The 48,609-nt window shown below is 72.8% G+C and carries 30 protein-coding genes, 1 tRNA gene and 1 pseudogene (1 of these 32 running past the window's edge); 13 read left to right on the top strand and 19 right to left on the bottom strand.

Annotated elements, in window-relative coordinates; all coding sequences use genetic code 11:
* Window positions 1-123: 123 nt before the first annotated feature.
* The 12 genes and pseudogenes from IE311_RS36725 to IE311_RS18145 form a co-directional block, all read right to left on the bottom strand.
* A complete protein-coding gene (locus IE311_RS36725; RefSeq protein WP_229902003.1) occupies window positions 124-1,524 on the bottom strand; it encodes an aspartate aminotransferase family protein in 1,401 nt (466 codons plus the stop codon).
* 177 nt (window positions 1,525-1,701) lie between these two features.
* A pseudogene (locus IE311_RS36720) lies at window positions 1,702-2,973 on the bottom strand (methylaspartate mutase); the annotation flags it as partial.
* Entirely contained in the window at window positions 2,966-3,412 is a 447-nt protein-coding gene (locus IE311_RS18190) for a cobalamin-dependent protein (RefSeq protein ID WP_189832742.1), read from the bottom strand. The pseudogene IE311_RS36720 and the gene IE311_RS18190, both read right to left, overlap by 8 nt.
* A gap of 50 nt (window positions 3,413-3,462) precedes the next feature.
* A complete protein-coding gene (locus IE311_RS18185; RefSeq protein ID WP_229901997.1) occupies window positions 3,463-4,680 on the bottom strand; it encodes a fatty acid desaturase in 1,218 nt (405 codons plus the stop codon).
* Window positions 4,681-4,726: 46 nt separating this feature from the next.
* Window positions 4,727-6,250, bottom strand: a complete 1,524-nt coding sequence (locus IE311_RS18180; RefSeq protein WP_229901996.1) for a pyridoxal phosphate-dependent decarboxylase family protein — start codon at window positions 6,248-6,250, stop codon at window positions 4,727-4,729.
* Between the two features lie 164 nt (window positions 6,251-6,414).
* Complete coding sequence (locus IE311_RS18175; protein WP_189832741.1) at window positions 6,415-7,692, bottom strand: MFS transporter; 1,278 nt, start codon at window positions 7,690-7,692, stop codon at window positions 6,415-6,417.
* Window positions 7,689-10,289: an ATP-grasp domain-containing protein gene (locus tag IE311_RS18170; RefSeq protein ID WP_189832740.1), complete on the bottom strand. Its 2,601-nt coding sequence runs from the start codon at window positions 10,287-10,289 to the stop codon at window positions 7,689-7,691. The genes IE311_RS18175 and IE311_RS18170 overlap by 4 nt, the downstream gene beginning before the upstream one ends.
* A 62-nt stretch (window positions 10,290-10,351) precedes the next feature.
* A complete protein-coding gene (locus IE311_RS18165) occupies window positions 10,352-11,665 on the bottom strand; it encodes an ATP-grasp domain-containing protein (RefSeq protein ID WP_189832739.1) in 1,314 nt (437 codons plus the stop codon).
* Window positions 11,662-14,019 (bottom strand): carbamoyltransferase HypF, encoded by a 2,358-nt coding sequence (hypF, locus tag IE311_RS18160; protein WP_229901995.1) that lies wholly within the window; start codon window positions 14,017-14,019, stop codon window positions 11,662-11,664. Before hypF ends, IE311_RS18165 begins: the two co-directional genes overlap by 4 nt.
* 90 nt (window positions 14,020-14,109) lie before the next feature.
* The gene (gene hypE / locus IE311_RS18155) at window positions 14,110-15,135 is read right to left on the bottom strand and encodes a hydrogenase expression/formation protein HypE (protein ID WP_189832737.1); all 1,026 of its coding nucleotides are present in this window, start codon (window positions 15,133-15,135) and stop codon (window positions 14,110-14,112) included.
* A gap of 57 nt (window positions 15,136-15,192) precedes the next feature.
* Complete coding sequence (locus tag IE311_RS18150; protein ID WP_189832736.1) at window positions 15,193-15,783, bottom strand: cysteine hydrolase family protein; 591 nt, start codon at window positions 15,781-15,783, stop codon at window positions 15,193-15,195.
* A 982-nt stretch (window positions 15,784-16,765) separates the two neighbouring features.
* Window positions 16,766-17,425, bottom strand: a complete 660-nt coding sequence (locus IE311_RS18145; RefSeq protein WP_189832735.1) for a hypothetical protein — start codon at window positions 17,423-17,425, stop codon at window positions 16,766-16,768.
* A 338-nt stretch (window positions 17,426-17,763) separates the two neighbouring features.
* Between IE311_RS18145 and IE311_RS18140 the strand changes: the two genes are divergently transcribed.
* Window positions 17,764-22,485 carry a glycosyl hydrolase family 18 protein gene (locus tag IE311_RS18140; RefSeq protein ID WP_189832734.1) on the top strand — a complete coding sequence of 1,574 codons (4,722 nt, stop codon included), beginning with the start codon at window positions 17,764-17,766 and terminating at the stop codon, window positions 22,483-22,485.
* Window positions 22,486-22,728: 243 nt separating this feature from the next.
* On the opposite strand, the gene IE311_RS18135 is transcribed toward IE311_RS18140, so the two are convergent.
* Window positions 22,729-22,802, bottom strand: a tRNA-Pro gene (locus IE311_RS18135).
* Between the two features lie 53 nt (window positions 22,803-22,855).
* On the bottom strand, window positions 22,856-25,759 hold the full coding sequence (locus tag IE311_RS18130) for an ATP-binding protein (RefSeq protein WP_229901994.1): 2,904 nt from the start codon (window positions 25,757-25,759) through the stop codon (window positions 22,856-22,858).
* 65 nt (window positions 25,760-25,824) lie between these two features.
* On the opposite strand from IE311_RS18130, the gene IE311_RS18125 reads away from it, so the two are divergent.
* Window positions 25,825-26,397, top strand: coding sequence for a DUF309 domain-containing protein (locus IE311_RS18125; protein ID WP_189832763.1), 573 nt, complete (start codon window positions 25,825-25,827; stop codon window positions 26,395-26,397).
* Window positions 26,398-26,489: 92 nt separating this feature from the next.
* Here the strand turns inward: IE311_RS18125 and IE311_RS18120 are convergent, their stop codons facing one another.
* Window positions 26,490-26,867: a DUF488 domain-containing protein gene (locus IE311_RS18120; RefSeq protein WP_189832733.1), complete on the bottom strand. Its 378-nt coding sequence runs from the start codon at window positions 26,865-26,867 to the stop codon at window positions 26,490-26,492.
* A 29-nt stretch (window positions 26,868-26,896) separates the two neighbouring features.
* Entirely contained in the window at window positions 26,897-27,499 is a 603-nt protein-coding gene (locus IE311_RS18115) for a TetR/AcrR family transcriptional regulator (RefSeq protein ID WP_189832732.1), read from the bottom strand.
* 201 nt (window positions 27,500-27,700) lie between these two features.
* Here IE311_RS18115 and IE311_RS18110 point away from each other — a divergent pair, with 201 nt between their 5' ends.
* The 7 genes from IE311_RS18110 to IE311_RS18080 all read left to right on the top strand — a co-directional run bounded on the left by IE311_RS18110 (window position 27,701) and on the right by IE311_RS18080 (window position 38,519).
* Window positions 27,701-28,561 carry a phosphatase PAP2 family protein gene (locus tag IE311_RS18110; RefSeq protein ID WP_229901992.1) on the top strand — a complete coding sequence of 287 codons (861 nt, stop codon included), beginning with the start codon at window positions 27,701-27,703 and terminating at the stop codon, window positions 28,559-28,561.
* The gene (locus IE311_RS18105) at window positions 28,558-29,778 is read left to right on the top strand and encodes a DMT family transporter (RefSeq protein ID WP_229901991.1); all 1,221 of its coding nucleotides are present in this window, start codon (window positions 28,558-28,560) and stop codon (window positions 29,776-29,778) included. The genes IE311_RS18110 and IE311_RS18105 overlap by 4 nt, the downstream gene beginning before the upstream one ends.
* A gap of 52 nt (window positions 29,779-29,830) precedes the next feature.
* Window positions 29,831-30,838, top strand: coding sequence for an SPFH domain-containing protein (locus IE311_RS18100; RefSeq protein ID WP_189832731.1), 1,008 nt, complete (start codon window positions 29,831-29,833; stop codon window positions 30,836-30,838).
* Complete coding sequence (locus IE311_RS18095) at window positions 30,835-31,743, top strand: hypothetical protein (RefSeq protein WP_189832730.1); 909 nt, start codon at window positions 30,835-30,837, stop codon at window positions 31,741-31,743. Before IE311_RS18100 ends, IE311_RS18095 begins: the two co-directional genes overlap by 4 nt.
* A 239-nt stretch (window positions 31,744-31,982) precedes the next feature.
* On the top strand, window positions 31,983-32,849 hold the full coding sequence (locus tag IE311_RS18090; protein WP_189832729.1) for a GNAT family N-acetyltransferase: 867 nt from the start codon (window positions 31,983-31,985) through the stop codon (window positions 32,847-32,849).
* Between the two features lie 845 nt (window positions 32,850-33,694).
* On the top strand, window positions 33,695-35,395 hold the full coding sequence (locus IE311_RS18085) for a S8 family serine peptidase (protein ID WP_229902002.1): 1,701 nt from the start codon (window positions 33,695-33,697) through the stop codon (window positions 35,393-35,395).
* A gap of 265 nt (window positions 35,396-35,660) precedes the next feature.
* Window positions 35,661-38,519 carry a LuxR family transcriptional regulator gene (locus IE311_RS18080; protein WP_189832761.1) on the top strand — a complete coding sequence of 953 codons (2,859 nt, stop codon included), beginning with the start codon at window positions 35,661-35,663 and terminating at the stop codon, window positions 38,517-38,519.
* A 25-nt stretch (window positions 38,520-38,544) separates the two neighbouring features.
* On the opposite strand, the gene IE311_RS18075 is transcribed toward IE311_RS18080, so the two are convergent.
* Complete coding sequence (locus IE311_RS18075; RefSeq protein WP_189832727.1) at window positions 38,545-39,429, bottom strand: caspase family protein; 885 nt, start codon at window positions 39,427-39,429, stop codon at window positions 38,545-38,547.
* A 112-nt stretch (window positions 39,430-39,541) separates the two neighbouring features.
* On the opposite strand from IE311_RS18075, the gene IE311_RS18070 reads away from it, so the two are divergent.
* From IE311_RS18070 to IE311_RS18060, 3 genes are all read left to right on the top strand, one after another.
* Window positions 39,542-40,429, top strand: a complete 888-nt coding sequence (locus tag IE311_RS18070; RefSeq protein WP_189832726.1) for a DNA/RNA non-specific endonuclease — start codon at window positions 39,542-39,544, stop codon at window positions 40,427-40,429.
* A 138-nt stretch (window positions 40,430-40,567) separates the two neighbouring features.
* Entirely contained in the window at window positions 40,568-45,934 is a 5,367-nt protein-coding gene (locus IE311_RS18065) for a trypsin-like peptidase domain-containing protein (protein ID WP_189832725.1), read from the top strand.
* 6 nt (window positions 45,935-45,940) lie between these two features.
* Window positions 45,941-47,020, top strand: coding sequence for a trypsin-like serine peptidase (locus tag IE311_RS18060; RefSeq protein ID WP_189832724.1), 1,080 nt, complete (start codon window positions 45,941-45,943; stop codon window positions 47,018-47,020).
* Here the strand turns inward: IE311_RS18060 and IE311_RS18055 are convergent.
* Entirely contained in the window at window positions 47,007-47,684 is a 678-nt protein-coding gene (locus IE311_RS18055; RefSeq protein WP_189832760.1) for a maltokinase N-terminal cap-like domain-containing protein, read from the bottom strand. The genes IE311_RS18060 and IE311_RS18055 overlap by 14 nt on opposite strands.
* A gap of 236 nt (window positions 47,685-47,920) precedes the next feature.
* Here IE311_RS18055 and IE311_RS18050 point away from each other — a divergent pair, with 236 nt between their 5' ends.
* Window positions 47,921-48,397 (top strand): GreA/GreB family elongation factor, encoded by a 477-nt coding sequence (locus tag IE311_RS18050; RefSeq protein ID WP_189832723.1) that lies wholly within the window; start codon window positions 47,921-47,923, stop codon window positions 48,395-48,397.
* A gap of 103 nt (window positions 48,398-48,500) precedes the next feature.
* Here IE311_RS18050 and IE311_RS18045 read toward each other — a convergent pair whose 3' ends face one another.
* Window positions 48,501-48,609, bottom strand: partial view of a DUF1345 domain-containing protein gene (locus IE311_RS18045; protein ID WP_189832722.1) — the 3' portion only. The gene runs 527 nt beyond the window's last position; the window shows 109 of its 636 coding nt (coding positions 528-636); the start codon falls outside the window, past its right edge; its stop codon occupies window positions 48,501-48,503.

Below are 48,609 nucleotides of genomic sequence, written 5' to 3'. Positions count from 1 at the left end.
CGCATCGACGCGGCGCGGCCCCGGAGCTCCCGATCCCGGCGCGGCCGGGAGCGGGTGGCCGGCCCACGTACGCGTGGCGCCGGCCCACGGGCTCCTCCCGGGAGCCCACCCCTGCGCGTCGCGTCAGCCCACGTACTTGTCGGCCGCGTACAGCGCCTGGTCGAGGATGGCCAGGCCCTCACGGGCCTCCTCGTCGGTGATGGTGCACGGGGGCACGACGTGGATGCGGTTGTAGTTGTACACCGGCCACATGCCACCCTCCTTGCACGCGGCGACCACCTCGTCGACGGGGCGGGCCAGCTCGCCGCCGGCGGCGTACGGGACCAGCATCTCGCGGGTCTCGCGGTCGCGGACGAGCTCCACGGCCCAGAACACGCCCAGTCCGCGTACCTCGCCGACCGACGGGTGCCGTTCGGCGATCTCCCGCAGCCCCGGGCCGATGACCTCCGCCCCCACCCGGGCGGCGTTCTCGTTCACACCCTCCTCCCGCATCGCGGTGATGGTGCCCACCGCCGCGGCGCACGCCAGGGGGTGGCCGGAGTAGGTGAGACCACCGGGGTAGGCGACATCGCGGAAGGTGTCGTGCACGGCGTCGGAGAGGATGACCCCGCCGAGGGGCACGTAGCCGGAGTTGACTCCCTTGGCGAAGGTGATCAGGTCCGGGGTGACACCCCAGTGGTCGACGGCGAACCAGGCACCTGTGCGGCCGAAGCCGGACATGACCTCGTCGGCGATGTAGAGGATGCCGTAGCGGTCGCAGAGCTCACGGACTCCGGCGAGGTAGCCCGGCGGGGGAACCAGGATCCCGGCGGTGCCGACGACCGTCTCCAGCACGATCGCGGCGATCGTGGACGGCCCCTCGAAGGTGATGACCTGCTCGAGGTGGGCGAGGGCGCGCTCGCACTCCTCGGCCTCCGTCGTGGCGTGGAAGTGCGAGCGGTACAGGTACGGGCCGAAGAAGTGGGCGACGTTCCCGGAGGCGCTGCCGGAGTTCTCGTTCGCCCAGCGGCGCGGGTCGCCCGTGAGGCTGATCGCCGTGGCCGTACCGCCGTGGTAGGAGCGGTACGCGGAGAGGACCTTGGGACGTCCGGTGTGGATGCGGGCCATGCGGACGGCGTGCTCGTTGGCCTCGGCTCCGCCGTTCGTGAAGAACACCCGGTTGAGGTCGCCCGGGGCGATCTCCGCTATCAGCCGGGCGGCCTCGCCGCGTCGGTCGTTGGCGAAGGTCGAGGCGATCATGCAGATCCGGTCGGCCTGGTCCTTGATGGCGGCGACGACCTTGGGGTGGGCGTGGCCGATGTTCAGGTTGATGAACTGCGAGGAGAAGTCGAGGTAGCGCCTGCCCTCGTAGTCCCAGAAGTAGCGGCCCTCTCCCCCGGCGACCGGCATCGGGTTCACGGCGCCCTGCGCGGCCCAGGAGTGGAAGAGGTGGGCCCGGTCGTCGGCGACGACGCGGGCGCCGGCCTCCGGATCGGGCAGGCCTGCGGGGAGGGGGGCGGAGGAGCCGGAAGCGGTGCTCGACATGGGTACCTCGATCGGTGGTAGGGAGAACGATGTGCGAGAGGGGTCGGGGAGTGGGGGCCGGCGGCGTTCGGAGGGCGGGAGGAACAGGGCCCGCTCCTTGGCGAGGAAGTGATGGATGTCGTCGTGGACCGCCGCCATCCGGCTGCGCGGCGGGGTCCCCTCGGCCGCGCGCAGCAGCGTGGCGTGACGCCGCAGTACCGGCCCGGAGAAGGGGAGGTTCCCGCTGCTTTCGTACCGGATCGAGCCACCGGCGTCGCGGCGCGGCACGATCTCGGAACGGGCGTGGACGCTGGCGCTGAAGGGGATGTCGAGCCTGCCGTCGCGGAAGGCCCGCTCGATCCCCTCGAAGAGGTCGTCGGCGGCCAGCACCGGCTCGACGAGTTCGGCCACCTCGCGCTCGATCCAGTGCTGTTCCTCCGCCACGCGGTCCTCGTCGACCCGGACGAAGTCCAGCAGCTCCGAGGCTCCGAGGGCCGCCGTGCGCAGTCCGGAGGCGTTGGCGGCCGCGTCGGGGATCCCCTGTGCCTCCTGGACGGTCTTGGTGATGACCTTGGTGGCACCGCCGAGCCGGGCGGTCAGTCCGCCCAGCAGGATCAGTCCGCCCGCGAACTCGGGGGTGGTGGGGAAGACGCCCATGAACTCGTGGAGGACGGGATAGACCTCCACGTCCGGGCCGAGGTAGCGGCGGGCCAGGGTGCGTGTCGCGCGCAGGGCCGCGACGTCCTGGTGGATCTCCCCGCTCTGGGGATAGGAGATCGACAGGCAGCGGACGCCTTCCGCGACGGCGGCGACCCCTTCGAGGAGGGTCATGGCGAGGCTCACCGACGGCGGGACGAGCACGGCGGTGAGCGTTCCGAAGAGCTCCCGGTCGACGACGACTCCGTCGCGGGCCAGCGTGCCGCACACGGCGTCGACCCGCTGCCACGCGCGCAGGGAGCGGGACAGCGGAACGTCCTTGGAGTAGGGCAGGTTGTAGCCGATGCCGCCGCCCTCGAAGGAGGTGATGCCCGAGGCCAGGGAGACGGCGAACAGTTCGCGCGGGTCGGGCGAGCCGTGGCGTACCTCCAGGGGTACGTCCACCGTCCCGACGAGCTGTCGGCCCCGTCGCCACCCGTGGGTGACCAGCGGATAGCCGTTGAGCTCGGCCGGGTCGCGGAGCAGGACCTCCCGCGCCGCGCGGAACTTCCGCAGCCGGGTGTGCGAGTCGATCGTCACGGACAGGATGTCCGGTGCCGCGTCCTCCAGTTCGCGCAGCAGATGTCGCATGGGCGCGTGGCCGCCCACCCCGCAGCGTGGCTGCACGGCGGGGCGTCCCCGGACTTCCGCGGCGCGCAGCACGTCGACGACGCGCGGCAGCCGCGGGGAGGCGAGGTGGGCCACGACGTCGGACCAGTCGGGCAGCGAGGCGGCGACGTCCGGGGCCAGTTCGAGTGTGTCGAGCTCAGTCATGCTGGAGTTCGGCCGCCTTGCCCGTGCTCCGCAGTCGGTCGAGGAGCAGGACGATCTCGTTGCTGTCGGTCAGGATGTGGTCGATCCCCAGGTCGCGGAGACGGCTCAGGTCCGCCTCGGTGGTGCGGCTGCCCACGGACAGGTTGCCTCCGACGATCACGGGCGGGTGGAGCCGGCCCGCGGCCCGCAGCGCCGGCAGCTCCCGGAGGTCGTGGTGGGCGTGACCGTTGAGGCTGCCGATGAGCACGGCCTCGGCCTGCGGGTGTGCGTCCACCGCGTCGGCGAAGTCGCCGAGCGGGGTGCAGACTCCGAGGTTGACCACGGTGAAGCCGTAGTCCCGCAGTTGGAGGGCGATGAGCTGGTTGGCGACGGCGTGGGCGTCGCTCTCGGCGACGCCGAGGACGACGAGGCGTTCGCCCCGGCCTGGCAGCGCGTGCATCGGCAGCTTCCTCTCGGATTCCGGTGTCCTTCGGACCCGTGGGTGGTCGGTCAGTCTTCGAACGCCATGAAGAGCGCGCGGTGGTTGACCTCGGCGAGGCGCTCGGGGTCGAACTCCTCGGCATCGGCCGTCCGCAGCGAGTCGAGGACGTGGTCGATGGCGGGTACCAGCCCCCACACCTCGTGGTACGGGGACCAGCCGGGTGCTCCGCGTCGGTGGTCCTCCTCCCGTGCGAAGAGGTACGAGGCCCACTCCCGGCTCATGGGGTGGCGGTGGTGGTAGTCGTGCACCACCGTGTCCCCGGTGAGGACGAGGTAGCGGGTCGGGAAGTGGACGAACAGCATGCGGAACCACCAGCGCGCCCAGGCCGCGTGCCGCCGCAGCGCGGGGAGTCCCGGCGAGGGTGCGCGCTCCCCGACGAAGATCGCGTTGGTGAGGCTCGCGAAGTACTCGCGGCCCCGGCGGGGAACCTGGTGGGGCTGCGGGAAGCTGTGCTTCACACAGAGCCGGAAGACGTTGCTGATCTGGAAGAACAGGGTCATCGGCAGGACCCAGGCGACGAGGACCGGCACCCACAGTCCGAGCACGGTGACGGCCGCCGCGAGGAGCGCGTACGCCAGGGTGGTGCCGACCCTCCAGGCGGGCGGGGCGTAGGTGTAGTACGAGCGGACCCGGGCGACCAGGAAGCGGGCGTGGAACCAGGGGGAGACGCATACGCCCAGCACCCGGCGCCACATCCGGCCACGGCTCATGCCGGGCCGCAGTCTCAGTGTCACCAGGAAGGCCTGGACGGTCGGGTCGCGGGTCGTCATGTGGTGCAGGGCGTGGTGGTCGCCGACGTGCTCGGCGCTGTAGCGGTCGAAGTCCTGGATCATGAGCGCCGCCGCGATGAGCCGGCCCACCAGGACGTCGGGCTTCCGCTTGCGCCACATGTTCTGGTGGGCGCACTGGTGGTAGATCATCATCCGCAGGTTGCGGGCGGCGTGCAGGGTCGCGGCCCAGCCGGGCAGCAGCAGCACCAGCAGCGGTCCGCCGGCCGCCAGCGCGGTCGCGCTGAGGGCCAGGCCGAGGCCGCACGAGACGAGGGCGTTCACCAGGTGCCGGGTGGGCGTGTGGCGGACGGGCCGCTGTCCCGCGTACGGCCGGCCGGTCAGCAGGGTGAGCGGTGTGGCGAACACACGCGGCAGCACCTGCATGGATTCGCGTACGGGGTCCGGCTCGCCAGGGCCGGCCTCGGTCACCGTACGCGGGGTATTCACCTCGGACATGTCCGATCTCTCTCCCTTGGACTCTCCCGGCGTGCGACGCGTGGCGTCACGCGTGCGCTCCGGTCTCCTGCTCCTCGGCGGCGGCGAGCAGGTCGTCCAGGACGTGGTCGAGCTGCTCCGGGGTGGTCTCCGGGTTGAGCAGCATCAGCTTCAGGTAGACACGGCTGACGCCGTCCTCGCCCGTGATGTGGGTGCGGGCGATGAGGGAGCGGCCTTCCTCCATCAGGCGTCGGCGCAGCAGTCCGTTGAACGCGTCGGCCTCCGCGTCGCCGCCCTGCGGCGGGACGTAGCGGAAGAGCACCGAGGTGAGCGGCGGCTCGGCGAAGAGTTCCAGCCGCGCCTCGCGGTCGATCCGCTCCGCCGCGTACCGGGCGAGGTCGTGGCAGGTGTCCACCATGGCCGCCATGGTCCTGGCGCCCAGGGTGCGCATGGTGATCGCGATCTTCAGCGCGTCGGAGCGGCGGGTGGTCTGCAGGGAGCTGCCCTGCAGGCCGATGAATCCGGCGCAGGTGTCGTCGTCCGCGCTGAGGCAGGTGGTGGGCTGCAGGCCGAAGGAGAGCAGGTTCTCGGAGCGGCGGACCAGGAGGACGGCCGAGGAGGCCGGGGACCAGCCGAACTTGTGGAGGTCGACGGTGATCGAGTCGGCCTCCGCCAGGCCGTCGAGGAGGCCGCGCAGTCGGGGGGAGAAGAGGGCTCCGGCCCCGTACGCGGCGTCGGCGTGCAGCCAGACGCCGTGGCGGCGGGCGACGGCCGCGAGTTCCGGCAGCGGGTCGACGATGCCGAGGTCGGTGGAGCCGGCCACCGCGACCATGGCGACGGCGATCCTGTCCTCGGGGAGCTCGCGGAGGATCCGGTCGGCTTCCTCGGGGATCATCCGTCCGGCCTTGTCCACCGGAACGGTGACGATGTTGTCCTCGCCGATGCCGAGGAGGCGTACCGCTCGTTCGATCGAGAAGTGGACGCCGACGGGGCAGAGGACCACGGGCTGTCCGGCGCAGGCACGCATCCCGCCCTGGAAGGGGTAGACGCCGGTCTTCTCCGCCAGGACCGTGTCGCGGGCCATGGTCATCGCCATGAGGTTGGACACGCTGCCGCCGGGCGTGAGGGTGCCTCCCGCCTCCTCGGGGTCGTAGCCGGCCAGCTCGGCCAGCCGGGCGACGACCCAGCGGTCGAGCTCCAGGGCGAACGGGCCGCTCTCCCAGGCGTGGAGGGACTGGTTGAGCACCGCGGCGACCAGTTCGGCGACGGCGGCGGCGTCGATCGGGGGCGGCTGCATACGGGCGAGGGCGGCCGGGTGGGTGAGGTCGGCCGACCACTGCGCGTACGGGCGGACCAGGTCGGCCAGGGCCGTCTCGGGTGCGCTGCCGTCCTCCGGCAGCAGGGGGCCGGTCAGTACCTCCCGGGCCGCGGCCCTGGCGCCCTCGGGCCCGCCGGGCGCCACCGGTCCGGTGCGCTGTGCCGACACTTCCTGGAGGATGTCGAGGGCCGCGTTCATCAGGCTCCGGACACTCTCCAGACCGGCGGCGGTTCCTGCGGTCCGGAACAGGGGTTCGGAATCGGACGTGGACACGGGGGATCTCCTCTGCGATGGGGGGTGTGCCGCCCTCGGGACGAGGACGGCGTACGGCGATGGCGGAGTGCCCGGGAGGGCTCCCGCGAGGGCGGGCGCCCGGGCGTGCCCGGGCGCCGACGCGCGGTAGGAGGAAGGGGGCAGGTCGGGCCCCGGCGGGTGGGTCAGGCCCTTTCGTCGACCGGCTCCTCGGCCGGCCGGGTGGGGAAGTCCTTCAGCTGGGGCACCGGCGAGAAGACGATCCACAGCAGGGCGGTCAGGAAGGCGAAGGCCGTCGCGTACAGGGTGTTGCGCAGGCCGATCGCGTCGCCGAGGAGTCCGCCGGCCAGGGCGCCGAGGGGCAGCGGCCCCCATGCGATGAACCGGCAGCCCGCGTTCACCCGGCCGAGCAGCCGGTCCGGGGTGATCGCCTGGCGCAGGCTCACGACGTGGATGGTCGACATCGTCGAGCCGATGCCGCAACAGGCGAAGGCCGTCACGTACATCGCGTACGACAGCGGTCCCGTCCCCGGAGCCAGCGGGATGAGGAGCGGGGCGGCGCAGCAGAGCACCAGTTCGGCGACCACCGCCCGGCCGAGGCCGAGCCGGTTCTTCAGCCAGGTCGCGGCGACGGCTCCCACCAGCGAGCCGACGGCACCCACGCCCAGGACGAGGCCGATGGTGCCGGGGTTCATCCCCAGCTCCCGGGCCGCGTACAGCACGAAGACGGTCTGCAGCGACATCCAGCAGAAGTTGTAGGTGCCGGCCTCCAGGGCGATGGCCCGGATGGAGCCGTTGCGCACCACCACGCGCAGCCCCTCGGCGATGCTCCGGGCGGTGGAGACCTTCTCCTCGGGGATGTCCGGTTCGGGTTCCGGCCGCCGGATGGCGAGCAGGCTCGCCACGGAGACGGCGTACGAGGAGGCGTTGACGAGCAGGGCGACGGGCGCCGTCAGCCAGCCGACGAGCAGACCGGCGAGACCGGGTCCGCCGATCTGCGCCAGGGAACTGCTCGCCTGGAGCTTGCTGTTGCCCTCCACCAGATGCTCCCGTCTGATGAACGAGGGCAGGTAGGACTGGTAGGAGACGTCGAACAGCACGGTCAGCACGCCGACGAGCAGCGCCGTCACGTACAGGTACTCGATCGTCAGCAGGTCGAGGTAGGCGCAGAGGGGGACGCTCCCCACCAGCAGGCCCCGCCCGATGTTGCTCCAGATCATGAGGGGCCTGCGGCGCCGGCGGTCGACCCAGACCCCGATGAACAGGGTCGCCCCGAGGAAGGGGGCGAAGCCGGCCGCGTTGAGCAGCCCCAGCTGGGTGGACGAGGCCTGGAACTGGTAGACCGCCGCCAGCGGGAGCGCCAGCTGGGTGATCTGCGCTCCCATCAGCGAGACCGACTCGCCTCCCCACAGCTTGAGGAACTCGCCGTCGCGCCACAGTCCACCGGGCCGCCTGGCGCTCACGCCTCGCCCCGCGGGTCGTCGGTGACGTGGTAGCAGCAGCCGATCTGGGCCCCGTTGGACATGCTGACGATGCCGACCCGCGGGTCGGGCGTACCGCGCACCAGCATGCCCGCGTAGGCCCCGCCGACCATGAGCACGCCGTAGGCGACGACCATGCGCTCGAAGCCGAGGCCGTCCTCGGCCAGGAAGCGTTCGGCGACGGGCAGCACGCGCTTCTGGACGACGAACGGTCCGCCGACCGCGCCCCTGATGTGCTTCTCCCATTCCTCCTGGCTCACCGACCAGCCCGGTATGACGCCGACCCCGCCGTACAGCAGCGTGGGCTTGAGCGCCAGTTCGTCCTTGTGTGCCAGGACGTACGGGAGCAGGTCGACGGTGTCGCCGTCGTGGTGCACGGACTCGTCGCGCAGGAAGCGGGTCCAGGGCAGGATCCGTTCCACCAGGGCGAGTTCGCCGGCGGAGAAGGCTTCGCGGTTCCGCTCGTCGCTGAGCATGGCGAGGCTGCCCTTGTTGCCGTACAGCTCGCAGTCCAGTCCGGCGAACAGGAAGGTGTGTCCGGCGTGGACCGCGTCGAGCAGGGGGTCGACCAGGTCGCGGCTGCGCTGCTCGTCGGCCATCTCCCCGGGGAGGAAGATGCGGTACACGACGTCCACCTTGCGTCCGTGGACGTGGGGAACGCCGTCGCGGTACTCGAACTCGGCGAGGCTGCAGACCACGGTGTCGAAGCCGTGCCTGAGCCAGTCGGGGACGACGAAGTCGAGCCACGGCTTGGTGTAGGTGTATCCGTCGGGCCATTCGGTGAGGGCCAGGACGGGGCGGGCGGGCAGTGCGAAGCCCGCGTCGGCGGCCTCGGCGCGCAGCACGTCGGCGATCCGCCCGATGGGGTCCGGATGGGTCAGGCGCTCCTTGTGGGCGAAGTCCTGGAACGCCCTGTTGCGGTCGGCCGGGCGGGAGAACTCGCCCATCTGCCAACCACCGAGGGAGCTGCCCGTGTTGAGCTCCATCAGCTTGAAGCCGCCGGGCTCGCGGTACATGTCCGCCCGGGACATGGCGGGCATCCGGAGGCCCGCCCCCCGCATCACCAGGTCGACCTGGGTGTCCGTCATGCCGACGGCGCGGGCGAAGGCGCGGCGGTCGCCGTCGAAGAGCCGGTCGGGGATGGTGGTGAGCAGCTCGAAGAGGCCGTTGAGGTCGGCTTCGAGCCGGACGCGGTCGGCGGCGTCGAGGAAGACCGGGCGGTTCAGCGCCTTGCCGCCGCCGGCTCCGTAGCTGTTCCAGTCGTTGCGCAGTTCGGGGACGACCATGTGCGCCGCGTCCCGCTCGGTCGCCAGATAGCGGCGGGTGACCGGGTTCTCCAGGAGCGCCCCGAGGCCGTCGAGGGGGGACCCGGCCAGGACCGGACGGATCTCCGCCTCCGCCCGGTCGAGCGCGGTGGTGCAGGACGTCTCGTCGTCGCCGGTCGCGATGACGGCGGCGATACGGGGGGTGAGTGCCTTCGGCGGCAGCAGGAGCTCGTCTCCTGGGCCGGCCAGCGGCACCACGTCGGTCACGCCGGGGACCTCGTCCGCCCGTCCGAGCTCCAGGCGTTCCACGACGCCGTCGTACGACGGGTAGAGGAACCGCACCTCGGCGTACCGTTCGTGGCGGGGCGTCAGGTCCGGGGTGCGGCCCGAGGCCAGCGCGGCGCCGGCGAGGGTCAGGTCGATGCCGCGGGCCAGTTCGCCGACGTACGGGATGAGGTCGCCGCCGAGCCGGCCGTTGAGCTCGATGAGGCGGCAGCCGGAGGGAGTCAGCCGGATCTCGGTGTGGGTGATGCCCCGGTCGACGCCGAGGGCACGGTGGGCCGCCCTGACGAGGGTGTCGACCTCGTCGGCCCAGGGCTCGTGCCGCCAGGGGCCGAGCAGATGGCCGACCTCCTCGAAGGCCGGGTCGAAGCCGAGGCGCTTGCGGGCGACGAACACCGGCTCCGCCTCGCCGTCGACCACGCAGCTGTCGATGCTGATCTCGGGTCCGGTCAGGTACTCCTCGACCAGGACGCCCCGCTCCGTCCGGATGCCGGGGAACGTGGTGCCCGCCACCAGGGCGTAGGCGTCGGCGAGTTCGGCGGCGGTACGCACCAGCGTCACGCCCATGCTCCCGGCGAGGGAGCGGGGCTTGAGCACGACCGGGTAGCCGATCTCGGCGGCGGCGGCCGCCGCCTCCTCCTCGCCGTGTACGAGCCGGTGCCGGACTCCGGGCAGGCCGGCCCGGTCCAGGAGGGACCGGGTGGTGTATTTGTCCCGGCAGGCCTCGGCGGCCGCGGCGGACAGGTGGGGCAGTCCGAGCTGCTCGGCGACCCCGGCCGTGGCGATCAGCGAGAGCTCGTCCCAGGTGAAGAGACCGGCCGGGGAGCCGGATCCGTCGGCCTCCGCCGCTTCCGCGTGCAGCTCGTCGACCGCCCCGCGCAGGCTCTCCACCCGGGTGGTGTCGGCGATCCGGAAGGACGCGACGTAGGGCTTCTCCCAGGTGAGGTCCTGGGAGGTCACCAGGGAGATCTCGTACTCACGGGCCAGGGAGGCCATCGCGTACTCGCGGTAGGCCTTCAGTCGGCTGCCCACGACCACGAGTCGGGGTCGGCGCTCTTGCATCCGGGGTTCACACTTTCTGTCGTCGGGGGAATTCAGCACGGCCGGGGCCTGCAGCTCATGGCGAAGGACTCCGCGGTCTTGCGGATCTGGGCCTCCACCGAGCGGCTGGACGCTCCACGGAAACGGAACCGCGCGGCGACGTGCTCGTAGCCGCCCGTGGCGGGGATGACATAGCCCGGTTCGGGCACCACGTGCGCGTACGGGCCGTCCTCCCCGGCTCCCGCGGCCCAGCCGACCGACTCGACCTCGCACGGGGGCGGAACGGGGAGCGGCAGCAGCAGCCAGCCGGCTGTCGTGTGCCCGGCCGTGCCCGTGGTGTCCGGCGCGGACGGGCTGTCCGCCCCGGCGTCGGGCTCCGGGTCGACGGCGGTCACGGCCGGTGTGCGGCCCAGCTGGATGTCCGCGGCCGCGGACATCAGATCGAGGCCGTGCACCTCGCGCCACACGAACGGGATCTCCCCTCCCCCGACCCGCGCGCCCGCCTCCAGGAAGACCGGCCGGGGGGAGCCGTCGGAGGTCCTGCCGAGGAACACCTCCATGTGGAACACCCAGGGCCGGCCGTCGCCGAGCGCCTCGGCCGCCGCGGCGGTGAAGTCGGCCAGCGGTGCGAGGACCTCCGGTTCGTCGACCTCGACCGACCCCAGGAAGGTGCCCTTGGTGAACTCCTCGCAGTTGTTGACGTACCGCGAGACGCGCCAGGGGCCCAGCGCGTCCCCGGTCCAGAGCCCGTCGATGTGCAGGACGGGGTCGGAGACGAAGGACTGCACGATGCGCGGCTCGTGCCGGTCCGGCAGGAAGATGTCCGCCTGGGCGTCGAGTTCGTCCTCCGAGTGCAGCAGGAGCACTCCCCTGCTGGCCGTGCCGCGCCGGGGCTTGACCACGACCGGCCAGCCGTGGCGCTCGCCGAAGGCCCGTACGTCCTCGGCGGTGTCGGCATCGGCGTACCGCGGCACCCGTACCCCGGCGGCGTCGACCAGCCCGACCATGGTCAGCTTGTCGCGGAAACGTTCCAGCTCCGCCGGGGTCTGCCCCGGCAGCCCGAAGGCGACACGCAGCTCGGCCGCGTTGTCGAGGTCTCCCTCGTTGAGCGCCACCAGCCGGCTCGCCGGGCCGAACCGCCCGATCAGCTCGGCGACGGCCGCCCGCGTCTCGACGGGCTCGTCGGTGGCGCGGACGATCCGCACCGCCGCCGCGCCCTCGGGAACCGAGGCGCGTCCCAGCTCGGTCGTGACATAGGTGACCCGCTGGGCCCGGTGGTCGAGGTAGGCGGCGTACCGGGCGTGCCGGTCACGCCAGCGGTGCAGCACCACCACGTGTTCCGGGGCCGTCCGCTCGTTCCCGTTCATCCGCGCGGCTCCTCGTCGGACGCCGCGAGCCGGGCGTGGGCCACCATGATCTGCCCCAGCGCGATGCCCCCGTCGTTGGTGGGCACCTGCTGCTGGCAGTACGCCCGGAACCCGGCGCGCCGCAGCTCCACCAGGCAGTTCACGAGCAGGAACTCGTTGAGGAAGACCCCGCCGGAGAGGACCACCTGCTCGAAGGCGTCCGCGCCGTGGGCCTCGCGGACGGCCAGGGCACGCTCGACGACCATGTCGACGACGCCCGAGTGGAACCGCCTGCTGATCTCCGCACGGTCCACGCCCTCGGCGAGGTCCGCGGCCAGGGCACGCACCACGGGCCGGGGATCGATCTGCGCGGTTGTCGTGGTGGTGTCCAGCGCGAAGCGGTAGCGCTGCTCCGGGGCCGTCATGGAGAGGTCCCTGGCGAGGAGCCCTTCCAGCTCGATCGGCCCCTGCGCCTCGTACTCGGCGTGGGTGGTGACGTCGAGCAGTGCGGCGACGCCGTCGAAGAGCCGGCCCATGCTGGAGGCGTGCGGAGCGTTGACTCCCCGCCGGGCCATGGTGGCGAAGACGTGCAGCTGCTGCTCGTCCCACCGTCCGAGCACCGGGAAGGCGGTCACCGCCGCCTCCGGTTCGCCCAGAGCGTCCAGGGCCAGCGCGAAGCCGGTCCTGACCGGTTCCTTCACCGCGCGGTCGCCGCCGAGCAGGGGAACGGTGCGCAGGTGGGCGACCCGCTGGGCCTCCCGGTAGCCGCCGAGCAGGAACTCGCCGCCCCAGGTGGTGCCGTCCGGGCCGTAGCCGGCCCCGTCGAACACGACACCCAGAGTGGGGCCGGTCAAACGGTTCTCCGCCATGCAGGACGCCATGTGCGCGTGATGGTGCTGCACCTGGACGACCCGCTCGTACTCGGAGCCCTCCTCCTTCAGCGCCAGCCGGGTGGCCCGGAACTGCGGATGGAGGTCGACGGCCGCGTTCCGGGGCGTCAGCTCGTGCAGTGCGGCCAGATGGCGCGCCGTCTGCTGGTGGGACTCCCAGGTCTCGTCGTTCTTCAGGTCGCCGATGTGCTGGCTCAGATAGACGCGGGTGCCGCGGGAGAGCGCCACCGTGGTCTTCAGCTCGGCGCCGAAGGCGACCATCGGGGCCAGCTCGACGTCCACCTCGACGGGGTAGGGGGCGTAGCCGCGGGCCCTGCGCAGGAAACTGACCAGCGGACCGTCGAGCTCCGGGTGGGCGGAGCACCGTACGAGCGAGTCGTCGACCCTCGTCTCGATGTCGCGGTCGTTGTAGAGCACCAGGTCCGCGATGGCGAAGAGCTGCTCCAGCGCGTCCTCGTTGCGGTACGCGATCGGATACCCGGAGATGTTCCCGCTGGTCATGACCAGCGTGTCCAGTCCCTCCTCGGCCAGCAGCAGATGGTGCTGGGGCGCGGAGGGCAGCATCACGCCGATGTTCGGGTTGCGGGGCGCGATCGCCTCGGGCAGCCCGCCCGGCTTCTTCCGGGCGAGCACGATGGGCCGGGAGGAGGAGACGAGCAGCTCCGCCTCGGCCGGTCCGATCTCGGCGAAGCCGGCCGCCGTCTCCAGGTCGCGGGCCATCACGGCGAAGGGCTTGGAGTCGCGGCGCTTGCCCGCCCTCAGGCCGCGCACGGCCGCCTCGTCGCGGGCGTCGACCGCCAGGTGGAAGCCTCCGACGCTCTTGACGGCGACGATCCTCCCCGCTTGCAGCGCCGTCACCGCCGCCTTCAGCGCCTCCTCGCCCCGCAGGGTGTTCCCGGAGGCGTCGGCCGACAGGAGCCGGGGGCCGCAGTCCGGGCAGGCGTTCGGCTGGGCGTGGTAGCGGCGGTCGAGCGGATCGCCGTACTCGCCCGCGCAGGCGGCGCACATGGTGAAGTCGGCCATGGTGGTCTGCGCCCGGTCGTACGGGAGTGCCTGGACGATCGAGTAGCGCGGGCCGCAGTTGGTGCAGTTGATGAAGGGGTAGCGGTACCGGCGGTCAGTCGGGTCGCTCAGCTCGGCGAGGCAGTCCGCGCACACATGGCCGTCGGCGGGGACGATGGTGTCCTTGCTGCCCGTGTGCACGCTCGTGCGGATCACGAACTCGTCCGACGGGTCGGCCGGCACGGGCAGTTCCTCGACGTGGACCCCGGTGACCCGCGCCTGCGGCGGGGCCTGGCCGGTGAGTTCCGCGAGGAAGGCCTCCACGGCGTCGAGCGGGCCGGTGACCTCGGTGAGCACCCCCTCCGGGTCGTTGAGGACCCATCCGGTCAGACCGTGCGCGAGTGCCGCCTTGTAGACGAAGGGCCGGTATCCGACGCCCTGGACCACTCCGGTGACACGGGCGAGGCGGCGTACGGGCGTCACGCCGGGGTCTCCGGCGGTCCCGCTCGCGGTCGTGGCGGAGTCGCCCCGTGGAGGGCCCCCGCTCACATCCTGTTCGGTGGTGGTCATGGGTCAGCAGAGCCGCGGGAGTTCGGCGCCCAGCAGTTCCTCGACCACGGAGTCGCGGCCCTCGGCGTCCCGCATCAGGACGAGCGCGCCGTCCTGCTCGGTGACCTCGCCGATGGCGACCGCTCCGGTTCCGTGCTTGTGGGCGCGCAGGGCGTCCAGGACCTTCTGCTCGGCGGAGGGATCGACGAACAGACAGACACAGCCCTCGTTGGCGGAGTGGATCGGGTCGATGCCCAGCATGTCCGTGGCCATGAGGGTCTCGAACTGGATCGGGAGCGCCTCCTTGTCGATGCGGATGGTCCGCTCGACTGCACCGGCGTACTCGTGCAGGACCGCGGCGAGTCCGCCCCGGGTGACGTCGCGCACGGAGCGCACGTCGCCCTCGTCGACGGCGGCGAAGAGTGCGTCGAGCATGCCGTTGACCGGGGCGCAGTCGCTCAGGACCCGCTGCTCGAATCCCAGTCCCTCGCGGATCGAGAGGAGGTGCACGGTGTGGTTGCCGATAGGACCGCTGAGGATCACCCGGTCGCCCGGCCGGACGTTGCGCATCCTCAGCGGCGTCCGCTCGAACACTCCCACGCCGGCGGTGTTGAGGTAGATCTGGTCCGCTTCGCCCTTGCGGACGACCTTGGTGTCACCGCAGACGATCTGGACGCCGGCCTCCCGAGCCGTCTCCCGGATCGAGGTGAGGACCTGCACCAGACGGGAGATCGGCAGGCCCGTCTCCAGGATCATTCCCAGGGTGAGGTAGAGCGGCTTGGCGCCCACCACGGCAAGGTCGTTGACGGTTCCGCAGACCGCGATCTTGCCGATGTCGCCGTTGCCGAAGAACGGCGGGTCGACGACGAACGAGTCGGTGGTCATGGCTATCTGCCCGGCGGCGATGGGCAGCATCGCGCTGTCCTCCATCTCGCCGATGTAGACATCGCCGAGCGTCTCCACGATCAGTGAGAGCAGTTCGTGACTGAGCTGTGTGCCACTGCCGTGGTCGAGGACGACTTCACCGAGGTCGGCTGCGGGGGTGGTCATCGGGTTTCCCTTCGGGGCGTTGGGGGGTGGGCGCGTCGGCGCGGTGGAAGGGAGGTGTTACGGAAGGATCTTGACGACCTTGCGGGCCAGCTCGCCGTCGCTGTCCAGCGTGGCGAGGATCTCCTCGGAGCTCGCGACGGTGGCGCAGTAGCCGCTCAGCCACTCGAGGGACCGGTCGCGGGCCTCGGGGTCGCCGGACACGACGCAGTCGGAGGGGACCCAGATGTTGTAGCCGCGGAAGAAGGCGTCGGCGGCGGTCGTCTGGACGCAGATCTGCGTCTGCAGACCGGTGACCAGGACGGTGTCCACACCGTTCTTCTGCAGCAGGTCGTGCAGCTCGGTCTCGTAGAAACCGCTGTCCTTGTTCTTCTCGACGACGGAGTCGGAGGGGTCGAGGAAGTCGCCCAGGATGGCCGCGCCCTCGCTGCCGCGCTGCAGCGGCAGGGTCCCGTCGAAGTCCCGCTCCACGTTGGGGTCGTCGGGAAGGTTCACCAGCTGGAGGTGGTAGATGCCGTGCCCGCGGCGGCGCATCTCCTCCAGGAAGTGGACGAAACGGGGCTGTGCCTCGGCCATGGCGGCGGTCCGCTCGGGCGTCTTGTGGACGACGTCGGCCTGCAGGTCGTTGGTGAGTACGGCGATCTTGCCCATGCTGATCCTCGGTGTGGTTCGGAGCACGACGGAGCTCGGCCGGCGCCTCCGCGGGTGGCGGAGGGCAGGCCGGCGCTGTCGATGAGTGCTGATCGAAAATGGGGGGGTGACGCTCTGACAAGAGCGCTACGGACACTGCTGGTTGAGAGGGAAAGCCCTTCCCGGCGCAAAGTACGGTCGGTTACGTGCGACCCGAGGCGGAGTGTCGGAGATCCTCGGGCGGGGCCGACATTTGCATATCCTCCATGAACCCGTCAACAACGCCTCGCTGATGCGGATTTCGTGAAGCTTTTGCGAGCGACGTGGTATCGGCGCGAGGGCCGCCGACGACCGGGACGGCGCCCCGCGTCGGTACGCGCCCGCCCGGGGAGCCTCGGCTCCGACACGCGCCGGCAGGGCCTTGACCTGCACGACCCCGGCACGTGATGATCTCGATCGGCTCGCTGCGCGTGGCTTCCGGCCCGTCGCCACACCCGCAGCGAGAGCCCCCTACCACCGGAAAGCGTGGCCACGAGTGTTACCTGCTCCGCGCGAGTCGTCGCTCACAACTCCGCCCGTCGGCCGCACGGTTCACCCACCGGCGGCGCGAACCGGCTCCCCGTGTGCGTACCGGACGCCTCGCCCGTGCGGGCCTCCCCGCCCCACCCCCGACCGGGCCGCCGGTCGGGAATCGACACCTCGCTCCGCCGTGACCACGAAGCCCAGCCCGCGAGGGAGTTCCGGCGGACCCGCCGAGGAGCGCGCACGTTCGCACCGGCGGAATCGGCGGTTCAGCGCCTCTCCCCCGGTCGCGAACCGGCGGACCGATCGTTCCCCGTACGCCGAGAGCGCCATCCAACTCTCCTCAGACGTACGTGAGTTGACTACGCACATCGTCCCGCGCGCATCGTTCCGCAGGTAGCGGTCCGCCGCGACGGGTACGGCGACAGCCTCCTCGACGGCTCTCTCGACGGCTCTCTCCGTGGCGACGAGGCCCGGCGGGTCAGTGGTGCTCGGCGAAGTGGGCGTGGACGGCGTCCAGGAGCAGTCGCAGCCGTGCGCTCGTCACCGACGGCATGACGGACGCGAAGGCCTCGTCGAGCTCGCCGGGCGTACGGAACATGTAGAGGACGCGCTGCAGCATGCCGGCCAGATCGGCGATCCTGCCGTGGCAGTCGGGGTGATCCATGGCGACCAGCTCATGCGCCTCCGCGACCGGGTCGCGGCCGTACTCACCGGTGGGCAGCTGTGAGGCGAACTCGTTGACGATGCCGAAGCGGGCGAGTGCCTCCCACTGCGACAGCGGCAGTTCGCCAAGGCCCGGGCAGACGCCGAACGAGGGGTCGCGGACGAGTTCCGCCACGGCACGCAGGAAGGCGTCGACGGGTTCGTCGCCGGCCGCCCGGGCGAGCCGGTCACGGAACGCGGCCGGTCTGGCGCCGTACCGCTCCGTGGCGTACTCGTCCGCCAGTCCGTCGAGGAGCGAGGCCACGGCGCCGAGAGGCATGGCCCAGGCGATCGTGTGCGAGTCCTGCATCAGCCGGGAGAAGCGCTGGAGTTCGTCCTCCAGCGGGGCGGCCCCCGGGTTCCGGGAGGCCAGGGCGAGGTCGACAAGGCGCGCCGGCACCCCGTCGGTGAGCACGGCGTCGGTCGGTTCGGTCACCCGAGGCAGGCTAAGGGAGAGACCCGCGCACCGCGGATCACCGTCCACGCCCCGAGGCGCCGCGCGGGCGTCACCACCGGTCGCCGCCGTGTCCTTCTCCCTGGCGGGCACCGGCCCCGGACCGACGTGATCACCGAGGCCCTGGGCCGGCTCCGCGCCCACCCGACGCGACAGCCGTGCGCCCGGCCGTGCCCGGACTCCGGCGTCACGACGAGAACTCGCCACAAGGGGCGTGGCGAGCTGACGGATCCTCATGAACGGTGGAGGCTTGCGGCCGAGAACCATGTACCTTCCAACGATTCGCTCGTTCCCGATCCGTTGCATGAGAAGGGGGACTCTTGTTCCGCCGATTGGTCGCCGCAGTGGTGGTGATGGCCGGGTTGACCGCGTCACTTGTCGTTCCGGCCGCCGCCACCGATTTTCCTCCGGCCACCACGCCCCTGATCACCTGGAACATGCAGGGGGCCGACAACAAGGCGAAGAGCGGCAGCAAGTGGACCACGGTCCAGCGGCTGGCGTTGCAGGTGCCGATCCTGATGCTTCAGGAGGTCGGCCCGCACCCGCCCGAGAACAGCGCCGCGCAGCCCGACCAGACCTTCACCACGACCGACAGCCAGGGCGGCACGCATCAGTTCACCGTGCTGCACCGGACCTGGATCGTGGACAGCGGTTACCGCAGCACCATCCCGACCCGTGAGGTCTACTTCCTGCAGACCGCCGACGACGCGACCAACCCGCGCCGGATCGGCGGCCGGGTCAACAACGCGCTCGTCCTGACCGAGGCACCCGACGAGTTGATCGTCGTCGGCAACCCCGTCGACGCCGGACGGAACGCGCTCGGGGCGCGCTTCGGCAACGAGTGGTACTTCACCGTGCACGGCCTGTCCGGCGGTGGCGGCGACTCCGGGACGTTGCTGAACGCCATCGACGACCGGATCGAGAGCCTGGGCAACCAGCGTGGCGTCACCTACAACGCGACGGTCGGTGGCGACTTCAACGTCGAACCGGAGGTCCTCGAGGAGCGGACGAGCTTCCCGCCGACCATGCGGATCCACGCCTCGACGCAGGGGACCCACCAGGAAGGTGGTGTGCTGGACTACTTCGTCACCACCCACTTCGACCACGCGCTGACGGTCTCGGTCCGGCCCGAGGGCAACTCCGACCACCGGCCGACCCAGTCCGGCCGGCTCAACGCGGGCGGCACCAGCCCGCCGCCCCTTCCCAGCCCGTCGCCCGGCGCGATCGACGAACTCCGGGTGATGCCGACCGGTGACGGGATCACGGCCGGTGTCCACAGCACCGACGACGGTGGCTTCCGGGACTACCTGAAGGCCATCCTGGGCGGCCTGACCACCATCGCGGTGGTCGGTGGCACGGTGGCCGAGCTCGTCTTCAAGCGCACGGATTTCGTCGGTGAGCTGAAGAACGGCAAGCGGGGCGACCCCGACCACATGGGCTTCGACGGCAAGGGCATCGACGCCATCAAGGCCGAGTCGATCCCCGCGCTGCGGACACTGCGGCCGAACTTGATGACCCTGGTCGCGGGCACGGCCGACCTGGCCGGAGGTGCCGACGGTGCGGCGACGGCCGGGAAGATGCGGACCTTCCTGGACGACATCCACCGGGCCTCGCCGACGACCACGGTTCTGCTCGGGACCCTGCCGCCGTCGACGAACCCGACGTACCAGGCCCGGATCGACGCCTACAACAGCGAGCTCCGCACGATCGCCTACGCCAAGATCAAGGGCGGCGCACGGCTGGTCCTGGTCGAGCTGGGTGAGGTCACCCCGCAGGACATCACCAACGAGATCTACCCGACCGACGCCGGCCACCGGAAGATCGCGGACGCCTTCGCCGAAGGCGCCCGGATCGCGGTCCTACAGCGCATGATCAGCGGTCGCTCGTACGGCTGGGAGCCGATCGGCAAGATCCGGGACGCCGCCCCGGCCGGCTCGAAGATCGCGTTCCCCGACCTGAACGGCGACGGCAGGGCCGACTACGCGGTGGTCGGTACGGACGGCAAGGTGACCGGCTGGCGCAACGACGACCCGCGCAAGGCCGCGGTCTCGCTGGGCGACATCAGCCCGGCCGACCGCGGGACCGACCCGGACCGGGTCTACTTCGCCGACCTGGACGCCGACGGCAAGGACGACTACATCCGGATCCTGTACCCGCCCGACTCGCCGGCCGGCATCCCCGCGATGCGGATGGCACGGAACACCAGCAGCGGCGGCAGGATCAGTTGGGACAGCCCGACGATCGTCGCGAACAACCTCGTCTACGAGCCGGAGCTGTACTTCACCGACATCGACGGTGACGGCCGCGACGACCTGATCACGCTGGACCGGATGAGCTTCCCGACCGCCTGGCGGAACAAGGGCAAGGGAATGCCGACGCCGGGCGGCTGGGAGAAGGTCGAGGGCTTCGGCACTCCGGGGGAGGCGCGCGGCGCACAGGTCGCCTTCGCCGACATCACCGGTGACGGCAAGGCCGACACGGTCCGGGTCGAGTTCACCACCGGTGAGGTCCGGGCCTGGCAGAACACCGGCGCTCCGTGGAGCGTCACCAAGGGCTGGAAATCGCTGGGCGTGATCCGCGCCGACGATCCGTTCCAGGGCACCGTCGGGACCTTCGCCGACCTGGACGGCGACGGGATCGAGGACTTCGCCATGATCCGCTCCGGTACGACCGGCTCTCGGACGGCGAAGACCGCCGTCAGGGCGGCCGTGGCGAGTGGCGCCGGGGACATCGAGGGCTGGTTGGTGCCGAGTTACGGCGACGGCAGCCGCAGCGACGGCGGTGCCGGTGACCTCGGTGTCAACGGCGGTGTCGGCGACCCGATGGAGTCGCACCCCGGTGGCGACGACGGCGGTGCGCGGCCGGGTGCGTCCGGCGACTGCCGGCCGGAGGGTCTGGCGGCCACGCCGGGCGTGGCGACGCCGTACTGCAAGGTCTATCAGAGCGACGGCCGGGAATGGCTCGGCCAGGGCCGGGACCGCCGGGTCGTGGGCTACTTCAACGGTGGTCGCACGGGCGCCGACGGCACGCCGCACTACCTGGTGAAGAACATCCCGTGGTCGAAGGTGACCCACCTCAACTACGCGTTCGCGTCGGTGGAGAACAACCGGATCAAGGTCGACTCGAACGCCACCCAGAAGGAGTGGCCCGGCGAGGTCGGCGCCGAGATGGATCCCTCGTTGCCCTACAAGGGGCACTTCAACCTGCTGACGAAGTACAAACGCCTGCACCCGCGGGTGAAGACGCTGATCTCGGTCGGTGGCTGGGCCGGTTCCGGGGGCTTCTACGCGATGACCACCAACGCCGACGGCTCGGTCAACCAGAGCGGCGTCGACACGTTCTCGCGCTCGGTCGTGGACTTCCTGCGGACCTACGGGTTCGACGGCGTCGACATCGACTTCGAGTACCCCACGGTCCTCGAGGACACCGGCAATCCGACCGACTGGGCGCTGTCGAACCCGCGTCGCAAGGGTCTGCCCACGACGTACGCCGCGTTGATGAAGACGCTGCGGGACTCGCTGAACCGGGCTTCGGTCGCGGACGACAGGTACTACCTGCTCACCTCGGCGTCGTCGGCCTCCGGCTATCTGGCCCGCGGGATGGCGAACCAGACCGCGCTGGACCACCAGGACTTCACCAACCTGATGGCCTACGACTACCACGGCACCTGGAACGACGTCGTGGGTCCGAACGCGGCACTGTTCGACGACGGCAAGGACCCGGAACTGTCCGATCAGTACGCCACTCCGGAGTACGGGAGGATCGGGTACTTCAACACCGACTGGGCCATGAAGTACATGCGTGGCGCGATGCAGGCCGGGCGCGTCAACATCGGTGTGCCGTACTACACGCGCGGCTGGCAGAACGTCACCGGCGGTACGAACGGTCTGTGGGGCACGTCGCGGAAGCCGAGCGGCTGCGAGCCGGGAACGGGCATCAAGCGACCCTGTGGTGACGGTGCCTTCGGCATCGACAACATCTGGCACGACGAGACGAACAACGGCAGCGAGCTCGGCTCCGGGACGAACCCGCTGTGGCACACCGAGAACCTGGAGAAGAACATCACGCCGGTCTACGCACGCAGCGTCGGGCTGAAGCCGGAGACCGACGTCACCGACCGGCGCACGGGCCGGTACACCCGGTACTGGGACGACACCACGAAGACGTCGTGGCTGTGGAACGCCGAGAAGAAGGTCTTCCTGTCGACCGAGGACGAGCAGAGCATGGACGCCGTCGCCGATCTGGTCAGGTCGACCGGTGCGGGCGGCGTGATGATGTGGGAGCTCGGCGGCGACTACTCCTGCCCGGCGGACGTCCAGCCGGACACCCCGTGCGGGATGGGGTACACGCTGACCACCCGGCTGAACGAGAAGCTGGGCAATGTCGGCGCCTATGACAACAACCTGCGCACCGGCAGCAGCGGTGTCGCGCCGACGGTGACCGCCGACCTGAGCGTCGAGATGGTCGACTACCCGACCGCCACGGCGAACCTGTGGCCCCTGCAGCCGACCGTCCGGATCACCAACAACACCGGGCGCACGCTCGGCGGTGGCAAGGACACCACGTTGTCGTTCGACATCCCGGCCTCGACGTCACCGCTGGTCAAGGACGCCAACTGGCAGACCGGTGCCCAGGGTGGCCGGTGGAAGCTGGCGCCCGGTACGACGTTCCACCGGGTCAGCACGACCCTGGACTACTGCCAGATCATCCCGGCCGGGAAGTCGCTCGACCTGCCGATCATCTACTTCCTCCCGATCACCGGTCCGGTGAACACGAGCCTGTCGATCGGCGGTACGGCGTACGCGCCGGTGAACGACAACCTCAAGGGACTCGGCAGGGCGACCCCGCCGGCCGGTGGCTGCAGTGCCGGGAACTGGGATGCGACCAAGATCTACTCCCCGGCCGCCCAGCCGATCGAGCAGACCACGGTCAAGTACAACGGCAAGGTCTGGAAGGCCAAGTGGGAGACGAAGGGCAGCGCCCCGGGCACCGGGGCCGACGCCGACCACGAGCCCTGGAAACTGATCGGCAACGCCGGCTGACCGTTCCCAGCCACCCAGCCCGACACTCCACGGCTTGATCAAAAAGCCGGAGAGTGCTTCTGACCTGCAGTGACGGAACCCCTTATGGGGCCCTGTCGGCTGCACGGTCGGAAGCACTCTCCGGGTGAGCGCCGTGGAACAGGGAACAGTCACCTGCGGCTGATCCCCAACGGGTCCCCGAAAACGAGTCAGGGGCCGTTTCAGATTGCTCTGAAACGGCCCCTGACCTGCGACTTCGATAAGTCGGGACGACAGGATTTGAACCTGCGACCCCTTGACCCCCAGTCAAGTGCGCTACCAAGCTGCGCCACGTCCCGGTGCCCGTCTCCGCGGTTTCTCTCCGCGTCGGCCGTGCAGGGAAAACATTACCTCACTCCGGGGGGTGGGTTGACGCACGGGCTGTCACCTCGTCGGGGACGAGGTGGTCAGCACCGCAGGTGGCGGCCAGGGACGCCGCTTCGGCGAGGGTGGCGGGCGAGCCCGTCGCGTGGGCGAGGTCCCGTCGGGCCCGGGCCTCCTCGTACCGGGAGGGGGACGCCGCCAGGTGCGCGACGGCGCGGGTGAGGAGGCGGCGGGACTCGGCCGGATCGGCGAAGAGCGCCAGGCAGCGGAGGGCCTCGCCGAGGGCGGTGGGGGTGCCGAGGCGTTCGGCGTGGGCATGGGCCGCGGTGGCGATCCGGGCCGCGCGGTCCGGGTCCGTCGGGGCGAGGGCCCGGGCGAGGTCGAAGGGCCAGGGAGCCCAGACGCCGTGGTGCCGGCCACGGACGGTCAGCGCCTCGGCCGCCTCCTCCAGGGTGTGGACCGCCTCCTCCCGGCGGCCCTCGGCGAGCAGCAGCCGGCCGAGGACGCTCGGGCCGTCGGGCAGCACGATCGCGCCCGGCCAGGGCGGGCCGAAGGCGTAGTGGTCGGCGACCTTGCGCGCCTCGCCGGTACGGCCCCGGGCGAGGAGCGTGTCGACGAGGAGGCAGGCCGTGTCCCAGTGGACGGGGAGCCCGGTGCCGACCCGGTCGGCCAGCCGGAGTCCTTCCTCCAGGTGCCGCTGCGCCCGGGGCAGGTTTCCGCGCCTCCGGTGGACCAGGCCCAGAAGGGTGTGGGCGAAGGCCAGGTGGGCCCCGCTCCAGCCGGAGATCTCGAAGGCCCGGACCGCCTCTCCGAACAGGGCCTCGGCCCGGTCGGGACGGTCGGCGAAGGCGTACGCGATCCCGGTGAGTGCCGGGATCTCGAAGCCCCAGGTGGTGTCGGTCCAGCCGAGTCCGCCGGCCGGGGCGCCGTCGGCGAGGGCGCGGTCGCAGAGCCGTACGACCTCGGTGGCGGGTTCGCCCCGGAGCATCGCGTCGAAGGCGCGGACGGCGACGAGGGCCCGTTCGGAGTTGTCCGCGCCGGTGAAGTCCGCGGTGAGCTCGGCGAGGCGGCGGGAGCGGCCGGGACCGTCCTCCTCGGCTGCCTGGAACCCCTCGTACATGAAGTGCGCGGCCTGGAGGCGCCGGCGGCCGGTGCCGGGCGGGGTCCGGCCGGCTTCGGCGGCGACGGTCCTCGCGGCCTCCCCGAGCCGGTTGCTGTGGGCGAGGGCCTGGGCGAGCCGGTAGGTCGCGTCGATACGGAGCGCGTCGTCGAGTCCGGGCAGGTCGAGCGCGGAGCGCAGATGGCGGACCGTGGCCGCGGGTGCGGTGAGCAGGGACGCGCAGCCGAGCTCGTACAGGACGGTGGCGTACGTCTCCGGGCGGGGCGGTTCGGCGAGGGCCCGGTCCAGGCAGCGGCGGGCCGCGTCGGGGGCTCCGACGGCGAGGTGCTCGACGGCCGCGGCCCTCAGCTGCCGGACGACGTCCTCGTCGTCGTCCGGGTGTACTTCGAGCAGGTGCCGGGAGGCGGCGGCCGGGCCGTGTCCCGCTCGGGTCAGCGCCCAGGCCGCCCGGCCGTGCAGGGCGGTCCGCACGGCCGAGGGGACCGATCCGTGGACGGCGGTCGCGATGAGCGGGTGGACGAATTCCTGGGGGGCCGCCTGCGCGGCGCCCCGGGGGTCCGGTGCGGTGCCGAGGGGGTCCGTCGGCGCGGCTCGGGGCGGGGTGGTCACGATTCTGGCCCTGCGGAGGCGGTCGAGGTGGTCGGCCACCTCGCTCGGAGTCATCCCCGTGAGCGCCGCGAGGAGCATCGGTGTGCTGTCCGCGCCGAGGACGGCGATCGCCCAGGCCAGCCGGGTCGGGCCGGTGCCGAGCGCCTCCAGCCGGGCGACGAGGCCGCCGCCGCGGGCGCCCGCGGCGAGATCGCGGAGGAGGGCGGCGGATTCCGCGACGGGTCGGACCGTCCGGTCGCGGGCCTTGGCGAGCAATTCGACCGTCTCGTACGGGTTCCCGGAGGTCACCGTCCAGAGTTCGTGGCAGAAGGGTTCGTCCGCGTGATCTCCGAGGGCTTCCCGCACCAGAACGGCGCTGGCCTCGGGTGTGAGGGCGTCCAGGCCCAGGGTGAGCACGGCCCGGTCGCCGAGCGCGGCGAGGGGGCCGGTGGGCACGGTGGGGCCGCCGGCGCCGCGCGGTGCGCTCGGCAGAGGCCGGTGGGCGAGGACGAGCAGGACGGGCAGGCGGCCGTCGCGCCGGGTGCGGGTGTAGGCCTCCAGCCACGCCAGGGACTCGGCGTCGGCCCAGTGGGCGTCGTCCACGAGCAGCACCGGCGGCCGGTCCCGCAGTCGCTCGGCGAGGCGGTCCAGGAGGCGTACGAGACCGTCCCGTACGCCCTGCGGGTCCGCGGGCGCGGCCGAGGAGGGCGGCGGTGCCGCGAGCCCCAGCGCGGGGGCGAGGAGGTCGTAGTGCTCGCCGAAGAGCTGCCGGACCTCCTCGGCGTCGTGTCGGTCCAGGGCGGGCTGGAGGAGTTGGCGTGTGAGGTGGAAGGGGACCGGGGTGAGCGTCTCGCCGCCCCGGGCGGTCAGGACGGTGCAGCGGTCCCGGGCCGTGCGGCGGATCTCGGCGAGGAGCGCGGTCTTGCCGATGCCCGGCTCTCCCCGGTAGACGAGGACGCCTCCGCCGTGGCCTCCGCTCTGGTCTCCGCGGTGGGGCGCGGGGGCGTCCGCGTCGGAGGCGAGGTCGACGGAACCGGTGACCGGAGCGGGGTTCGGATCGGGGTCCCGTCCGGCGGCGGTCCCCGCGACGAGCGTGTCGATCGCGTGGGCGGCCGCGGCCAGTTCCGAGCGTCGCTCCAGGAGGCCTCTGCCCGACCCGGATCCCGCGACCGAGTCGTACCCGGACGGCCTTGCGGGCAAAGGCTGTTCGGGCTCCGTCGACACCGCTGACCCACTCCTCCGCACGAGTTGTCGTGATGACCGGCCCGCGCGACGCACGCGGCCCCGGGATGCGCTGGACCGACGAGCCTAGCCGTCCTGATCGTCCCGGGGGCGACAATGGAGGGGTGAACCGGACAGAGAGTGACCCCGGCAGGGACCGTGACGAGGAGGGGCGGGCCCGCAGCGCGCGTCCCCGCGACGGGCTCGGCCGGCCGCTGCCGTACGGGGCGGAGGGCGTGCCCCGGCAGCCCGAGGGTGTCGTGCGCACTCCGGAGGAGACCCTGCGGGAGGCTCAGCGTCTGCTGGACGCCGGGATGCCCTTTCACGCGCACGAGGTCTTCGAGGACGCCTGGAAGTCCGGCCCGGAGTCGGAACGGGACCTGTGGCAGGGGCTCGCGCAGCTCGCCGTGGGCCTGACGCACGCCGCCCGCGGCAACGCCCCGGGCGGGGCGCGGCTGCTGCGCCGCGGCGCGGACCGCCTGGCGGGCGCGCCGGGGGACGTGGCGGCGGTCGCCGTCACCTACGGGATCGATGTCGGCGGACTCGTGCTGTGGGCGCGGGAGTTGGCCGGGCGCGCGGAGGCCCCGCCCGTGGTCGACGCCGCAGCGGAGGCACCCGGCCTGCGCGGAAACCGTCCCTGACGGACGCCTCCCCTGATCCGGCACCCGACGGGCCCGGCCACGGCCACGACCGCGGCCGCTTCGTCGACCGCCTCCCCTGTTGCCTCCCCCGGCTACTCCCCCGACCGCCGCTCCAGCACTCCCTCCAGCACCGCCGTGTGGCTGACCGCCGGGTCCTTGGCCGCCGTCAGGAGGGTGATCGTCCCCTTGGCCGCGAGGTCGCGCAGCCGGTCCAGGGCCGCCGCCGCTTCGGGGGCCGCGAGTTCGGCCTCGTACCGTCGGCGGAACTCCTCGTACTCGCCCTCCGGACCGTGGTACCAGCGGCGGAGTTCGGTGGACGGGGTGAGCGCCTTGGGCCATTCGTCGATGTGGGCGTCCGTCTTGGCGAGTCCGCGCGGCCAGAGCCGGTCGACGAGGACCCGTACGCCGTCGTCGGGCGAGGGGGGCTCGTAGATCCGGCGGACGCGGACGTCGTGGCTGTGTGCGGGCATGGCTCCAGGGTGACGGACGGGCCCGGGACTCACCCCTCGACGCGCAGCGCCGGAAGCAGGACGGCGTCGACGAACGTCAGCATGGTGGAGACGTCCGAGAAGCGCTCCTCGAAGAGGCGCTCGACGCGGAGCATGCCGAGGAAGCACGGGGCGACGAAGCCGATCGCGGGGTTGTCGGCGTCGACCTCGCCCCGCTCGACCGCGCGGGCCACCACCGCGTCGATGGCCGCGACCTCGGGGGCGATGACGGTCTCGCGGAGTGCGGCGCGCAGGTCCGGGTGCTGGATGAAGGCCTGGGCGACGGCCTCCATGAGTTCGGCGTCGCGCTCGCGGTGGGAGGCGGCGATCCGGCCGGCCTCGCGCAGGTCGCCGGCGAGGGTGCCGGTGTCGATGCCGGTGAAGACGGTGCAGCGGCGCTGGGCGAGCGCGGCGGTGACGAGCTGGGGTTTCGTGCCCCACTGCCGGTAGAGGGTGGCCTTGCCGCACTTGGTGCGGGCCGCGACGCCCTCCATGGTCACCGAGTCGTAGCCGCCCTCGCGCAGGAGGCAGAGCACGGCGTCGTACAGCTCGGTCTCGCGCTCGGGCGTGATCTTGCTTCGGCGGGCCGCGCTGGTAGCGGCTTCTGTGGACATCGATCCCTCCAGGACACCTCTGTCTCTGCACATACGAGAGTAGGGGGTGCACAATCGAGACGCAAACGTTTCGATACGCTTGCGTCTCGATGAAAACGGATCTAGGCTCACTCCGTTTGTTGGCGATTTGACGGATTAGAGGACCGCACGATGGCTGGCGGGATACGCGGGATACGAGGACCACGTCCTGCAGGACCGGGGATGACACCTACCCCCGGCCCCGCCGTACAGGACGGCCCCGCCGAGCGGGGCAGGCCCGCCGAGCAGGACGGGCCCCTCGCTCACGAGAGGGGGGACGAGGACGGCGGCGCGACCGCCAGACCGCCGCTCCTGCGCGAGCTCGCGCTCGTCACCGCGCTCTTCCTCGTCTACAAGCTCGGCCGGCTCTTCGCCAACGGCCACGAGACCCGCGCCTTCCGCAACGCCGACCGCGTCTGGGACGCCGAGCGCGCGATCCACCTGCCGGACGAGGGAACGATTCAGCAGCTGCTCCTGCACGCCGAACCCCTGGTCCGGGCAGCGAACACCTACTACGCGGCCGTGCACTTCCCGGCCACGCTCGTCTTCCTCGTCTGGCTGTATCTGCGCCGCCCCGCCCACTACGTGTGGTCGCGCCGCGTCCTCGCGGTCGTCACCGCCGCCGCGCTCGCCCTGCACCTGCTGATGCCGCTCGCCCCGCCCCGGATGCTCGCCGCCGGCGGACTCGTCGACACCGCCCGGGTGTACGGCCCCTCCGTGTACGGGGCGACGCCGGAGACGGACTCGATGGCGAACCAGTTCGCGGCCATGCCCTCGCTCCACTTCGGCTGGGCCCTGATGGTCGCGATCGGCCTCATCGCCGCCACCCGGTCCCGTTGGCGGGTCCTCTGGCTGCTCCACCCGCTGCTCACCCTGCTCGTCATCGTCGGCACCGCCAACCACTACTGGCTCGACGCGCTCGCCGCCGCCGCGATCCTCGGCCTCGCGCTGCTCGCCGTCCGCGCCCCCGGGCGCCGGACGGCACCACCACCCGTACCCCGCACGCTCGGTACGGCCCCTCTTCCGGTCGGAGCCCTCCGATGAACCCCGCCGTCGGCACCGTCATCGCGGTGCTCCTCTCGCTCGTCTCCGCCGCCGGATACGCGCTCGCGGCCGTCGCCCAGTCCCGGCTCGCCGCCGCCTCCCCCGCCCCGGACGGGCGCGGGGCGCTGCGCGCCCTGCTCGCCCGCGGGCAGTGGTGGTCGGCGGTCGGCCTGAACGCCGCCGGCGCCGTCGCCCACGTCGCCGCCCTGCACTACGGGCCGCTGACCCTGGTTCAGCCGCTCGGCGCGCTGACCCTGGTGGCGGCGCTGCCGCTCGGCGCGTACGCCGCACGGCGGCGGGTGACCCGTACCGAGTGGCGCGGGGCCCTGTGGACCCTGGGCGGTCTCGTCGGACTGGTCGCCGTGACCGGGCCGACGGAGCCCGGCGAGGCGCTCAGCCTGCGCGAGTCCCTGGTCGTCGCCGCGGCGACGGCGCTCCTCATCGCCGTACTCGCCTCGGGCAGGCTGCACGGCGCGCACGGGGCCGGTTCGCCCGCGCCCGGCAGGCGCCCCGGCCGCGGACTCGGGCACGCCACGGCCTCCGGAATCGCCTCGGGTGTCGCCTCCGCGCTCACCCAGACCCTGACGGCCGCCCTCGCACTCGAACTTCCGGGCCGGGAGCCGAGCTGGTGGCAGACCGCGCTGCTCGCGCTGCTCATCTCGGGCTTCGCGTCGGGCGGGCTGCTGCTCTCCCAGGCCGCCTACCGGGGCGGACTCGCCGCGCCGCTCGCCGTGGTCAACCTCTCCAACCCGGCGGCCGCCGCGGTGATCGGTGTGGCACTGCTCGGCGAGACGTTCCGCGCGGGCGCGTGGGGCTGGCTGGTCGCGGCCGGTGCGTCGCTGGTCGCGGCCCGGGGTGTGGTCCTGCTGACGAAGGGCGGCTCCCCCGAGACCGCTCCGGTCCCGGAGCCCGTGGCCGTGACCATGGCGCTACCGGAGACCGTGACCGTGGCGCTACCGGAGGGCATGCCGCTCGCCGTACCGGAGGCCGGAGCCGTGACCGTACCGGTGGCCGTACCGGTGGCCGCGGCCACGCTTCCCGCGGGAGCCACGCGTTCGGCGGGGCCGGGGAGTCCGGACGCTCCCCGGTCGCGCGCTCCCCGGGAGCTGAGGGCGGTGCCGACACCCCGCGGGTCCGGTGTCTCCGGTGGTTCCGATGACGCCGGCCTCGGAACACGAGGCCGGGAACAGGCGATGACCTTGAATTCGTCATCTTGACGACAACCGGACCGACCCCCTATCGTCAACATGACGACAAGGGGGTTTGTTCATGGCAGACATCACCCGGCGGGCCGGCTGGCGCCATCTGCGCTCCGCGCCCACCGCGCACATCCGCCACCAGCGCCGAGGCCGGCTCGTCCACGACGGCGAGGGGCTGAGCTTCTGGTTCCGGCCGCTCACCGCCGCCCTCTCCGAAGTGCCGGTGAACGACCGCGAACTGGCGATGGCCTTCCACGCCCGCACCGCCGACTTCCAGGACGTCAGCGTCCAGTCCACCGTCACGTACCGGATCGGCGACCCGGCGGCCGCCGCCACCCGGCTCGACTTCTCCATCGACCCGGACACGGGCGCGTGGCGCGGCACCCCGCTGGAGCAGATCGCCACCCTTCTCACCGAGACGGCCCAGCAGCACGCCCTCGACGTCCTCGCCCGCACGGCACTCGCCGAGGCGCTCGTCGACGGCGTGACGGCGGTCCGGGACCGCGTCACGGCCGGGCTCGCGGCCGAACCGCGTCTGCCGGCCACCGGCATCGAGGTCGTCGCGGTCAGGGTCGTGGCGATCCGCCCCGAACCCGAGGTCGAGCGGGCCCTGCGCACCCCCGCCCGCGAACAGATCCAGCAGGAGGCCGACCGGGCGACGTACGAACGCCGCGCGGTCGCCGTGGAACGCGAACGCGCCATCGCCGAGAACGAGCTCGCGAGCAAGATCGAGCTGGCCCGGCAGGAGGAACGGCTGGTCGAACAGCGCGGCACCAACGCCCGTCGCGAGGCCGAGGAGAACGCGGCCGCCGACGCGGTGCGGGCCGAGGCCGAGGCCGTACGGAAGGTCCGCCTCGCACAGGCCGAGGCGGAGGCGGCACGCGAGGTCGGCGCCGCGCGCGCCGGGGCGCAGTCCGCGTGGCTCCGGGCCCACTCGGAGGTGGACCCCGCCACCCTGCACGCCCTCGCCGTGACCCGCGCCGCCGAGAACCTGCCGCACATCGAGCACCTGACGCTCTCTCCGGACGTGCTGACCGGGCTGCTGGCCAAGCTCGGCGAGGGCGGGGCCCGGCCGTGAGCCTCGCGCCGCGCGCGGTCCTCGTGCACCGGACCACGGAGTACGAGGAGCTGCTCGCCCGGCACGGGACGCACGGCCAGGCCGCGTTCTTCCTCGCCGCGCGCGGCCGCTCGGTGGACGCCGTGCGCGAGCGGCACGAGCGGACCCGCCGGGCGCTCGCCGAGGTGGCGGCCGCGGTGCCGCTGACCTGGCGGCAGAGCCGCGTGGAGCGCGCCGATCTGGACCGGTTCCTGTTCGGACCCGAGGACGTGGTCGTCGTGGTCGGCCAGGACGGCCTGGTCGCCAATGCCGCGAAGTACCTGACCGGTCAGCCCGTCGTCGGGATCGACGCCGACCCAGGGCGCAATCCGGGCGTTCTGGTCCGGCACCGGGCCGACCGGGCACGGCGGCTGCTGCCGTACGCGGTGGAGGCGGGGGCGACGGTCGACGAACTGACCATGGTGGAGGCCCGCACCGACGACGCCCAGCGGCTGCTCGCCCTGAACGAGATCTACGTCGGGCCGCGCGGCCATCAGACGGCCCGGTACACGCTGGACCTCGACGCGCCGGAGGTGCCGACCGGCGCGCCCGAGCCCCAGGCCTCCTCGGGTGTGCTGGTGGGGACCGGCACGGGGGCCACGGGCTGGCTGCGCTCCCTGTGGGAGCAGCGCTCCAGCACGCTCGCCCTGCCCTCGCCGGCGGACGCCCGGCTCGCCTGGTTCGTCCGGGAGGCCTGGCCGTCGCCCGCGACCGGCACCAGCCGGGTCGAGGGGCTCCTCGATCCGGGCGAGGGCCTGCGCCTCACCGTCGAGTCGGACCGGCTGGTGGCGTTCGGCGACGGCGTCGAGTCGGACGCGCTGGAACTGACCTGGGGTCAGACCGTCCGCCTCGCGGTCGCCGACCCGCGCCTGCGTCTCGTCCACTGAGGGGCCGGAGGGAGCGCCGGGGAACCGGGGAAGGGGCCGCCGGGGAGCCTTCGAGGAGCGGCCGGCGGAGCCCTGCGGCCGCCGGGGCGCCCGCGGCCGAAATCGATCGCCCGTGCGCGGCGACGGAGACGCATGGCGCTATGCTCGGCGCGCTTTGCCCGGTTTACCCGGGTGTTCCGTCCCGGTTTCCCCAGGATGGAACCTCCGTCCGCTCCGCTCCCGGCTGTTGAAGGAACCCCATGGCCTCCGCCTCCTCCGGCCCGCTGTCCGTCGCGCCCGCCACGGAGCGGGACTGGGAGCTCGTGCGCTCCTGGGCGGCCGAGGAGGGATGGAATCCCGGACTCTCCGACGCCCGCGCGTTCTTCGCGCAGGACCCCGGGGGCTTCTTCCTCGGCCGGGTCGACGGGGAGCCGGTGTCCGCCATTTCGGTCGTCACCTACGACGAGGCGTACGCGTTCCTCGGCTTCTATCTCGTACGCCCCGAACTCCGTGGTCTCGGTCACGGCCTGGCCACCTGGCGGGCCGCGCTCGCCCACGCGGGCGACCGGTCCGTCGGGCTCGACGGAGTGCCGGCGCAGCAGGACAACTACCGGCGCTCCGGCTTCGTCACGGCGTACCGGACGGCGCGGTACGTGGGCGAGGTCCCGGCCCCCGACGGCCCGGTGACCGGTGTGGTCGCCGCCGGGCTGGTCGACCCGGCCGCCCTCGCCGCGTACGACGCCGCCTGCCACCACGCCGACCGGCCGCGCTTCCTCGCCGCCTGGCTCGCCACGCCCGGCCACCGCGCGCTGGTCCGGGTCGTCGACGGACGTCCGACCGGGTACGGGGTGGTCCGTCCCGCGCAGGACGAGGCGCGGATCGGGCCGCTGTTCGCGGACACTCCGGCGGACGCGGCCGCGCTGCTCGACGCGCTCGCCGCCGAGGCGCGGGACTTCGGCTCGGCCAGGATCGCGGTCGACATGCCGGAGTCGAATCCGGCGGCGGCGCGGCTGGCCGAGGAGCGGGGGCTCGAGCCGACGTTCGAGACGGCCCGGATGTACACGGGCCCGGTCCGCCCGGTGGCACGCGAGCGCGTCTACGGGGTCACGTCGCTCGAACTCGGCTGAGGTCACGACCCTCGAAGCCGGTGTGAGGCCACTCGAAACCGGCCGGGGCCACGGCACTCGAAGCCGGGTGAGGCCACTCGAAACCGGCCGGGGCCACGGCACTCGAAGCCGGGTGAGGCCACTCGAAACCGACCGAGGTCGCGGCACTCGAAGCCGGCCGAGGTCACGCAGTCCGCGCCCGGTCGGGGCCAGGTCGTTTCCCGGCCGCGATCCGCGGCCGGGAACACCCCCGTCCGCCCCGGGAACGGACCCCGCCGGCTCGGCCGGGGCCGCCGTCCGGCTCCCCTCGAGAGGTGTGTACCTTTCCGAGGAGCAGGTACGTACCAGCACGCCCCGCCGCGGGTGTTCCGGCTGCTCGGCGCGTGTGTGACGGGGTGCCGACTCCCCTGTTCGCGGCCCTGGTCGCACCTCCCCTCACCGACCCCCCGCCGGGCCGTGAGGGGTGACAAGGGTTTTCCCCGTATCGGGTTCACCCCCCCGTTCCCTACTGTCCTCCGCACCGGCAGATATCATCCCCCGGACGCACCCTGACAGGTGCATGCGGAGGGTGGCATCCGCCGGTGACGGCCTTGACCCGGGCCGTCGCGCCGGTGGCGGCGCACGGGCCCCCCAAGCCCAGGGAATGCCGGTTCGCGACCCCACTTCGCCCCGTGTGTCCCCGCGCCGCCGCCACTGCTCCGCAGTTACGTCGTACTCGAAAGGGCCACACCTTGAACGGTTCCAGGCGGAGAGTCATATCCGTGGTCGCGAGCGCCGCGATCCTCGGCGCCGCTGCCACCACCTCCGGGGCGTTCGCCGCCGCCCCGGGCGCTGCCACCCCGAAGCCCGCACCGGCTTCGCAGACGATGCGGGCGCTCCCCAGCGCCCCGGTCGAGAAGGTCATCGTCACCTACAAGAGCCAGGCCACCGAGGCCGGCTCCAACACCGCCGCGAAGAGCGACACGGCCGAGAAGGCCGCGAAGACGGGCGAGAAGCTCTCCTTCGAGCGCCGCCTCGCCGGCGGTGGCGCCCTGGTCGACCTGGGCGACAGCGCCACCAAGCAGGACGTGACCGAGGTCATGGAGGCGTTCCGCGCCGACCCGTCCGTCGCCTCCGTCGAGCCCGACATCCGTGCCTACGCGATGGCGGTCACGCCGAACGACACCGACTACGCCAAGCAGTGGGACCTCTTCGAGCCCACCGGCGGCATGAACGTTCCGGCGGCCTGGGACAAGACCACCGGCTCCGGCGTCACCGTCGCCGTCATCGACACCGGCTACGCCGCCCACACGGACCTGGCGACCAACATCGTCTCCGGGTACGACTTCATCTCGACCTCCGCCGACGCCCGCGACGGCAACGGCCGCGACGCGGACGCCAAGGACGAGGGCGACTGGAACGCGACCGACGGCGAGTGCGGCCTCGGCTCCAAGGCCTCCAACTCCTCCTGGCACGGCACCCACGTGGCCGGCACCATCGGCGCCGTCACGAACAACACCAAGGGCATCGCGGGCATCGCGTACAACGCGAAGATCCAGCCCGTGCGGGTGCTCGGCAAGTGCGGCGGCTCGTCCGCCGACATCGCCGACGCCATCACGTGGGCCTCCGGCGGCACCGTGCCGGGCGTCCCCGCCAACGCGAACCCGGCGCGGGTCATCAACCTGAGCCTGGGCGGCGCCAGCGCCTCCTGCCCGAGCGTCTACCAGACCGCGATCAACGGCGCCGTCTCGCGCGGTACCACCGTCGTCGTCGCCGCGGGCAACAGCAACGCCAACGCCTCCGGTTTCACCCCCGCGAACTGCGCGAACGTCATCAACGTGGCGTCCACCAGCCGTGAGGGCAACCGGTCGTACTACTCCAACTTCGGCACCATCGTGGACGTGGCCGCGCCCGGCGGCGAGACCCGCCGCGCCACCGACACGCCCGGTACCGTCACCACCCCCGAGAACGGCATCTACTCCACGCTGAACTCGGGCTCGACGACCCAGTCGGCCGAGAACTTCAAGCCCTACCAGGGCACCTCGATGGCGGCTCCGCACATCGCGGGCCTCGCCGCCCTGCTCAAGTCGGCCAAGAGCACCCTCACCCCGGCCGAGATCGAGACCGCGATCAAGGCCAACGCCCGTCCGCTGCCCGGCACCTGCACCGGCGGCTGCGGCACCGGCATCGCCGACACGGCGAAGACCGTGGACGCCGTCACCGGCACCACCAACCCGCCGACCGGCACCGTCTTCACCAACGCGACCGATGTGACGATCTCGGACAACACCACCGTGTCGTCCTCGATCGCCGTCACCGGCCGCACCGGCAACGCCCCCGCCGCCCTCAAGGTCGGCGTGGACATCAAGCACACCTGGCGCGGGGACCTGGTCATCGACCTGATCGCCCCTGACGGCACGGTGCGCAACCTCAAGGCGTCCTCCTCCTCGGACAGCGCCGACGATGTCGTGACCACGTACACGGTCGACGCGTCGAGCGAGGTCGCCAACGGCACCTGGAAGCTCCAGGTCCGCGATGTGGCCTCGGGTGACACCGGCTACATCAACTCGTGGAACCTGACCTTCTAAGGCACCACAGCTCCACCCCAGAACCACCCCCCACATCAGCATTCTTGCTGGTCAGCGACGCGCTCGTGGTCTACACCACGGGCGCGTTCTGGCGTTTCGAACCACCGTCCCGGCGGGGCGTGCTGTCCGTATGCCGGACAAGGGGCCTGGACTCCTCGGGTGGGCTCCGTATTCTCTGCCCACGGGGCTCTTGGGCCGGGGGCCCGAGCGGCGGAGGTGGTGGACAGTGACGACAGCTCCGTACCTCGCCCTGCGCTCTGCGGGAATGGGCGGTCCCCCGGCGCCGGTGGGCCGCGAGGAACTCCTCGCCCGGCTCGAACGCGCCCTCCACACCCGGGGCCGCGCCCTGCTCACCGGACCCGCCGGTGTGGGCAAGACCGAGCTCGCCCTCGCCGAGGCCACCCGTGCCGAAGCACGCGGCGAGACCGTGCTGTGGCTGGCGACCCTGCCGTCCGACCGCGAGATACCCGGGGCCTCGGCCGCCGCGCTGGTGGCGTCGGTGGCGGCCACCGTGGCCTGGCCCGGACTCGGCGCCACCCCGCCCGAGACGTCCGGGGTCTTCGACGAACTGCCGGGACCCCAGCGCACCGCCGTCGCCATGCTCTGCCGCGAGGCGCCGATCGACGCGGGCGGCTGGGACCCGATCGCGCTGCGGCTCGGCATCGCCCAGATCCTGCGCACCCTGACCTGCCGGGGCCCCGTCCTGCTCGTCGTCGACGGCGTGCAGCACGTCGACGCGGACAGCGCGGACCTGCTGCGGTTCGCCCTCCACCTGGCGCCCCACTCCCTGCGGGTGGTGGCCGTCGAGACCCCGGAGCCGTACGGCGAGGCAGGGGAGCCCTACCGCGCGCTCCACCGTCCCGAGGACCCGCACGCCTCCCACCTCTGGGTGCCGTCCGAGGCCGACGTACTGCTCGTGCCCCCGCTGCACGCCGACGAGATCGCCGAACTCCTCATCCACCACCGGCTCCCCTCCCGGATGGCCGGCCGCATCCACCGCGCCAGCGGCGGCAACCCGCGTCTGGCCCTCGCCGTGGGCCGGTCCCTGGCCGACGCGCGGACCCCCGTGCACCACGCGGAGGCGCTGACCCTCTCCGGGCGTGCCCGCGACCTCGCCCGCCAGCTCCTGGGCGCCGCGCCGCTCGCCGTGCGCGAGACGCTGCTGCTCGCCGCCCTCGCGCTGCGTCCCTCCTCGACCCTGGTACGGCGGGCCGGGCGGCCCAGCGCCGAGGCGGACCTCGCGGCGGCCGAGCGGGCCGGCCTGGTGTCGCTCTCCGAGGACGGCTCGGTGACCTTCACCGCCGGGCTGCTGCCCTCCACCCTGGTGCACGACGCCTGTTGGGCCGAGCGGAGCGCGGGACACGCGGCCCTCGCGGAGGTCGTGGACGACCCCGTGGAGGCGGTACGGCACCGGGCGCTCGCCACCGACAGCCCGGACGAGGAACTCGCCGCCGAGGTCGCGGCCGCGGCCGACCTCGCCCGGCGGCGCGGAAACAACGCGCTCGCCGCCGAACTCGCGCTGCTCGCCGCCGAGTCGACGCCGGGACGCCACGGGACGCAGCGGATCGCGCGGCTCGTCGACGCGGCCGAGGAGGCCGCCCGCGCGGCCCGCGCCGACCTCGCGATGCGGGCCGCCACCGATCTGCTCGCCCGGGACGCGGTGCCGGCCGACCGGGTCAAGGCGCGGCTCGCCGTACTCGACACGGCGGGCCAGGGGCTGACCGGGCTCGACGAGATGTACGTCCACGCGATGGAGGACTCGGAGGGGGACACCGCCCTGCGGGCCGCGGTCCAGCTCCGGCTCGCCGTCAAGTACGTCCTCGCGGACGGCGATCCGCAGCGCTCGCGGACGGCGGCCGTCGAATCGGCCGCGCTGGCCGCCTCGATGGGCGATCCGCGCACCGCCGCCCAGGCGCTGACCGTGCAGGCGCGGATGGAACGGGCCCTCGGGTCACCGGACGCGGAGGCGGTGCTCGCGCAGGCCCGCGCCCTGGAGCTGGCCGAGCGCCCGCTCGGCATCCGTAACGCCGCACAGATCCTGACGATCCGCCACGCCCTGTTCGACGACCGTCTGACGGACGCCCGGGACGAACTGAACGCGCTCCTTCCCCTGGTCCAGCGGCGCGGTTCGGTGGAGGACACGATCGAGCTGTTCTCCACCCTGGCCGCGATCGAGTCCCGCAGGGGCGCGTGCGCGGCAGCCCTCGCGCACGCGGGGCAGTCCCTCGCGCTCACCCTGGAGGCGGGCCTCTCGCCCGGCCCCGCCTGGTACACGCTGGCACTCGCGGAGACGGCCGGCGGCAGCTTCGCCCGGGCGGCGAGCTACGCCCGGCGCAGTGTCCAGGCCTCGGAGGAGGAGGGCGACCGGGTCTTCCTCTCCCGCAGCCGGTACGCGCTCGGCCGGGTCCAGCTGATCAACGGCGACGTGGCCGCCGCCCTGGAGACGCTGCGGCGCGTCCAGGCCGACGAGCGCGCCCAGTCGACGGTGGACCCGTCGATGCTGCGCTGGCACGAGGAACTGGCGGAGGCGCTGCTCGCCCACGACGCCGCGGACGAGGCCCTGGCACTCCTCGACGAGGTACGGCCGGTGGCCGCCCGGCTGGGACGGGCCACGGTGCTGCTCGGCTGCGACCGCGCGTACGCCCTGTGGCTCGCGGCGGAGGGGCGGACCGACGAGGCGGCGGAGCTGCTCACCCGTACGGCCGAGGCCTTCGGGCGGGCCGGGCTGCCCCTCGAACGGGGGCGGGCGCTGATCGCCCTGGCCCGGGTCGAGCGCCGCAGACGGCGCCGTTCGGCCGCCCAGAGCGCGCTGCACGCGGCGGCCTCGGTGTTCGAGCGGGCCGGCGCCGCTCCGTGGCTGGCCCTGGCGAGCGAGGCTCCGGCGGGCGTCGCGAGCGAGAGTCCCGGGCCCGGCTCCGGGGGTGAGGAGGCGCTGCCCGCGCTGTCCTCGCTGACGGAGGCGGAGCTGCGGCTCGCCCGGCTCGTGGCCCAGGGCGCCAGCAACCAGGAGGCGGCGGCGAAGCTGTACCTGAGTGTGAAGACGGTCGAGGCGCGGTTGACCCGGATCTACCAGAAGCTCGACGTCCGCTCGCGGGCGCAACTGGCGACGGCGCTCAGGCCGTAGCCGGGCCAGGGCCGGGGAGCCGGGTTCAGACCGTGAACGGCCGTTGGTCCAGGAAGCCCTCGTCCGGGGTGCCGGTGAGATGGAGGTTCGGGCTCTGCGTCGGCGGAAGCCGGCGCTGGATCGCCCGGTGGAAATCGCGGTAGCCGCCCTGGAAGGCGCCGTCGCCCCAGACCTTGAGCAGGGCCTCGGTGAAGGCTCCGTTGACCTCGCCGTCGGCGGCGACCTGGTTGTCCTGGCAGGCCGACACGAGGAGGGCGTCGGGCCCCGCGCCGTCGGCCCGTGCCGCCTCGGCGAGCGAACCCTTGAGGCCGGCGTAGAACTCACGGTCGCGCGCGTACAGCTGACGCTGCCGGGGTTCGGGCATGAAACGGGCCGTGCCGTCGGCCGCCGGGCCGCCGGGGAGCTCGATGCTGCTGCCGCTGTGGCAGCAGTCGAACAGGGCCACGATCCGTACGTCGTCGTCGAAGGCGCGGAAGGCCCGCCGGACCTCGTCGTCGAGGAACTGCCGGTCGTACAGGACCAGGGTCTCGTCCAGCGCGTCCGGCTCGTCGTCGGAACCGAGGGCGTCCGAGCCGAGGGCGTCCGAGCCGAGCGGATCGGAGCCGGCCGTGTCCTGACCGGGGGTGCCGGAGCCCGGGACGTCGGGCACCTGCCCTCCGTGGCCCGAGTAGCTGAAGAGCAGGATGTCGCCGGGGCCGAGCCGGGCGGCGGCCTCGCCGAGGACGGCGGTGACGTTGGCGACGGTGCCGTCCGGTGTGAGCAGCACGGTGCTCTCGAATCCGGCGTTGCGGGCGAGCCGCGCCATGTCGTGGGCGTCGTTCTCGCAGGCGATCAGGGTGCCGTCCCAGCCCTCGTAACGGGCGGGGTCGACCCGGTTGAGCCCGACGTGCAGGGCGAGTCCGGTGGCCATGAGGTGCCTCCTGGCGGGCAGCGGAGGAAGCGGAGGGGACGCCGGGGCGTCTGATCGAGTGGCCTGTGGTCCGGCGCCGAGCGCGACCCTCTCCACGCGGTACCTACATCGTATGAATCCTTCCGGTCCCCCGCCCCCTCCGGACCCGGGCGCCGCCCGCCGTGCCCCGCTCGCCGACCGCACCGGCTACGACGAGGCCTTCCTCGGCCCCGTCGTCCCGCTGCCGCTGCCGGCCCGGGACTCGGTCGGAACGGTGATCCTGCCGTACACCCACTTCACCGTGGTCTTCCGGCCAGACCGGCGGTTCGCCGCCTCGACGGCCGTGTGCATCGAGGGGCGGGAGCTCCGGGAGGACGTTCCGCGCCACGACGTCTGGCGGTTCGACCCCCGGCTGCCCGAGGAGCAGCAGGCGGGCGACGAGATCTACCGGAACAACAGCCTCGACCGCGGTCATCTGGTCCGCCGGCTCGACCCGGTCTGGGGGCCGTCGGCCCTGGCGGTCCGCGCCGACGCGGACACGTTCCACTTCACCAACGCCGCTCCCCAGGCCGACGTCTTCAACCAGGGCAGACAGCTGTGGCAGGGGCTCGAGAACTACCTTCTCGACCACGCCGCCGACCACGACCGGAAGCTGACGGTGCTGTCGGGTCCGGTGCTCCACGACTCCGACCCGCCGTACCGGGGCATTCAGGTGCCGATGCGTTTCTGGAAGGTGGCCGCCTTCCTCCAGGACGGGGTGCTCGCCGCCGCCGCGTACGTCCTGGACCAGAGCCCCGACCTGAGCCGGGACGCGGAGCGGGCCCTGGCGGGGGCGACGACGGGCGCGCCGCCGCCGCTCGGTCCCTTCCGTACGTACCAGGTGCCGGTCTCGGACGTCGCGGAGATCACCGAGCTGGAGTTCGGACCGCTGCCCGATGTGGACGTGATGCCTCCGACGCGGGGGCCGGAGGAGCGCTGGCGGCGGCTGGAGTCGTACGCGGACATCGTGCTGCACCCCTGACCGCCGCCGGGCCGCCACAGGGATTGCGACGCTCCGGGGAGGGTGAAACGATGAGAGGGATCGGCCGTTTCGTCCGATCTTTCACGTCCCGGCGCCGGAGCGACCGGCGCTGCGCCAAGAGCGCCGGGCAGGTGTGGAATGCCGCTCACCGAAACCGAGTGGGGGCTCGTCGCCAGTTGGGTGCGGGACCACCTCCTCGACACCCCCGAGCCACGCGAACGACTGCTGCGCGCCGGCCTCCCGGCCGACTTCGTCGACGACCTGCCGCTCACCCCGGAGGCCGACCGGAACGCCCTGCTGGTGGTCACGGCGGCCCGCCGGGACATCGCCCACCAACGCCGACTGCTCACCGTCCTCGCGGGGCTGGACGCGCTGGCCTCCATCGACGACCCGCACGCCTTCGAGCAGGGCGCGGAGGCCCGGAATCTGCTCACCCGGCTGCAGGAGGACGAGCGGCTGCGGCGCTCCCCCCGGGACCCCTTCGTCAGCCTGCTCCTGAAGCACGGCACCGAGGTCTTCCTGAACCGGTCCGAGCTGCGCGAGAAGCTCCGGGGCTTCGTCGCCGACCCGGAGCAGACGGTACTGATCGTCGACGGCCCGCCGGACAGCGGGCGCTCGTACACCTACGAGCTCATCCGCCATCTCGGCCAGCACCTCGACTTCCGCCCGGTCCGGGTGACGCTGTCCCGTACGTCGACGGCGGCGCGCCTGATGGAGCGGCTCGCCGCCTTCGTCGCGGGACCTGAGACCGACGGATTTCCGTTGAACCCCACACGGTTGAACGATCCACTGCCGTCCATCGACGACGCCGCGCACCGGATCGTCGCCCGGGCGAGCGCCTCGGAGGACCGCTTCTGGCTGGTCCTCGACGACTGCGACCGGGTCGACGCCCACTCGGACGTGTGGGACGCCATCGGCATCCTGGCGCGGGCGATCTACGAGCACACGCCGGCACGCGTCGAGACCGTGCCCCGGCTGGTGCTGCTGGGGTACGCCACCACGATGCGCCAACTCCCGTACGAGATCCGCAAGAACGAGTGCCGGGACACCACGCGCCTCGCGGACGAGGACGATCTCCGGTCCTTCTTCCGGGAGTTCTTCACCGACGCCGTCGCGTCGCCGGGCCAGGAGGCGGCGGGCCAGGAGGCGGCGGTCCACGAACTGACGGAGACGGCCGTGACCGAGGTGCTGCGGGCCGTCGACTCGCCCCCGAACGGCGACAGTTACATGCGCAGGCTGTGTACGGCCACGGAGGACGTCGTACGGCTCCACCGGACCCTGCCTCCGGAGTCGCCGCCGCCCGGCGAGTCCGTCCATCTGCTGCGCGACGCCCTGCGGGCCGGCCTCAGCGCTCCTGTCGCCACCCTGCCCGACCCCCGTCGCTCCTACCGGGAGGCCGCCTGCCTGCTCCAGGAGTTCGACCCCGCGCTGCTGCGTCTGCCCGGCGAGGAGCGGTCCACCGGGCGGGCGGTCCTGGAGCTCGTCGACGACTGCACCGCCCTGCCCTCCTCCGGGGCCACGGCCTGGATCCTCAAGCCCGAGCTGCGCGACGCCACCCTCGCGGGTCTCGCGGGCCCCGCCGCCGCGCTGGACGCCCTGCGGACCAACATCGGCCTGCGGCCCGAGGGGCCGGGCCCGGAGCGCACCGCCCTCGCCCTGCTCACCGGCGCCGGACTCCCGCCCGCGTACCCGCGCGGCCACGCCCGGGACGACGTCGAGGAACTCTCCGACACCCTTCAGGCCGTGCTCTGGCTGAGCCGGGTGCCGGGGGTCACCGGGCTGCCCCCGGTCGACGAGGTCCAGCACCGTCTCGAGTCGGCCCGGCTGCTCCAGCCGATGCACCGGCTGATCCGGGGCACCTTCCACGGCCGCGCCGCCGAACTCGACTCCCTGCACGCGTACATCGCGCTGCCCGAGGAGCCGGCCGAACCACCGGTGCTGCTCCACGGGGTGGGCGGCATCGGCAAGAGCACCCTGCTCGCCAGGTTCCTCGTCGACGCCCTGGCCGCGGCGCCCGCCGGATTCCCGTTCGCCTACATCGACTTCGCGCGCCCCACCCTCTCCGTGCACGAACCCGCCACCGTGATCGCGGAGATGGCACGGCAGCTCGGTGTCCACCACCCCGCGCTCCGCGCCTCCTTCGAGGCGCTCGCCGACGAGTGCGAGCGGACGGCCGCGGTCCAGCGCGGGGAACGCAACGAGCTGGACGAACTCCACCAGCTGGCCGGCACCCGGGCCACGCTCGCGCGCGACTACTCGTCCGACTTCCACGCCCGCGCCAGCGCGCGCGAACAGGAGCTCGCGCACCGGATCGCGTCCCTGGTCGCCGAGGCCGTCCGCCCGGCCCCCGGGGGGACGGCGCCCCCGCTGGTGGTCGTCGTGGACTCCTTCGAGGAGGCCCAGTACCGGGGCTCGCCCGTCATCGCCCGGATGTGGGCCATCTGGACGGCGCTGCGGGCCGCGTACTCCCGTCTGCGGTTCATCGTCTCCGGACGGGCCCCGATCGACCATCCGGCCCGGGTCCTCACCCCGCGCACGATGGAGATCGGCGAGCTCGACCGCCAGGCGTCCGTGGACCTGCTGATGTCCTCCGGGGTCCGGGACGAGACGCTCGCGGAGGACCTCGCCGACCGGATCGGCGGACATCCGCTGAGCCTCAGGCTGGCGGCGCGCACGGCGGTCGCCGTGGGCACCGACTCCCCGTCCTTCGGCGGGCTGCTGCGCGGACTTCCCTCCCGCAGACGGTACTTCGACCGGCAGGTCGACCAGATGCTCATCCAGGGCACGCTGTACGACCGCATCCTCAAGCACATCGCGGAGGACGACGTCCGGGCCCTCGTCCAGGCGGGCCTGGCCCTCCGCTTCATCACCCCCGACCTCCTCCGGGACGTGCTGGCCGGTCCGGCGGGCCTCCGGGTCGAGACCACCACGGAGGCCCGTCGCCTGTACGGACTGCTCACCTCGCGGGTCGACCTGATGGAGTCGGCGGGGCCCGAGGCCATCAGGCACCGGGCCGATCTGCGGGCCATCATGCTGCGCCTCTCGGACAGCGCGCGGACCGACCTGATGCGGGCCGTGGACCACAGCGCCGTCGCGTACTACGCGGTCCGCGAGGGGGCCGGGAACCGCGCCGAGGAGATCTACCACCGGCTCCGGCTCGGCGAGAACCCCCGTACGGTGGAAGCGCGTTGGGAACCGGGGGTCGGCGCCTACCTGGGCGGCTCCACGGACCGGGAGATGCCGCCCCGCTCGGCCGCCTTCCTGCTCGGCAGGATCGGCGGCCACGTCCCCGACCAGATCATGATCGAGGCGGACCAGGAGGACTGGGAGCGGATCGCCGCGCGCGAGGTCGAGGACCTGCTCACCCAGGGGTACGTGGAGGCCGCGGCCCAGCGGCTCGCCGAGCGTCGTCCGTGGACGCCGTGCAGCCGGCTGCACGCCCTGCTCGCCGAGACCCTCGCCCGCTCCGGCCGGACGGCCGAGGCCCGCGGGAGCGCCGAGCGGGCCGTGGACAGGGCGGCGGAGGCGGGCTGCGCGGAGACCCAGCTCGAACTGCTCCAGCTGTCGGCGCGTCTCGCGCAGGACACGGGCGACTTCGCGGAGGCGGACCGGAACCTCCAGGAGGCGGAGGAGATCGCGGCGGGTCTGGGGCTGCGCTTCGAATCCCTGGGCGTACTCGTCGCCCGGTCGCGTCTCGCCACCCTCGCGGACGCCGACGCCGCTCCGGCACGGGAGCGCCTCGCCCGGACGCTGCGCGGGATGCCCGACGCCGATCTGGCGCGGCAGCCGTCGCTGGCCCGTACGGCGGCCGCCGCGGCCTCCCCGTCCGACCCCCAGCTCCTGGAACACACGCTGCGGTTGGTAGGTCTTCCGGCCGACGAGGAGGCGGTGGTGACCGAGCTCGCCCGGTGGATCGACACCACACTCGTCGACGAGCCCGGGCTCCGCGAACCGCTGGCCCGCATCCTGGCGGCGGCGGCCGGGGAGGGAGCCGTCGCCCCGGACGACGCGGCCGGTCTCGACCGCGGGCGGATCGAGAGCCGACTGCGCGCCGCCCGGCGGCGCGGCACCCTGGACAGCGTCGCCCGGCAGGCCCTCACGCTCCGGGACGCCAGCGGGGACCTGCTGCTCGGGGTCGCCTCCGCGATGGAAGCGGGCCCGCCGCCGCGCGGCGCGAGGGCCCGGGAGGACGCGGGAGGGTTGTCCGCGCGCGCGGGTCCTCCGCCGAACGCGGCCGGGGCCGCGCTGCGCAAGGAGCCGTTCCTCCTCCCGCAGGACCTCGTACGGGTCCGCAACGCCGCCCTGGAGGCCGGGCTCGCGGACCGGGCCGTCCGCGCCTCGCTCCTCAAGGGCGTCCCCGGCTACTTCACGGCCACCCTCGAAGCGCTGGACGATCCCCGGGAGCAGGTCCACGCCGATCTGACCGCGATGAACCGGGTCGAGCGGCTGATCGACGGGCTGGTGCCGCTGGAGATCTGGCTGCACAACGCGATCGAGCAGACGCGTGAACCCGGACCTCGCGCCGTGCTGCAGGGCTCCCTGGACGTCGTCGCCCGCGCGATCACGGGCGAGGCCGAGCTCCCCGCGGAGTTGATGCCCGGGGAGATGAAGGAGGAGATCGTCCTCCAGGACGACACCGTGCCGTACGAGTTCCTGCACGGCGGGATCCGGGCCGGTGCCTCCGTGGCGCTCCTGAGGATCCCCCCGTACGAGTCGGGCGCCCCGCTTCTGCCGTCCTATCCGCACGGCGGCACGGGATGGATGATCGCCCCGGATCTGCTGATCACCAACCACCATGTGGTGATGGCCCGTTCGTGGGAGGCCGGTGTGCGGCCGTTCGTGAGCGACGAGGACCTGCGGCTCCAGGCGCTCATGTCGCGCTCCCGTTTCGACTTCGTCGAGAACGCCGCGGCGGCGCCGGAGGCGACGGCCGGTGAGCTCGTCGCCTGGGACGCGGCGCTCGACTACGCCATCGTGCGGCTCTCCTCCGACCAGGAGCGGCGCCCGACGCTCCGGGTCGCCACCCGGCCGCTGCTCGTCCGGGAGCGGCAGCGGGTTCCGGTGAACATCATCCAGCACCCGGGCGGCCTGCCGAAGCGGGTCGCGCTCCGCAACAACCTGGTCTACCGGGCGGACGAGCACGACATCCTGTACTTCACCGACACCCGGGGAGGCTCCTCCGGTTCCCCGGTCTGCCTCGACGACTGGACGGTGGTGGGGCTGCACCGGGGCACGCGGAAGGTGGACGAGGTCGAGTTCCAGGGCGCCCGGACACGGTTCGTGAACGTCGGCACCCAGATGAGCGGGATCCTGGCCCATCTCCAAGCATCCCGGCCGGAGTTGTACGAGGAGATCATGGCCGCCCAGTCGGGCCGCCCGGCCCCGGGGAGTCCGCCGGACGGAGGTCCGGCGAAGGGGAACCCACCGAACGGAAGCCCGGCGAAGGGGAGCCCGGCGAGCGGGAGCCCGGTGGGCGGAATACCGACGAACGGGACACCGAGGTGAGAGACCATGCCGAACGGACCGCTGAACGGGTCGCCGGTCGCGACCGCCACCGAGCAGATCTTCGGCGATCTGCGGGAGGTCGCCGCCCGGGTGCGCGGCCGGCTCGAGGCGGAGATCGCCGAGTCCACGTTCGAGCTCCCCGCCGATGTGGCACCGGCGGCGGAGATCTCCCGCTTCGCCCGTGAGGAGCGGGCCCGCGTCCTGGAGGCCGGGGTCAGCGGTCTGGAGAAGCTGGCCGCGCACCGCGAGGACGAGATCGCCGGGGACGAGTACTTCGGTGTCGAGGCGATCGTCCTGATGGAGGGCCGTCCTGCGATCCTCGTCCAGCGCCAGGACTTCGCCCCGCAGCACGACGAGTGGGCGGTCCTGGACGGCCAACGGCCCGCGATCCGTGAGTCCCTGACCCGGGTCGGCCGGGTCGAGGTCACCGGGCACCCCAGCCTGGACTGGATCGGCACCGCCTTCCTCGTCGGCCCGCGCGCGGTGATGACCAACCGTCATGTGGCGGTGGAATTCAGCCGATCGGGGGACGGCGACGGCCGCTGGACCTTCGCTTACGGCATGTCGGCGCGGATCGACCCGGCGGAGGAACTCCCGGTCGAGGGCGCACCGCCGGGGGCCTCCACCCCGTACGAGGTCACGGAGGTCATCGGCATCCACCCGGATGTCGACCTGGCCGTCCTGCGGGTCGAGCCGTCGACGGACGGCGGACTGCCGACCCCGCTCGCGGTGGCTGCGGACGCCCCGGCGAGTGTGCCGGGCCGTCCGGTGTACGTGGTCGGCTACCCGGCCTGGGACGGCCGGCGCAACGAACCGGAGTCGATGCGCCGGATCTTCATGGACGTCTACAACGTGAAGCGGCTCCAGCCGGGCGTGGCGACCGAGTTCACCCCGGGCGGCCTGGTGATGAAGCACGACTGCTCGACCCTCGGGGGCAACAGCGGCTCCCCGGTCCTCGACCTCACCGACCACCGCGTCCTCGGCCTCCACTTCGGCGGCCGGTACGGCACGGGGAACTTCGCCGTGCCGCTCTGGGAGCTGGTGGACGACCCCCTGCTGGCCGCCGCGGAGGTCAACTGGGTGTAGGCACCGCGGCGTCGGCGCCGAGCGCGACGGCGAACACGCCCCGCGCCGTGGTTCCGTCGGCGAGCTGCCACTCGGCCGTGACCCGGCCGTCGGCACCCGGAGCCGGGTCCGCGCCCGCGCCGAGGACGCGCTGCACCCGCAGGGTCAGCGGGACGGACGCACCGGGGGCCAGGACCGTCACGTCGGTGTGGCCGGGGCCCTCCGTGACGCCTACGAGCTCCGCGTCGTCGGCGCCCTCCGCCACCACGCGGCCGACGGCCACGGTGAGGTCGGGTGCGTCGCTCAGGGACTGGGCCTGCGCCTGGGTCCGACCGGTGAACAGGGCGTACAACTGGGCGGCGAACACCGGGTCGTGGGTGCCGTCGTAGATCCAGCGGGTGCCGAGGACACCGTGCTCGCAGGTACCGATGAGGGCTTCCTCCGCGCCCTCCAGGGGGCCCGCGCGGTAGGTCATGGGGACGAGATAGGCGGCCGCCCCGTCGCCCTCGCCGTCGGTCACCGCCATGAGCTCGATGCCCACCTCGCCCGCCGGGTCGTCGAGCCGGAAGCCACCGGCCTTCGCGGGCCGCGCCTCCCCGCCGGAGTGCCACGCCCGGGTGGGCAGCCACTCCGCGAGCAGTTCCAGCTTGGTGGGCTGCAGTGTGGTGCGGTGGATGACGGCCATCGTGCGGGTCTCCCTCTCCTGCGTGGTGCCGGACATCCGCAACGTAACAGACCCCGGAGGGGCCGCCGTGCGCGCCCGACCGGCCCGGCCTAGCCTGGATGTGGACGGGTGTCCCCGGCCGGCGGGAAGCCCGCCGTGAGGTACGCACGCACATTCCGCAGGCACGTCCGCGCGGGTGGACGCCGCATTCGACCTGCGGCACGCACCGATCGTGCCGCCGCACAACGGGAGCAGGAATGACCGGTGGACCCGAGCCCATCAGCGCCGTCGCCCGCGAAGCACTGGAGAGGGAACTCGCCGATCTGCGCACCGAACGCGAGGCCGTCGCCGTCACCCTGCGGGACGGGGGCGGCGACCAGACGGGCGACCGGGCCGACCAGGCCGACGAGCTCCAGCGTGCCACGGAACTCGACCGCCTGGACCGCCGCATCGACGAGATCGACGGGCGGCTGCGCGAGGCGGACTCCGCGGGGGCTCCCCCTGCGGACACGGTCGGCGTGGGCAGCTCGGTGACCGTGCGGTTCGAGGACGGCGCGGAGACCACCGTCCAGATCGGCGAGGTCGCGGCGGTGCTCGACGCGACCATGGTGACGGCCGACAGCCCGCTCGGCAGCGCCCTGCTCGGCCACCGCGCGGGAGACACCGTCTCCTACGCGGCACCCGGCGGGAGGACCACCGCGGTCGTGCTGTCCCTCGGCGACCGGCCTGCCTGAGCGCTTCGTACGTGGGCCCGGTGGCACGGCCGTCCCCGCTGCCACGAGGGCCGGGCCGCCCTCGGCGCGTGACGGGCTCGGCCGGTGACCTCGGCCCGTGGCCTCAACCCGTGACGATCCCCGTGACGAGGTTGATGGTGGTGGCCAGGATGCTGACGCCGAAGACGTACGACAGCAGGCAGTGCCGGAGGGCGATCGAGCGGACGGTCGTG

This window comes from Streptomyces zaomyceticus, assembly GCF_014656215.1.
Taxonomy (GTDB): domain Bacteria; phylum Actinomycetota; class Actinomycetes; order Streptomycetales; family Streptomycetaceae; genus Streptomyces; species Streptomyces zaomyceticus.
The sequence above is the reverse complement of the archived record's forward strand: the minus strand, read 5'-3'. Positions and strand labels throughout refer to the sequence as shown.

What these genes read in the sequence shown, in the direction of transcription:
- IE311_RS18055 (WP_189832760.1), bottom strand. Translation starts at nt 47,684, where the DNA reads ATGGCCGTCATCCACCGCACCACACTGCAGCCCACCAAGCTGGAACTG.
- IE311_RS36725 (WP_229902003.1), bottom strand. Translation starts at nt 1,524, where the DNA reads ATGTCGAGCACCGCTTCCGGCTCCTCCGCCCCCCTCCCCGCAGGCCTG.
- IE311_RS18080 (WP_189832761.1), top strand. Translation starts at nt 35,661, where the DNA reads ATGGGCGGTCCCCCGGCGCCGGTGGGCCGCGAGGAACTCCTCGCCCGG.
- IE311_RS18100 (WP_189832731.1), top strand. Translation starts at nt 29,831, where the DNA reads ATGGCAGACATCACCCGGCGGGCCGGCTGGCGCCATCTGCGCTCCGCG.
- IE311_RS18085 (WP_229902002.1), top strand. Translation starts at nt 33,695, where the DNA reads ATGCGGGCGCTCCCCAGCGCCCCGGTCGAGAAGGTCATCGTCACCTAC.
- IE311_RS18070 (WP_189832726.1), top strand. Translation starts at nt 39,542, where the DNA reads ATGAATCCTTCCGGTCCCCCGCCCCCTCCGGACCCGGGCGCCGCCCGC.
- IE311_RS18185 (WP_229901997.1), bottom strand. Translation starts at nt 4,680, where the DNA reads ATGTCCGAGGTGAATACCCCGCGTACGGTGACCGAGGCCGGCCCTGGC.
- IE311_RS18060 (WP_189832724.1), top strand. Translation starts at nt 45,941, where the DNA reads ATGCCGAACGGACCGCTGAACGGGTCGCCGGTCGCGACCGCCACCGAG.
- IE311_RS18165 (WP_189832739.1), bottom strand. Translation starts at nt 11,665, where the DNA reads ATGAACGGGAACGAGCGGACGGCCCCGGAACACGTGGTGGTGCTGCAC.
- IE311_RS18115 (WP_189832732.1), bottom strand. Translation starts at nt 27,499, where the DNA reads ATGTCCACAGAAGCCGCTACCAGCGCGGCCCGCCGAAGCAAGATCACG.
- IE311_RS18090 (WP_189832729.1), top strand. Translation starts at nt 31,983, where the DNA reads ATGGCCTCCGCCTCCTCCGGCCCGCTGTCCGTCGCGCCCGCCACGGAG.
- IE311_RS18105 (WP_229901991.1), top strand. Translation starts at nt 28,558, where the DNA reads ATGAACCCCGCCGTCGGCACCGTCATCGCGGTGCTCCTCTCGCTCGTC.
- IE311_RS18190 (WP_189832742.1), bottom strand. Translation starts at nt 3,412, where the DNA reads ATGCACGCGCTGCCAGGCCGGGGCGAACGCCTCGTCGTCCTCGGCGTC.
- hypE (WP_189832737.1), bottom strand. Translation starts at nt 15,135, where the DNA reads ATGACCACCCCCGCAGCCGACCTCGGTGAAGTCGTCCTCGACCACGGC.
- IE311_RS18065 (WP_189832725.1), top strand. Translation starts at nt 40,568, where the DNA reads ATGCCGCTCACCGAAACCGAGTGGGGGCTCGTCGCCAGTTGGGTGCGG.
- IE311_RS18125 (WP_189832763.1), top strand. Translation starts at nt 25,825, where the DNA reads ATGCGCTGGACCGACGAGCCTAGCCGTCCTGATCGTCCCGGGGGCGAC.
- IE311_RS18075 (WP_189832727.1), bottom strand. Translation starts at nt 39,429, where the DNA reads ATGGCCACCGGACTCGCCCTGCACGTCGGGCTCAACCGGGTCGACCCC.
- IE311_RS18120 (WP_189832733.1), bottom strand. Translation starts at nt 26,867, where the DNA reads ATGCCCGCACACAGCCACGACGTCCGCGTCCGCCGGATCTACGAGCCC.
- IE311_RS18150 (WP_189832736.1), bottom strand. Translation starts at nt 15,783, where the DNA reads ATGGGCAAGATCGCCGTACTCACCAACGACCTGCAGGCCGACGTCGTC.
- IE311_RS18050 (WP_189832723.1), top strand. Translation starts at nt 47,921, where the DNA reads ATGACCGGTGGACCCGAGCCCATCAGCGCCGTCGCCCGCGAAGCACTG.
- IE311_RS18110 (WP_229901992.1), top strand. Translation starts at nt 27,701, where the DNA reads ATGACACCTACCCCCGGCCCCGCCGTACAGGACGGCCCCGCCGAGCGG.